Below are 41,985 nucleotides of genomic sequence, written 5' to 3'. Positions count from 1 at the left end.
TTCGGGAGAAGGATCTTCCTAAGTTGTTGGTAGTATCCTTGAACTTAGTAAGATTCTTCGTGCCTCCCCGAAGGCAAGTTCGGGACAGGCAGAATGACCTTAAAAGAGGTTTTTAGGTTATTTTTGGGTACGAATACAATTTAATCGGTTCTACTATATCGAACTCACGTTAAATTAACATCTCCTCAGAAAAAAATTGGCCATATCAGGTTGGTCAAAAATGTATTTCGAAGGGTCTTCACCCGTAAACTGCCTAAAGCTTTTGATAAAATGAGACTGATCAAAATAACCCGATTCGAAAACGATATCACTCCACGAAGGATCTCCTTTTTGCATCAGTTCAAAGATGGTATTGAATTGTAGTATGCGAGCATAAAACTTAGGGGATAGCCCAACATAATGGCTAAACAGCCTCTCCAACTGCCTTTCACTCAAACCAATAGCTTCTGTAATTTCCTTTATTTGGCGGCTACCCTTTCGCATCATCTCAATAGCCATCCTTACCTTGTTCTGAATTGCACCACGAGAATGCACCTCTTTAAAGTAGTCCTCCACCATCACAATTCGCTTCTGGTTGTCAGTAGCGCTTCTGAGCCTTAGTGCTAACTTATCCACCCCAGGTATAAGCTTTTGCGCATCCACTACTTTGTCTGCCAACTGATTCATCTTTAGACCGAACAATTCAGCAAGCGCTGTTGGCTTAAGTTTGACGCCCACCATTCCGACATGTCTCGTATTTCTAAGAAAGAAGTGCTTTCTGATCTGTCCTGCCACCAGGCTGTAGGGCTGGGTCTGCCAGTCGCTTTCCAGCTTGATCTCATAGGCATCGCTATAATGAAATATCAGTTCGGTATAGCCATCCGGTATGATCTTTTGCTCCCTGACCTCCTCCTGCTGCAGATTTTCAATGATCCAGTAGCAATCGATGAATTCTGTCAATCCCGGGGCAGGGTCAATACGTTGATAAATGGTATCTTTCATAATTCTTCAACACAGTGTGTGAATGGTAACTCTCATATTATTCATCGCACCGTTAGTAGGTGTAAATTAGTACTATCAGCCATTATTTCAATAAAAAAATAGCTGTTCGTTTTTTCCATTATCATTGTATTATTTAATATTGAGATCATTTTTTGCAAATTATTCCTTAAAACACGTGACTATGAAAAAGATACTAGCAATTTTATTTTCCATAAGTATAATTGCCTGTAATCAGCAGGAGAAATTTAGCGAAGCAACCATTGAGGGGCTGTCTGAGCTTCCCGCAGGGGCCACAAAAGAACCTTATGAAGATAATTCTGATCTGGTAAAAGTATCTATTAATTATCCTGACGGGAACATACAGTTTGAAGGTGACTATCTTGAGGGCAAGAAAAGCGGCAACTGGACAGAGTATTTTCCCAACGGGGTTGTGAAGTCGGTAACGAGTTATGTAAATGGCATACAGCAGGGGGTTTTTGTGGAACTGGAAAATACAGGCCAAATACAAAAAAAGGCTTACTATCACAACGGAGAGCTACACGGTAGCTACATTGAGTACAACCGGGCAAGAACCAAAGAAAAAAGGGAATATATAAATGGAAAATTGGAAGGGGTGGTGAAGATATACTATCCTGATGGCAAGCTACTGGAAGAGAGCCCATATGTTAACGGCAAGCGACATGGACTGGCGAAATGGTACGACCAGGAAGGCAATGTTAGCATCGAATACGAGTACAAGGACGGGGAACTTGTAAAGTAATTTTAAAAATTAATTTCAGCCTCAGGCTGACAAATTTAAAGACCTCGGAAGCCCTTCTACTGTCATTTTTTCATACTTAGCGCTCCACATCATGTCTGGCACAAGAGTTGTTTCTTATTAGTAAAAACTAATGATGTTAAACTGATTAAATAAGGAGGTATTATGTCACTTGTTAGAAGATCAAATGATTTGTTTCCTACTTTCTTTAATGACTTTTTAGGAAATGATTGGTCCAACATAGAGAGGACCACGAGTATGCCTGCCGTTAATATCAAGGAGAACAAAAATGAGTTTGAGGTAGAGGTTGCTGCTCCTGGTATGAGTAAAAAGGATTTTAAAATAGAATTAGATAACAATACATTGACTATTTCTTACGAACGAAAGGAGGATAAGGAAGAGAAAAGTGAAGAAGGTCAATATACCAGAAGAGAGTTTAATTACCAGGCTTTCAGAAGGTCCTTTACCCTACCCAACACGGTAGAAAGCGACAAGATCAATGCGAAATACGATGAGGGTATTTTGAGGCTTACGATCCCTAAAAAGGAAGAAGCCAAGCAAAAAGCATCAAGAGTAATCGATATTTCGTAAAACTTACGAGCAGGCCGGTTGCGCCTGCTCATCTTACCTTCAGGATCAGCAGAATTAGTTTGAAACTTTTGATTGTCAATCCGGTCAATGAATGTTTTACTTAAAATTGTTAAAAAATGAAAAGATTTAGCGCATTAATTGCTGCCGCAGTACTGGGCAGTGCGTTAACCATAGGCTCTTTTCAGGTCTTTGATCTGAATGATAGCAAGGTGCTGAAAGTGGAGCATGTGGATAGCGTACCTGCAATAAAGGCAGTTTACAGTAAAAATGAAAAAGGAGAGTTTGCACCCCTGGATTTCACCGCTGCAGCGGAAAAAGTAATGCCGACAGTAGTGCATATCACGTCCAGGCAAACTAATAGCTATACCGCACAGGACCAACGCCAGCAGATCCCGGAGCCTTTCAGAGACTTTTTTGGCCCCTTCCTGAGAGAAGATGGACGACAGCCAATGCCACGGGTGGGTAGCGGCAGTGGTGTGATCATTAACTCCGATGGATATATAGTTACGAACAACCACGTTATAGCGAATGCCGATGAAATAGATGTAACGCTTCATAACAACAGAAGCTACAGCGCTAAGATTATCGGCTCCGATCCGGCCACAGATATAGCGCTTATCAAAATTGAAGAAAAAGGATTGCCCTACTTGTCATTCGTGAATTCCGATGCCACCAGAGTAGGAGAATGGGTATTAGCAGTCGGAAATCCCTTTAATCTGAATTCAACAGTTACCGCTGGCATTATCAGTGCCAAAGGAAGAAGCATCGGCATACTTCAAAGTGAAAATATTACCGGTGATAACCTGACAACAGCTATTGAATCTTTTATTCAAACCGATGCTGCCGTTAACCCCGGAAACAGCGGAGGAGCATTAGTCAACCTTAATGGTGACCTGATCGGTATTAACACGGCAATTGCCAGTCCCACAGGCTCGTACTCCGGTTACTCATTTGCGGTACCATCTAATATTGTGAGCAAGGTAGTAGAAGACCTGATGGCTTATGGTACTGTACAGCGAGGCTGGCTGGGTGTACAGATCCAAAATGTAACTAAGAAACTGATGGAAGATCAGGATCTTAAAGTTATCTCCGGAGCATATGTAATGGGTGTTGATCCTTCAAGCGGAGCCAGAGACGCAGGAGTAAAAGAAGGAGACGTAATTGTGGCTATTGATGGCAGAGATATTAACAACACTGCTCAATTGATCGGGTACATTGGTAGTAAAAGACCTGGTGATAAGATAAAGGTTACTGTAAACCGTGGGGGTCAGGAAAAAGAGCATACTGTTACATTAAAGAACCGGGAGGGCACTACTGAAATCGTAAAAGTAGAACGAAAAGAGGTATTGACCAAACTAGGGGCCGAGCTTGAATCTGTGGATAAAGAAACACTTAAAAAGCTCAATATCAACTCCGGAGTACGCGTAAAGTCGCTTCGCCCCGGCCTCATCAGGAAATCTACCGATATGCGTGCCGGGTTTATCATAACAAAAATTGATGGTAAGGCCGTGAAGTCAAAAGAAGATGTTGTTAAAACACTGGAAGGTAAGGAGGGAGGCATCCTGATAGAGGGAGTATACGAAAATACACCTGGCACTTACTATTATGCGTTGGGATTGTCATAAAAGCCATATAAAATTTCGTTTTATGCATCCAAGGTTAGAAAAATTTCGTATACTTATAGTAACTAAAGAACAAGATCTTTGAATTAAAATAGTTGGAATTGCCTATGAAAAGACTCTTTAAGAAAGGAGAGCGGGTGAAGAATCGAAGAGATGGAAAAGTGATGGAAGTCTTGAAGTACATCAAAGATAAAAGCTCTTACTTAGTGGAATGTGCCTGGTTTGATTTAGAGAAGAAAGAGATCAGGACCTACAAATTAAAACAAGATAAACTTTTAAAAGCGAGTTAATAAAGTCCCCCGATTTTCGGGGGCTTTTTAATTTTAATACCATTATAGCTACAAGCAGCAAGCAAACAATAAATCAGTAGGCAGAAGCACCAACCATAACAATTGACCGTTCTTCCGACTTCGGACTTCCGACTCCCTAACCCACCTCTGTATCTCCTCCCGGGAGGAGAGTAGTTCGCGTGGTTTCGATGCAAACTCGTCTTCCACTCAAGACTCACGACTAAAGACTAAAAAATTGCCGATTGCCCTTGCCGATTGCCAACTTGTCCTCGGGAAAATGCTAAATCAAATTATCGTAACTTTATTAGCACTGTCCTCCGCTGGCGGAGGTGGCCAAAGGCCGGAGGTGGACAAACTGAAGAGCACCGAACCTCATCGCTAAAGTCTCCCCGGCCTGGGAAGATGCCCGAAGAACAGAAGGGTGAACTTCCGACTCCCTTACCCACCTCTGTATCTCCTCCCGGGAGGAGAGTAGTTCGCGTGGTTTCGATGCAAACTCGTCTTCCACTCAAGACTCACGACTAAAGACTAAAAAATTGCCGATTGCCGACTTGAATTCGGGGATGGCTTCGGTCTTCGGGCTTACAACTCACCGCTCACCTAATATCCCGCCTTTAAAGCCTGCAGCACCTGACTACTGTCAAGAAAAAACCAGATGAAGAATATATTCAGGCATAATGCAGACACAGTATTAAGTCGCATGGTGTGCGAATAATCCGCTTTGGAAGCATCCTTATGCACACGCAGATACCAATAACCGAAATACAGAACGACCGGAGCCATACTCAAAATAAAATGCCATGCGTACTTTTCCTGATGGTACTCCAAAAAGTAGTAGAAAAACATAGCTGCTCCTATTGAAAAAGAAAAGGCTGTAAAATAAAAAGTCCCTCTCAGCCCAAGCCGGTAGCTCAGCGTGATATCTCCACGTTTTACATCCTCCTCATGCTGATAGATCTGGGTCATAGGATAAGAGCCCCACAGTATCATAGAAGTAAGCAATCCGGGAAAGACAACATGCCATTGACCGAATACCATAAAATCAAATGCATTAAGTCCCATATAAGCCATTAGAAAGGTGAAAGTACCCTGAAAAAAACCGGCAATAAACCAGCTCAGCCAGGGGTACTTCTTAATTCTCACTGCTGGATGGCTATAAGCCTTGGATACCAGTCCATAGACAAAAAGCATGATGGCAAATTCCCAACTGATCATAAGGCCAAGAACTATCGCTATGAAATCAAAAAACAGGGCCGTATAGTAAAGCCCCTTTGTTACCTTAGGCGGATGCTTTAATCCGCCTATGCTTTTTTCATCCTTGTCAAAATAGCTGTTGAAACCATTACTTGCCGGGTAGAGAAAAAAATGTAAGCTGATGAAAACAATGATGATCCTGCTAACATTAATATTTGGAGAAATGGCTAATGCAAACAAAAAAACAGGGAGTAAGAAAAATGAGAATGGTATCCGCAGGTGCAGCCAGGTTGATCTTTTAAACATATTGATAGTGGTTTGTCCCAAGTTATCAATTTTTAATTTATTATTATTGAGTAAATGAGCTCATATATAACATCTATAGGAACGGCTAACCCCGACCATCAGGTTAATCAGCAAGAAGTACTTCAGTTTATGACCAAGGCACACCAATTAAGCCCTTCTGAGGCGAAGGAGCTCAGGGTGCTTTACCGTGCTGCCGGGATAAGATCCAGATATTCCGTCATAGAAGATTATAAGTCCCCTATTCAAAATACATTCTACCCAGACAATGACGCACTGGAGCCATTTCCGTCAACAGGCCTGCGTATGCGGTTGTTTCAGCAAGAGGCACTTCCCTTGTGCCAGCGGGCCGCCAAAGAGGCGCTACACAACACACCTGCCAAGGCGGTAACACACCTGATCACAGTAAGCTGTACAGGTATGTATGCTCCCGGTCTGGATATAGAGCTCGTAGACCTGTTAGGGCTAAATACTCATGTGGAAAGGACCGGAATACATTTTATGGGGTGTTATGCTGCATTTAACGCCCTAAAAGTTGCCAATGCCATATGTACGGCAAACGAAGAAGCACAGGTGCTGGTAGTATGTGTGGAGTTGTGCAGTATTCACTTCCAAAAGGAAAAAACAGAAGACTATCTGCTCTCAAATGCACTTTTTGGCGATGGGGCTGCTGCCCTGTTGGTAAAAGGAAAGCCGGAACCGGGGATCAATTTGAAAACAAGTGCTTTTTATAACGATCTTTATCGCAACGGGCATGATGACATGGCCTGGAAAATTGGTGACTTTGGATTCGAGATGCGGCTGTCGGCTTATGTCCCTGACTGTATAGAATCAGGAATACAATCATTAGTACAAAAACTCAAAGTACGATCCGGGATCGAAAAATTTGATTATTATGCCATCCACCCGGGTGGAAAAAGAATACTGCAGGTGATAGAGAATGAGCTGGGTATAAGCAAAACGGAAAATTTTGCCGCCCATGAAGTATTGGCAGGCTTCGGAAACATGTCGTCCCCTACTGTGTTATTTGTGCTGAAATTAATTTATGAGCGCCTGCAAAAGAGCGATGAAGGAAAAAACATACTGGGACTAGCCTTTGGTCCCGGCCTCACACTGGAAAGTATGCTGCTAACTATAAACTATTGCTGATGGCATCAAAATTTGCATCCCGAAGCAACGAAGCCGAACTGATGGACGACCTGGAGAGCTCCGGAGAGGTGATCGATCAGACTTTGCGTGAGCTGGAGGTGATCAATAAATGGCTTGGTGGCAATCAGGTGACTATAAGCGGGCTTAACAGGCTGGTGACAAACGCAGCGCTACCCATCAGGAAGCTGAAAATAGTAGACCTGGGTTGTGGAGGTGGCGATATGCTTAAGCTTATTGCCAGGTGGGGTCGGAAAAAAAAGCTGGACATCGAGCTGATCGGCATTGACGCCAACCCCAACATTGTGGCCTTTGCTGAAAAAAATACCAGGGAATATCCTGAAATAAGTTATAAGGCTATCAACATTTTCTCTGATGAGTTTAAAGCACTGTCGTTTGATGTTGTAACCTCTACTTTGTTTACCCATCACTTTACCAATGAGCAGTTGGCTGCGCTCTTCGGTCAGCTACGAATGCAAGCATCATTGGGAATGGTAATCAATGACCTGCACCGCCATTGGTTTGCCTATCATAGCATCAAAATGCTGACTGCGGCATTTTCCAGATCAGAGATGGTGCGCAATGATGCCGCTGTTTCCGTTCTTCGTTCATTTCACCAGTCGGAAATAGAATCTATTATGAAAAAAACATCCATCGAAAATTATAGTATCCGATGGATGTGGGCCTTCAGATGGCAGATCGTTTGCTGGTTTTAGTCCATATGCACTGTCACGCTAATGTCATGCGGTGCAGTCTCATCACCTCCGAAGTAAGGAAACAACATGTAATTGATACCCCCTGAGCAGTTAGCATTTTTATTTACCTCCACCCGGACAGTATTGTTAACTGTAAAAACGTACTTGTTATCTACGATTTCAATTTTATAATCATTCATTTGATCTAATGAGACACTGGTAATGTATTTGATGGTTCGGTTGCCATTTACATAGCAATAAGCATGTATCTCGAGCTGCTCGTTATACCATCTCCATCCAAACCTGGCGCTGTTATCCTGATGGTGATTATTACAGTCTGAGAAGCCCAGTAGCTTATTTATATCAGCCTGATTTTCTTCTATTTGTGTTTCATAGATAGCGCTTTTATCAAATTTTGCGGCAAAGCTCATGGCTTTTTTATCAAATGGTTTTGGGGTCCGGTTGGATTCATGAGCTCCCTCTTTTATAATATAGACCTTCTCTCCATCCAGATCAAAAGGAGAGTCTATCTGGATGTCGCAGGCTGTAAATGTTAATGATACTAAAAAACCGAGTACTAACTTTTTCATTTTTGATCTTAGAGTTTAAAAAATTTTAGTGTTAAAAAATTATTTGGTATTTGGAATTTTCACCACAAAATTGCTTCCTACGCCCTTTGAAGAGGCCACAGAGATCTCTCCTCTCAGCTTGGTAACCGCTTCCTGAACTATATAAAGACCAAGGCCTGACCCTCTGGAGGCTTCTGAAGAGCGATAAAACATTTTGAAAATATCAGACATAGCCTCTTTGGCTATTCCCTCTCCGTTATCACATATTTCTATTTGCGCCTGCTCTGTGCTAACCTTTACCTCTATATCTACAAATTTCTCAGTCTTCTTCATGTCCTGATAGTTGATGGCATTTTCGATAAGGTTGTGCAGTATTACATTAAGCCTCGCGTCATCAGAGTAGAATTTTTGCATTTGCTTAACCCTTACCCGCAGCTTGATCTTGTGGATCTTTGCATGCTCTACTCTCTCTTCTAAAATACGATTGATGATGCCAAGCAGGTCTACTTCATTTTTCAATACAGGGCCCCTGGCGTTGGCCACGAAGCTTTCAAGCGATTTGATGAAATTATCCATGCGCACCACACTTTCGTTGATCAGGTGCAGGCATTCATCCGTTACATCATTTCTGGAGGATTTCTCTGCTAAACGGATCAACCCCTTAATAGATGCCAGTGGTCCTTTAAGATCATGAGAACAGCTATAAACGAATTTATCCAGTACGGTATTCGCTTCAGACAGCTCCCTGTTCAGGAGCAGGTTCATTTCTTTAATGCTTAGTGGTGTTCTCATTGCTTTGTAATTAATTTTTCCTGCCAAACCTCACTCCAATATTGAGTGCATAAATGTCTTCAATACGGGTGTTGTCAAAGGCCTCTGTATCAGCTACCGTACTTAGAGGGAAACCGGATTTTCCCTCCAGAAAAACATGGACAAAATCCCTTTCTCGCTCTATCTTATATTCTATTCCTACTCCCAGATTAAGATTGATCATGCTGATCCTTCCCAGGTAAGGCTCCCGGCCCGCAGCTCCTTTGCTTTCAGCGCGATCAGCTTTGTCAATATAGTGGCCATAGAACCTCAGAAGTTGATTGCTGACCCCAGTTAAAAAGTAAAAATCAAATCTATCAGAGGGAATGTGCATGGCCTTGAACGCATAAATATTAGAGCTCAGCTCCATTTCCAGCATATCTATAGTCCTGCTGATACTCGCGGCTGAATAATAAAGCCCGATTAGCCTAAGTGTAATGCGGCTGTAACTATTGCCAAAGGTAAATGCGGCATTACCGCCCTCTTGCAATACTTCAAGATTACTGATCTCCGGAATATCACTTTCCAAAAATAAATGCCTCGTGCCCAAGGAAGCTTCAATACCTCTGTATTTGAAAATCGAATTATTTTCTTCCTCCACCCTAATATCCGAAGACACATCCTGGCTTGAAGATAATCCTTGAGCGTTGGCATAAAACGTAAGAGCAAGCAAGGTCAAAAGGAAAACACCTAATTGAATAAGTCCTGCAAAAAATCTGTTGTCAGCTCTCATATTAAAAAATTCTTTATGCAAAAGTGGACAAACACAAGAGGCATTTTATGAGGGTATCCCTGAAAGTAAAAAATCAGAAATTTGCTGATAAAAAGGGGCGAGAAAAGAGGATATAGCGACCTTTATCACAGGTGCGGACAGGGTGTTATGAAAACTGTATGTTCAAACTCAGAGTTCATCTAAGGGAAGCCGGGGGAAACCCCGAACCTGACTTAGGGGATATTACTGACAACCACTACTAAGTGATGCTATCAGAGTTCGATAATGTTATTTTTAATGGCGTACTTTACCAGTTCTGCCGTATTTTTTAACCCTAGCTTTGAAAGAATATTGGTTTTATGTGTTTCTACAGTTTTGATGCTGATAAACAATGAGTCAGCTACTTCCTGGTTAGACTTTCCCAGAGCAACCTGTTCCAGCACCTCAAACTCGCGAGTGGTCAGATCCTTACTTTTCTGTACCGGCTTTTTTTCGTCCGACTCCTGCTGATAAAACTGCTCAAAAACAATATTCATTACCGTAGGGCTAAAATATTTCTCACCTGCGTATACCTTTTTGATCGCGTCAACGAGCGTTTCTTTGCTAACATCTTTTGGCAGGTAGCCATTTACCCCTACCTTTGCGCTCAGCGAAATAAAATCCTGGTTTACTTCACCCGAAAGCAGGATTACTTTTATGTTGCTGTTTTGTTCTTTGATCCAACGAGACGCCTCGATACCAGTCATCCCTTTCATCATAATATCCATGAGTATAATATCAGGATTAAGGTCCTGAGCGGCATTGATCGCGTCTTCACCGCTCTCCACTTTTCCGACTACGTCTATGAATTCTACATTCTTAAGCATTGACGCAACACCTTCTCGCATTAAGGCATGATCATCTACTAACAATATTCTTATAAGTGCCATGGATATTAGTTAAGCAATTTTTCTATGGAAGATAACAATTCATCCGCAGTACAAGGCTTTCTAAGGTATAAATTTGCTTTAAGTTCTTCAGCTTTTTGCATATTTTCCTTAGCGGCCTGCGCAGAAAGTACAATAATAGGGGTAGTTTGATGTTTGTCTACTGACCTTATCTTCGATATAAGTTCAAATCCATCCATTTCAGGCATGAGTATATCCGTAATGATCAGATGCGGATTAGACGTGCTGATCTTTCTCATGCCATCAAAAGCATCATAGGCTGTAATCACCTCATAACCTTCCATGCGTAAAATATCGCTGATCTCTTCCAGCAGATGCAGCGTATCATCAATAATTAATATTTTTTTCATGCAAATGGTATCTCAATCTTTATTGCCGTGCCTTTTCCAACCGCACTGTTTACCTCAATAGTTCCGCCTTGCAGCTCTATGGCCTTTTTCACTATTGATAAGCCCAAGCCTGTGCCTTGTATGGCTCCAACGCTACTGGCTCTGTGAAAAGGCTCAAAGATCTTTTCCTGATCTTCTTTTTCTATACCCATACCCCAGTCTCTAACCAGCATGGTTAATTTATAAGCAGTACATATTACGTCTAACAACACTTTGTCCTTTCCGGGAGAAAATTTAATCGCATTGGTAAGCAGGTTGATCAATATATTTCTCAGTAGCTTCTCATCTATGCTGATCTCTTTGGTTTTGCATGAAATTGAGAATAAGATCTTATGAGTATTTTTAGTGCTATGGGAAACCTCCTCAATTATTTTTTTGCAGAAGTCGCTGATGTTGATTACAACCGGATGAAGCTTGATCTTTCCTGACTCACTCTTTCCGATAAGCAATACATCATCGAGCAAGTAGGTCATATGCCCCACTTGTTCTTCTACCTTATCCAGCTTACGCAGTACCTCCTCGGGTTGCAACCTGGACAAGTATTTTTTAATAAAATTAGTGGCAAAAGTGATCGTTGACAGCGGAGTGCGAAATTCGTGCGAAGCCATAGAAACAAATTTGGATTTCAATGCCACCAGCTCTTTTTCTTTCATTAAAGCTTCATTAAGTTCCTTAGTTCTCTCGGCGACCTTCAGTTCCAGGCGCTCCCGATACTCGATCAGCTCAGTGATATTTTGACCAACGCCCACAACACCAATGATCTCCGCGTGCAGATTTCTGCGAGGAGTGGCGTTAAAAAGCATGGTCACCACCTTGCCATTTCGGGTATAGATCGGAAGCTCATAGTTCGTCACATCCTTTCCTCTCAGGGCATTCTTAAGCAGGTCAGTAACCGCCACTTTGTAGCCATCGAGAATAAACTCATCGATAAGCTTCTTTCCCATTACCTCTGATTTTGCATACCCTGTGATCTTTGCTGTCACCTGGTTCCATTCATTGATCTTACCATTCCAATCAATGCCAAAAATGGGTGCGTTAGCAGTATCAATAAGGTTGGTCAGCTCCTGGGCGACTGCCGTAACCCGGTCCTCATACACCTTTTGTTCGGTGATGTCGGAAAATGATACTACTACACCAACGTTGCCATTGGGCTGCAAAAAAGGCTGTGAGTTCATTGAAAGCCAAATAAGATCCCCCCGGTCTCGCACACCCATAATTACCTGTGAGCAGGGCTTACCTGTGCGCAATGTTACAGGTGCAGGCATTTCGTCCTGAGGGTAGACAGACATGTTTGGCTTGATAAATTGGAAATTCTCCAGAAGCTCTTTCTCAAAAGCCTTGCTACTTGCTGCCTTAGACCTCAGAATCTGAGCAGCGCTTTTATTAAAAGCTCCAATATGGCCTTCATCGTCATATAATATAACCCCTTCGGCAATGGATTCAACCACGCTCTGGTATTTGGCCTCACTTTCAATCAGCAGATCGTGAGCCAGCTTTTGCTCGGTGATATCCCTGGAGGTACTCAGCACCCTGATCAGTTCATCGGATTTAAATACAGGCTGCAGAATAGTTTCTACGTAAATATAGATGCCGTCTTTGCGCCTCATCCGGTATGAAAAGCGCACCACTTTACCGGGAATATTAGTTTTGAACAGGTTGCTGTATTCTTCTTTCCGGTTGGCTGTATCATCCGGGTGAATAAGGTCAAAATGCTTTTTGCCTATTAACTCTTCCGGTGAATATCCCAGAATTTTATACACCGATGGGCTCACCCATAAATAGCTGCCGTCCGGATTGTGAAGGCACACAAGGTCCTGGATATTTTCAGCCAGCAGCCGGTAGCGTTCTTCACTTTCTTTCAGCGCCTCATCAGCCGCTGCCTTGGAGATAATTATTTTACTATCCCTGATTTCTTTTTCAACTGCCGGTGCAAGCCTTGCCAGGTTGTCTTTAAGTAAAAAATCATTAGCCCCGGAGCGCATGGCCTCCACGGCTACCTCCTCACCTATAGTGCCGGATACAATAATAAAAGGAAGGAACGGGTACTTCTTTCTGGTAATTTTGAGGGCTGAGATAGCATCAAATTGCGGCAGGCTGTTATCACTGAGTACAACATCCCAATTATCCGTTTCCAGGGCCTTCTCATACTCCTGAGCCGTTTCCACACGCAAAGAGTTGACCTGATAGCCTTCATTTTCTATTTTTCTGATGATAAGGTTATAATCATCCTCTGTATCCTCAACAACGAGGATGTTAATATGCTGCGGATCGTCTTCTGTCTCCGGATGCGGTGAATGTTGTATTTTTTCGATCATTCAGTCGAAGGGTTTTGTTCCAGGTCGGGAATAGTGACCTCAAAGCGGCAACCCTCTCCTTTTTTGCTTTCAAGAGTTATAGAGCCCTTTATCTTTTCCACCGCATTTTTTACTATATATAAACCCAAACCTGAACCGGAAGAATACTCATTGGCCCGGTAAAACATATCAAAGACCTTTTCCTGCAACTTGCTGGAAATACCTTCCCCATTATCCTGAACCTGTACCCTCAAGCCGCCTTTGACCTTATTGGCACTCACCATCACCCAGGATTTACGATTGCGGTCGGTGCTTCTGTATTTAATAGCGTTTTCCAATAGATTTTGAAATATAGAGGACAACAACCTTCTGTCGTTGCAAACCCTGTGTTCGCTATTAAGGTTCATCATTATCTCAACTTTTGAAAAGCCTTCGTTATATTTCAGTCCTTCGCTTACATCACTTATTATTTCGGAGACGAAAACTTCCTCCGGAACGATCTGCCCCTGCTTTATCCGGGTCAGGTTCAGCAATTCATCCAATGTTTTCTTCAGTTGGAAAGCGCTCTTATCCAACATGCCCAGATAATTCCTGAATTCCTCATCGTGGAAATCCATATAACCGATATTGATCAGGCCGAGAATAGAGGCCACAGGCCCTTTGAGGTCGTGAGAAATACGGTACATCAGGGTTTCCAGCTCCGTATTGATCTTGCGAAGGTTTTCTTCTGCCTGCTTTTGTTCGGTGATCTTTCTTACAATTATAGACACGCCCTCTTCGGTAGGATAAATACTGCCTTCAAAATATTCACGGCCATCATACTCAAACGAAATGTGCTCAGATTTGCTGTTTTTCTGTACAGACCTTATCTTTTTCTCGATCCTGGTATCTCTCCACTCGGGAAATAGAGACAGGATAGCTGCTCCCAGTACATCATTCTTTACGTTAAATTCCTTTTTTGCCGCACCATTGCAATGAATAATATTGAGCGAATGATCCAATGCTATAAAGGCATCTTCAATGCTTCCTGACAGAAACTGATACATCTTCTGGCTTTTGGCAAGCTTTTGCTCCGCCGCTTTCCTTCTTTGGCGATTATTCGCTTCTTTTAATTCTCTGGCTATAGCGGGGATCAGTCTCTTTAAGTTTCCCTTTAACATGTAATCATTTGCTCCCGCACGCATGGCCTCCACTGCCGCCTCTTCTCCTATTGTGCCTGATACTATAAAAAAAGGTATATTCTGATCGAAGGAGCGGGTGAGTTTAAGGGCCGTGGGTGCATTTAACCTCGGAAGCCGGTTATCACTGATCACCAGGTCCCAATGCCGGGCAAGGTTTTTTTCCAACTCTTCGGCAGTTTCTATCCTTTCCGCCAAAACATTATAGCCTGCCCGCCTGATCTCCCTAACCAAAAGGTCAAAGTCGTCAACGGAATCTTCGATAACCAGTATTTTCAACTCCTCATTCATTTATTACAGGATTAGGTTCGTTTAATACAAGCCAGTACAGCCCAAGCTGGCCTACCGCTTCGGTAAATTGGGCAAAATCAACAGGTTTTCTGATATAACTATTTGCTCCCAGGGAGTAGCTTTTAACAATATCTTCTTCCTGGTTAGAGGTGGTTAAAACCACTACCGAATATCCTTTGGTTTTTTCATTTTTCCTGATCTCTTTGAGCACTTCCAGGCCATCCAGCTTTGGTAGTTTAAGATCCAGGAGAATTAGCGCAGGTTTCACCAAGTTTTCTCCATTTCTTCCGAAGAGTTTGTCCAGCGCTTCCACGCCATCCCTCACTATAACGACTTCATTGGCTATGTTTTTCTTTTTTAACGCTCTGAGTGTAAGTGTTATATCGTCTTCGCTGTCTTCTACCAAAAGTATTTTTCCTGACATGGTTTTGATGATTAAGTTAAAGTAAAATAAAAACAAGAGCCGACCCCCAGTTCGCTCTCCGCCCAGATCTCACCTCCATGGCGATGGATCACTCGCTTTACGGTCGCCAGCCCAATTCCTGTTCCTTCAAATTCCTTTGCGGTATGCAGTCGTTGAAACGCTCCGAACAGCTTATCCGCATATTGCATGTCAAACCCGACCCCATTATCCTTAATGAAGAAAGTATTCTTTCCATTGGCAGAATGCTCTCCAAACTCCACTTTCGGATGATCTTTTACCCGAGAATATTTCGCTGCATTTTCGAACAGGTTTTCAAGGGCTACAGTCAGCAACCCCTGGTCTGCATGCGCTTTCAGGCCCGGCTTGATTATAAATTCTGTGTTTTGGTATCTTTCGGCCTTTAATGCTGTAGCCACCTGCTCAGCCACCTCAGATACATCTATAATATCAATCTTCATATCTTGTCTTGTAATCCGTGCCAGGGCAAGCAGATCGTCAATAAGATGGCCCATGCGCACACTAGCTGCAGAAACCCGGTTAAGATAGTCATTACCCATTTCATCGAGTGAAGTGGCATAATCTTCAAGCAGGGCCTGGCTAAAGCCATGAATACTTCTCAATGGTGACCGCAAGTCATGTGACACTGAATAGCTGAACGCCTCCAGCTCCTGGTTCATTGCCTCCAACTGCGCGGTACGCTGCCTCACTGTCTCCTGAATTTTCTCCTCAGCCATTTTCCTTTCCGTGATGTCCAGTATCTGAGCGATAAAGTATTTTGGTTCCTTGTTAGCATCTTTGACCAGGGAAACATTGAGTTGGATCCAAATGCTTTTACCGTCTTTTCTCAGATAGCGCTTATCAGCCTGAAAACTGGCTATTCTGCCTTGCAGAAGCTTCTTAATTTGCTTAGCGTCACTGTTCACATCGGAGGGATGCGTTATCTCGCTAAAATCCAGGTTGAGCAATTCTTTTTCAGAATAATTGAGCATACTCGCAAGCGCCTGATTAACCTTAAACAGTTTTCCCTTCAGACTTACCAATGCTACACCAATGGGCGAATAGTCAACCGCAGCCCTAAACCTTTGTTCACTTTCCTTAAGTGTTTCTTCATATGCTTTGGCGGCCGTAATATTTATGGAAAGGCCCACTATTGATTCAGCATTACCCTGATCATCGGTAATCACCTCTCCCTTAGACTGTATGATCCTTATTTTACCCTGGCCGGTGCGTATCCTGAATGTAACATCAAGCTTCACCTCTCTTTCCAATGCTACGGCAATGGCTTTGTTTACTTTCTGAGTATCATCTTGATGTATGCGCTGCATAAATTCATCAAGAGTACCCTTGAACTGCGCCTTAGGGTAATCAAAAAGCTGATGCATATAATCGTCCCATTCCAGCTTATTTTCTTTGATATGCCAGTGCCATACACCTATTTCCCCTGCTTCCAAAGCCATAGTGAGCACCCGCCTGCTCTCCTCAATTTTTTGTTGTGAAGTTTTGAGCGGATCAATATTCATTATCAGCCCCCGTAAGGCTACAACTTCATCTTCGGGCTTCACAGGTATACCTACCGCCCTTGACCAAAGCATCTTCTTGTCACCTGTAATGATTCTTATTTCCTTGTCATAGGGTATTCCTTTTGCCACTGCTTTCCTTGCAAGCTTCAACACCGCCTGGCGATCTTCAGAGTGTATGTACTGCAGGCACTCCTGAACCGTCAAAGGCCCTTGCGAGTCCACATTATAGATCTCATTTACCTCCCGTGAAAAAAAGACCCGTTGGCGTTCCAGATCAACTTCCCATATACCTATGCCTGCCGCTTTTTGTGCTGACCTGAACAGATCATTTATCCTCTTCAGATTCTGATTTGATTGTTGAAGGTCAGCCGTACGATCCTCTACTTTCCGCTCCAGTTCCTCATTGAGCCGTCTAAGCTCAGCTTCAGCGGCCTCACGTTGCTTTATCTCGAGATGCAGCCTTTCATTTAAAAAAGTAAGTTCGTTAATGAGTTTCTCAAGCTGCTGAGGACTTTTGAATTTGAGTACTTCCGGGGTAATTTTAACAAGCGCAAATACTGTACCCAGGGAAACCACAGCCGTAGCGAACCTGATTACCGCGCTAAGGCCATAAGCAGGCCACCAAAAGATAACAGCGTCCATCAAGTGTGTGAGACCACATGCCAGAATAAAACTTATGAACAAAATAAAGATCGACCTGAAAGGGAGCTTCTCCTTCGCCCTGTACAGGTAAAAGCCGAGGATGAGTGGTATCATGAAATAGGCCAGCCAAATCAGGACATCGGAGGTAATATATAACCATCCGTGGAAAGGTGTCCAAATACCACAATTCCAACGCGCAGGCCAATCGTCCGTACTAAAAATATTCGAGAAGAAGCTTTGCTCTGTTTGTGCAAGTTTTAGATCAAACTTCGGGTCCGCTGGTTTTATTGGTTCAATCGCAACTGAGGGAGCTGTTTCACAGGTTGAAATTGATCGGTTGCGGTCAGGCCTTTCCTTCGCAAATATATTTACTATTATTAGTACTATTAACAATATGGCCGAACATATTGGTAAATACCAAAAGGCACTTCTCATTGTCATTTATAATTTCAGCAGTACGGAAATAGTAATAAAGTAATGTAACAAAATGTTCCCGTTTTTTAAAATCAGGAAAATTGGCACATGTAAGTTTGTGGCAAGAAGTGTTTTAGTTTTTTAGCCGCAAATTGGACTTATAAATTTCCAAATATAAAGAAAGTCATGATCTGGTAGCAAATTAAATTATTACAAGTGTAATAAAAGCATAACTTATGAAGAAGAAGAAGATCAGCTAGCGTTTTTCATATACCAACTGCCCCCGGAGGTTCCACTCTTTCCAGATATATGGTGTATGTGATTTATTAAAAGGCTCTTTGCTATACCGGATAATCTTTTTTCTTCTTCCGTTAGGATAGTATTCCACCCAATCCCCGACTCGGTTATCCCATTTGAATTCCCCTTTCACGGCCACCTTTCCATTCTTATGAAAATAATAGTAGTAGCCTTCCTTTTCACCATATTCAATGGGCACGATCTCTTTCATTTTCTGGCGCTCACGATCATAGTAGCTAACAAGCGATTCTTTCGGCCAGCCTTTATAGTATTTTTCTTTATCTACCAGAATATCATCCTTATCGTATTTTACCCAGCGCCCGTGCTTCATCCCTTTGTAAAATATTCCCTGTTCCAGTACCTGGTCTCCCTGCATTTTCTTGTAAGGCCCGTGCAGGATGGCACCGTATTCCTTGTCTACCTGGCCCTCGCTTCTTATGTTTCCCCTTCTATAGTCAATCCAATAGATATCTCGTACATACGGATCCGGATCTTCATATTCTTTAAGTACATAAAAGAGTTCATAGGTTTTACTATTACCACTGCCTTTTTGGGTATAACGTTTTTTGGTCTTCAGCCCATAAAATACATTCTTTTTGGTTTTTTTCTTCTTAGGCTCTACATACTCCTCTTCCTCTTCATCATCAAGATCAATGGTAATAGGGGTATCGATCGTAAACATTTGATCGGTACTCTCAGGATCCACCACCTGGCTGTAGCTGGCGGCAGCTATAAAGCAGAGAAGAAAATAGAGAATGTATTTCACGATATGACCTCCTTCATAGTTTGGCAACGTAAATAACCATTTTTTATTTTTTATCTCAAATAAATTTACGTGCCTAAAAGTTCAGTGGTGAAACTGTTAAGTGAAATCATTCAATAGATCCCGGTCTTTGGTGTGTAAAGTTCTGCGTCTATTTAGTGTTTGTAAGAAAACTCTAAGTGGTTTTAAGAAATGAAGTCCCAAAAAGCGGAGCATACTGAGGTACGTGAGCATTTTTGGGACAAGCACAACGCAGACATTGGCGTTTTTTTAGAGACACTATTTATATTGCGTCACCTCAGCTATTCCTCTTTCAGTTTATCGACAGGATTGGCGCTCGCAACTTTTATGGTTAAGTATGAAACAGTAATCCAGGCAAGAAGTATTAGCGCGGTTGCTGCTATCAGGAAACTCAGTGGGTTGATCTGCACCTTAAAAGTGAAGTTTTCCAACCACCGGCTCATAAGTAGCCATGCCAATGGCACGGCTATGATGATCGCTAAAGCTATCAACCTGGTGAAGTCACTGATCAATAGCGCCAGTATTCTGGATGTAGAGGCACCGAGTACTTTCCTGATACTTACTTCTTTAGCCCGCTGGCTGAAGCTTAATGATGCCAACCCGAACAACCCAAAACATGCAATAAGAACAGCTACCAGTGAAAACCCACTGAATACCTGGGCTGTCTTTTCCTCTGAAATATATTGATTTGAAAGGTCATCTGACAGTATCGAATAATCGAATGCAAATCTGTCTTCAAATTTTCTCCAGACTATTTCTACCTGTTCCATACTTCTTCCAGGGTTATCCGAATTGAGCTTTAACAAAACGTGATTGTAGGAAGGGCGTAGCTTGAATAACAGTGGCTGTACCTGCTGGTGCAACGATTGATAATTAAAGTCTTTTACTACTCCTATGACCGTTCCACGCATAGGCGAAGGTTCAACATCCCACTCCCAGACAATTTCACTTCCTACCGGCTCTTCCAGACCAAGATTTTTTGCCGCCTTTTCGTTGATAACAAACACATTGGCACTGTCATAAATTGCTGCCGCTGAAAAGCCTCTTCCGGCTATCATTTCAATGCCAAGCGTTTTAAATACATCATAGTCAACGAATACCTCCGAGGCGTCTACCCTGTTTTGAATGTCAGCAGTGGAAAAAATCGGATTTTGGTTGTATTGAGTCCCCGGAATATTAGAGGCCGCAGACACATATTGCACCCCGGGAACGGTAAGCAATTCGTTTTTCAGTGCATCAAAATTTCCAAGCAATTCATAATTCTTCAAAGGTATGGTTATTACCCTTTCCTTTTCAAAGCCAAGATCTTTGTTGTGGATAAAGTATAGCTGATCATAGATCACAATGCTACCACAAATGAGGACCATTGAGATCACAAACTGAAAGATGAGCAGTGCTTTTCTGAACATAGCTCCTTTTGGTTTTATCTTGTCTATTCCTTTCAGACTTATTACGGGATGTATTGATGAAAGGAACAATGCGGGATATAAGCCTGCTATCAAGCCGGTGACTAATCCGCAACCCAGTAAAGTCATCATTAGTTGCGGCTTCTCGATGTATTCAATATCCAGCGATTTATTAGTTATTGCATTAAAGAATGGCAATGATACTTCTGCCATAAACCCTGCCAACACCATGGCTAAAAAAGCCGTAAGTAAAGATTCTCCCAGGAATTGTAATGATACCTGCTTTTTGTATGCTCCGAGAGACTTCCTAATGCCTATTTCTTTTGATCGCTCTGTGGAACGGGCAGTGGTCAGGTTCATGAAGTTCACGCAAGCTATGATCAGGATGAATAAGGCTGCTGCCGTCATAATGTAAATATATTCTATATTACCGTTATGCCCCAGTTCCCACCTGATCCTGGATTTTAAATGAATGTCTGTCAAAGGTTGTAATTTGAAATGGTCATTATTCTCCATTGCCGCCCTTATCTCTTCCTCCGGCACCTCTACATAGCCTAATGCCCAATCTACCAGTTGGTCTTCAAGTTTTTGAGGATCACTTCCTGCATGGAGCCTGATATAATTGAAATGTCCGAAATCAGCCCATGAGTAATAGGAACTTCCGGGATTCGAAGCTTTAAGTGTAACATACGAAACCAATATATCAAAATGAAAATGAGAATGTTTCGGTACATCTTCAAAAATACCCTCCACAATTAATAATGTCTCATCATCATTGATGGCTAATGACTTTCCAATTGGGTCATCATCGCCAAAGTATTTCCTGGCGGTACTTTCAGATAACAGGAGGCCCCCCACATTTCGAAGTACCTCATTTTGGTTGCCTTTTGTCAGCCTGAAAGAAAATACATCAAAGAATGTGCTGTCTACCCCCAACACATTCCTTTCATCATAAGTTATGTCATTATCAAGGTTTCGCACCGAAAAGGTTTGTTTGGTTAAACCCGGTCCCCAGATAGGAGAAAGGGTAGTAGCAGCAGCTACTTCAGGAAAATCACGCACCATGGCCTGGGCCATAGGATGTGGCGTACGTGTTTGTGGGTTATCGTTAAACCAGGCAACCCTGTAGATATCGCCTGCGTGGTCGTGAAACTTGTCATAACTAAGCTCATCCTGCACATAAAGCACAATAAGCAGCACACATGCAATGCCGAAACCCAACCCAAAGATGTTGATGAAAGAATAGAGCTTATTCTTCAGTATATTTCGGACAGCGATTTTTAGGTAGTTCTTGAACATCTTAACAAATAGTTAATTTTTAATATGAGAAGCCAACAACTGTACCATTAAAATCAATATATTGATTATCAGTGTTTTATGAGTGAACATTATCAGAGTTGATACTCCGTATGTTCCAATAAGGAACAATTATTTGTTTCATACTGAAACATTACTGTACTTTATAATCAGTGTCTATAAGAAAGCTCTTGCCGTCATCGCGCCTGTCCCGGGCTTGCCACGGGGAGGAATCGAAGCGACCCCTTCTTAATGCACGCTAAAGAAGGGGGATTGCCGCACTTCGTTACCGATGACGATAAATTGTGAGTTTTTCTTAGAAGCACTTAGTAGGAACAAGACCGTTAAATATATGAAAAAAGTCCCAGCTCATATTCTTGTCATTGATGATGATCCCGATGTTTTGCATACGGCCAGGATAGTACTCAAACCTCATTTTTCGAATATCACTGTAGAAAGCAGTCCTGAACAGATCAATTATTTGCTTAATCATAACCATTATGACGTTATTCTCCTGGATATGAACTATACCACTGGCGCCACCAGCGGTAAAGAGGGACTTTTCTGGTTAAAAAATGTCATCAACAAAAATCCGGGCCAGCAGGTAATTATGATGACCGCCTATGGCGATATCAAACTGGCTGTAGAAGCCATGAAGATAGGAGCGGCAGACTTTGTGGTCAAGCCATGGGAGAATGAAAAGCTTCAGGCGACTGTATATGCTGCTTACAATCACCATCAGTCCCGGCAGGAAGTGGAGCTGTTGAAGTCAAAAAATAGTGGGTTGACCCAGCTTTTGGGAGGTGAGGAAGCAGAGATTATCGGGCGCTCGGAAGCGATGAGAAAAATATTTGTCACTATAGACAAGGTGGCAGGCACTGAGGCCAATATTCTTATTTTAGGGGATAATGGCACCGGCAAGGAAATGGTAGCCCGGGCGCTACATAATAAATCACCGCGCAATGATAAGGTTTTCATCAAAGTGGATCTCGGATCTATTTCCGAAAATTTGTTTGAGTCGGAGCTTTTCGGACATAAAAAGGGAGCGTTCACGGACGCACGGGAAGACCGCACCGGGCGATTTGAATTAGCTGATCAGGGTACATTGTTTTTAGATGAAATCGGCAATCTTTCCCTTCCCATGCAAGCGAAGCTATTAACTGCTATACAGCATAAGGAAATTGTACGTGTAGGTGGAAACGAGTCTATACCTGTTGATTGCAGAATTATAGCCGCTACCAATAGCAATCTTAATCAATTGGTGGCTGCAGGAAAATTCCGGGAGGATCTTTTGTACCGGATCAATACGGTGGAAGTACATCTGCCGAGGCTCAGTGAGCGAGAGGAGGATATCCCGTTGCTAGCAGAACATTTTTTACAAGTATATTCACAGAAGTACCGCAAAAATAATCTGACGATCAGCAAAAAAGCATTGGACTTCCTCTCCTCATTTTCATGGCCTGGCAATATTCGGGAACTACAACATGCGATCGAACGAGCTGTAATTATGGCTGATGATAGCATATTACAACCAACGGATTTTTTGCTTAATGAAAAGGTCCAGACCAGCGGACCTCCTGACAGTGTAAATATGGACGAAGTAGAAAAAATGACCATTGAAAAAGCCATAGTTAAAAACAAGGGTAATATCAGCAAAGCAGCGAAGGAATTGGGACTGGGAAGAACTACCATCTACCGAAAAATGGATAAGTATGGAATTAGGTATTGAAGTCGGAGGTATGTGTTTGGTGTTTGGTGTTTGATGTTTGTCGGTTAGAGTTTGTCCGTTTGGGTCAAGTGATCGGCAATCGGTTTTTCACACGCGAACCACTCTCCTCCCGGGAGGAGATACAGAGGTGGGTATGGGAGTCGGAAGAGCTGGAAGATCGAAGTGGGAAGTATGTGTTTGATGTTTGCTTACAGCTTGAAGCTTGAGGTTAGTAATCGGTAATCATACAAGACAAAATTTAGTAGGAGCGGCCATAGCAGATAAAAATGAACCTTAAAAATTTTAGACTGAACATCCTTATTCGTGTGTTGCTCATGATGGCGCTGACACTGGGGCTGGCATTCGTTTTAGTCAGCACAGAGTGGTTTTTTACCCCACTGGTTATTGCGATATTATTACTGATAACAGTCATCAATCTTATTTACTATGCAGAAAGAATGAACAGCGAGCTTACGCATTTCCTCCTGTCAATCAAACAAAGCGGCTTCACCAATATTTTTAAAGGTACGGGAAAGGGGGCCAACCAGGCAGAGCTGAGCAAGGCCTTTAACGAGGTGATAGAGGAATTTCAGAAAATAAGTATTGAAAAGGAGTCGCAGTATCAATACCTCCGGACATTAAACGAAAATATTGGCGTGTCGATCATCAGCTTTACTGTTGATGGAAATATTGAACTGATGAACCCTGCGGCCAAAACCCTTTTAAAAAAGCCCTACCTGAAGCATATCAATGATGTGGTGGCTATTGACCCACTATTGTACCGGGTGATTACCGAATTGCCTTCCGGAGACCGGCAGGTAATAAAGGTTTTTATTAAAGATGAGATGGTACAGTTATCCGTTCAGGTAAAGGATTTTATCCTGCAGGAAAAAAATTTCAGGCTTGTGCTCTTGCAAAACATTCATATAGAGCTTGATCAGAAGGAAGTGGAAGCCTGGCAAAAGCTCATCAGCGTGCTTACCCATGAGATCATGAATTCAGTAACCCCAATTGCCTCGCTGAGCACAGCAGTGAACCAGATCCTGCAGGTCGATGACCTGGAAGCGCTCTCTGATGAAGATAAACACGATGTAGTCATCAGCCTGCAAACCATTGAAAACCGAAGCAAAGGACTCCTCAGATTTGTACATGCGTATAAGGATTTCGCCAAAACGCCTGAGCTCAAGATCAGTGATGTCAATATCACAGCGATGATAGAAAGGCTCACCCTGCTATTAAGGCCAGACCTTGACCGGGCAGGTATTACGCTAAACCTTGGCCTTAAGAGTAAGGAACTAAAAGTAAGGGCTGACCATGAATTGCTCGAACAGGTACTGATAAATTTGCTAAAAAATGCCATAGAAGTACTGGAAGACCAGGAAGCTCCGGAAATTTCCATTTCAGCCAGGCGAACGGGAGCCAGAAAAGTGGCCATAACCATAGAAGATAATGGCCCGGGCATCCCCAAGGAGCTGATAGACAGGGTGTTTATTCCGTTTTACACTACTAAGAAGAAAGGGACCGGAATAGGCTTAAGCTTTGCCCGACAGATCATGAAACTCCACAATGGTAGCATCACTGTGCAATCAGACCCCGGTAAGGGTACAGCCTTTCATTTAGAATTTTAAAACAGTTTATTAAAACGATACACCCAAACCAAACTCCACCATATCTGCCGTGCGACTGTGCGATTTGAGGGTCACCTGTGGAAAAAGATAAGGAGTGACCTGATACTTGAAGCCGTATCGCTGATACCAGGTCGCTTCATAATAGATCTGTGGCTTATACACATAGGCTCCGCCCTGCAGTATTACGGATAGTTTTCCAAAAAGAAGCTCCGTACCAATGGTAACAGCCATTTGCTTTCCATCATCATCAACCAACTGATCTTCAGGAACGGCAGTATTTTGAGTATTGTATACCTGTGTGGCTTTGCGTACTGATTCCTTATCATAAAGGAACCCATCCACCCCAAGTAGCAGTGTATTGTACCTGGTGATTTGCTTGCTTAAATAAAGACTTGCACTATATGCTTTCTGTTTGTAATCCTCTCTAAGCACTTCTCTCCAGGCCGTGCCACCCATCAAATTTATTAGTAGCTTCTTGTTAAAGGCACTTGTGGTGTCTTTTTTGAAGTCAATTTTTTGCGGGTTGGGGACATATCGCAATCCAACCCCTACAACCGGGAAATTCATGCCATTGTTAGGGATATTCAGCTTTCCGTTGGAGTAATGCCTGAAGGCCAAATTAAGGTTGAAATAGTATTGTTCGCTTAACTGTATCTCATGATGGATCGTCCCTCTCAGCACATAACTTATCCTGCTGCTGATGGCCTTATTATCAGGGTTGGTCTGGGCATCAAAGCGTTTGGTAGAATAAACGAAACCGGTACCAATATTCAATCGCCATTGAAATTTTTTCCTGTTATTGGCGGTCACATCCATGTAGCTGGCCAGTGAGTAAACCTCTCCCAGCTCATCAGGTACACCATAGTTAAAATAAGACGCGGCAAATCCAATATGTGGATAATTGTACAACTTCTCCCAGCGATGCTTGCCGTTGGTCATTTTTACTGTATAAAGCTCAATGCCATGCAGGCCGGTCATGTCAAGCTTGGGCATATCCTCTTTATACCTCAGCACACCACCATAATACGGATTTATACCATATGACCACGAGGGTTTTCCCTGTCCTGATACGAAGGAATTAACATGCAAAAAGACCAACAACAATGCCGTAAAAATGAATCTCATGAACTGGTTTCTAAAATATCCTTTAGTGCAATTATGAATTTGTCTATTTCTTCCTCCGTATTATAATAGTGAACCGAGGCCCTAACCACTTCTGCCAAATTCCTGTCAGACATATCCAGTAAAGTGCTCCCCATTACCGCAACGGTGGTATTAAAACCTCGCTTTTTTAGCGCTTCCTTTACCGCATGAGCAGGGGTAAAGGTAGTAAAGGTAACAATTCCACTCTTAATTTTACCCAAATCCCGTATTTCAACCCCGTGCAAACTCATTAGCTTTTCTCTGAGGTCATTTGCCAGAAATGTAACCCTTTCCCATATCAGGTCCACACCGAGAGTATTGGCTTGCTTCACCGCCTCAGCAAGCCCCAGTTTGGCTGCTATGTTCGATTCCCAGGTTTCGAACATTCTGGCATCATCCCGCAACGAATAGCTCTCGATTTCGGTCCAACTGGCGGAGTGAAGATCAACGTTGATAGGCCTTAAGTGCTTTAATAGTTCCCTTTTTACATATAAAAACCCTGTACCACGTGGGCCTCTTAAAAACTTGCGACCTGTTGCTGATAAAAAATGGCACCCGATCCTGTTAACATCTACCGGATACTGCCCTACCGACTGACAGGCATCAAGTAAGAATAGTATTCCATGCTTCTTCGCAATAGCGCCAACTTCCTCAGCAGGGTTCACCAGTCCTCCATTAGTGGGCATATGTGTAAGCGAGATCAGCCGGACGCTATCATCAATACTCCTCTCAAGTTCGCCCAGATCGATCTCTCCGGGTTTATTGGAAGGTATGATCCTGATGTTGACCCCCTTTTCTTCCTTCAGATACAGAAATGAGATATAATTACTGGCATATTCAGCCTTTGCTGTTAAAATAGTGTCCCCTTTTTTAAACGGTATAGAAAAAAATGCCCGCTGCCACGAAACAGTAGCGCTTTCGGTGTAGGCTATTTCTTCAGGAGACGCATTGATCAGCTTTGCTACCTGCCGGTAAAAGTCTTCTTGCTGGTCGTGAAACAGCGCGGCTGTTTCGTAGCCTCCCAGGTGGGCCTCTTGTTGCAGATAACCGAGCTGGGTTTCCAGCACCTGCTGGCTCACCAGCGAAGCCCCGGCATTATTAAAATGTGTTACCGAGTTAACCCCCGGAGTATTATTTCTGATCAATTCAATATCCATGAGAATATAGAAGTTTTTTTGACTGTCTTTTACCGTAGGCAAAAGATGAAATATCAGTGAAGCTGAGGGGTATCAAAAGAAGAGAATACCTCGTCAGGAAGCTCTCGATAAACTCTGACATTCCTTGGGCCTTTGCCATCTGACCTGTCAGCCGAAAGTAGCACCCCCTCGTATTCTTTGTAGTTATCCCATGGCCATATCGCTGATGGCGCTTGCTGGCCTGCCTCCTGATAGTAGGCCCACTGCTTCACCAGGTTATCAGACTTATCAACATATACTTCATATTTGTTGTTTGGGGTGTCTCCTACATTTTCAAAGGTAAGGGTCAAAACGTCAGCAGGGGTGCCTGCTTTTGTAGTATCCTCACGAGCGTATTTCAGTGTTACTCCAGTATCTTTTAGCTTAAAGGGCATCACCAGCCAATAAGAATCGTTAATCCAAATACTCTTAGCTTGATCCAGGTAAGCTTTCAATGAATCAGGATGGGTGATCTCTGCGCTGTCTTTAATTACCCTTCCTTCCAGGGTGTGTATATTAACCAGGTAAGTGGTCTTCCGAACAGGCACGTCTATCCTCACACGCCCGGTATGCTTGTCCCATACCAGGTCGCGGGCTCCGAAAAAATTCCAGGCAATAAACCTCATGTTGTCATATGCCTTCCTGCCGCCCATAGCTTTCATCACTGTATTAGCAATGGCTATGGCTTTTTCATCCGAACCATGTTGATCAAAACCCTCGGCAGCCGGATTTTCTTCACCCGACTGCGGCTCTTCTTTCTGCTGTGAAGGGTCACAGGCGAAGAAAAGAAATGCCACAAGAGCGAAATATAGTATCTGTCTATTCATTTATTTTGGGATTAATAGGTTTTTCTCTTATCCTGATAAAGTCCCGTAAATCTACTTCTTTTTCTTTAAGGATATATTTTCTTATAGTACCCTCTACAGGCAGTATAATAAAAGCCACCAGCACCTGTACAATGAAGTCAAGCACAGGGGAGCTCATGGTACTAAAATTCCCCTCTGCCAGTGTCTGAATAAATTCGATAATGATGATCAGTGTTAGCAGTGCCAATAGCCGGCTCAACAGCCGGTATTTGTATCCCAGTTTCTTCAATTTTACCGAAATAAATAGCAGCAGCGCCAAACTGGAGAACTCCAGGGCATAAAACCATGGCCGCTTCCAGTAAGGAGGGATAACCTCAAAAACAACAGGGCTGGCTTCACTGATCTTTCCCAGAGCATTTTTTGATTTCACTAACAATGTATACTCTCCTTCAGGCAAATACGGAAAGTTGATAACATTATAGCTTGACGACCATTCCGACCACGTATCATTCAGGCCATCCAGCTTATATTGATACTGGATATCCAATACCCCCGAATACTCAGGTTGTACAAATTCAAAGATCAGGTTACTGTTTTGTTGCTCAAATCTTAATTTGGGCGCCGGGGGAATAACCTCTGACTGTATCCTAATATCTTTCAAATAAAGGGCGTAGCTATTGGACAGCATGTTGGTAGCGGTTAGCGACAGTCGGTACAGGTCGTTGCTGTCGGTAATCACCCAATAGTCCTGGTCGTTATCATCGGAGGATATGTAGTTGATATTCTTGAAAAGGCTGAGAAGGTCCAGCTTGCTTGATATCTCATGCGGCACCAATGTAGCCCACCGTTGATCAGCGTGGATCCAAATGCGGCCATTGTTATCTGGCAGATACCTGTCTATAATGGCTTTATTTTTCAAAGCCACCAGTTTCTTCGCCTCTTCATCAATGGCGTATAGCCCCGATTCGTTAATGAATAATATGCTGTCATTCCTGGAAATGCCATAGGTTTCATAATAGTATGGATTTTCCATTTGGTATTCATCCATCTCCACTATTTCCGAGTCGCGGAGCTTTACCCAATACAAATCATTGATACTACAAAACCATATGCGTTGCTGCTCATCCTCAAAAATATATTGCACATAGTCTTTATAATCTCCAAAGATGTCTATCTCTTTAAATTCCCGCGTATAGTCAAATACCTTGAGTTCATCAGTATACGTACTCACAAAGATCTTTTTTTGATTTTTAGAGATATAGAAATACCTTACCGGCAGGCGTGTGATCGCCCTGGATGATCCTCCATTTATTTCAAAGAGCCCATCCAGCCCCCCACAGAAAAGCCTGGAGCCCACTGATACAAACTGAAAGGTTTTAGAGTCAATCCCCTCCACCTTCTTATAAGTATATTTAATAGATTGCAGCTCTCTTTCAATTTCCGTTTTGTAAACTGTGCGAGTAGGAGCAGGATTCTCTACCTGCTCGGCATTCCCTACATCCGATACATCATTCTTTTTGTCTTCCTTTCTTTTCCCTCGTTTTAAAAATGCAAAAATACCCCCTCCGCGTTCCTTTTCCGGTTCGGCTTCCTCCACCTGCTCTTCTTGTGCAGAGGGCTCATTTTTCACGGGTTGTTCTATCCTTATGTATTTTACTATTTCATTATAGTCACGCACCTCCTCCAGGTAGTAGGCTCCCAGGCTCGTACCTACGTAAAGCTTGCCTTGATGATTCTTTGCGGAAAGCATTTTACCCTCTAATCCAGGGTACCGGTTAAAGTTTCTGAAAGGAAATGTAGGAGATATACGGGTAAGGCCTGCAGAATGGGCCGCCCAAACACCAAAGTTCCTATCTATTGCGATAGCAAAGATCTCATTATCCGGCAACCCGGTCTGGTAGTTGATGATCTCCTCAATTTTTCCCTGTAAAGGGTTAATAAAAACCACCCCCCCTTTTAAGGTAGAAAGCGCAGCCAGTGTATCGCTGAACCAAATTCCGTTTTGTAAGCCGCTTTCAGTAATATACTCCCTGCCACTATTAATGGTTAACGGGGAGAGCTTATTTTCTGCAAACAAGTAAAGTTCGTTATTATTAGTACCTATGAGATAGCTGCTATCTTTGGGGCCTTTTGATATGAACAGCGGGTCCAGGTCCCTGATCGCCTCGTGCCTGGGGCTCATTAGCTTGGTTCCTTCAATGAGCTGTAAGCCACTATTGGCGGTAACTACGTACACATCATTGACAAAGCGCACCAGGTTAAGGATCTCTCCACTATACCTGGGCGTGATCTTAGAAATAGAGCCGTTGTTGATATTATAGATAAAAATATGATTACGATTGATCGCATACAGCTTTTTATCGTGAATGAGAATATTGAAAATATCACTGACATCATGTTCAGTATCAGATAACGATATGTATTTCAGGTTAAATCGTGAGTCTCTGCTTATTTTCCCAAAACCGCTTCGTCCTCCTGCAAAAAGCGTATTATCATCATCTATAGCAAGGGAGAAGATAGCCGAAGGTGTTTTGGTAAAGTCCCAATCTCTGCCGTCAAAGGTTAAAATGCCTCTTCGGTTGGCAATGTAAATAATACCACGATGGTTCTGAACAATATCGAAATTGACGTTGTCGGCCGAACCTTCACCAGGAGTATAATGCGTGAGAAAAAAATCACCATCCTGTGCTTTTAATAGCGTTGTAAAAAACAACAGACACGTCAATAACTTATAAAGAAAGAGCCTTTTCACAAATTCGCCACTTGAGGTTTTTCCTCTAATGTAGTAAAAGAATAGTAATTTAATCAAACAAAAAGCCCCGAAGAATGTTCTTGGGGCTTCATTGACTGAATTATTCGGTCAACCAATTAGATAATTCCTTGCGCTATCATAGCGTCTGCTACTTTAGTGAAGCCTGCTATATTGGCGCCAACCATATAATTTCCTTCAAAGCCATACTGCCTTGCAGCAATAAGACAAGTATCATGTATCTCCTTCATAATATGTTGCAATCTCTTATCTACCTCTTCTGCCGACCAGTAAGACCCCAGGTAATTCTGCATCATTTCTATTCCGGAAGTAGCCACACCGCCTGCATTGGAGGCCTTTCCCGGTGAATACATTACGCCATTATCAATAACAGTATTGATAGCTTCAATGGTTAGCGGCATATTGGCGCCCTCACCAATCAGTTTAATCCCGTTTTTCACCAGATTTTCGGCATCCTTGCCATTGATCTCGTTTTGTGTGGCACAAGGGAAAGCACAATCCGCTTTGATATCCCACATCGGGTCAAAGGCCGCGGGCTGCTGTACCTCTGTAAACCTGGCCGACTTGTACTTATCAGCATATTCATGGATACGGCCTCGTCTGTTGTTCTTGAGGTCTTTTATAAACTCTAATTTTTCAGGAGTAATACCTTCTTCATCATAAATAAACCCTGAGGAGTCAGACGCGGTAATCGGCCTGCCGCCCATGTGAAGGATCTTTTCTATAGCATGCTGCGCCACATTTCCAGAACCCGATACCAGGCAAACCTTTCCTTTCATGCTGTCATTTCTTCTATGCAGCATGTTTTCCGCAAAATAAACCAGCCCATATCCGGTAGCTTCTGTGCGCATCAGGCTACCTCCCCAGCCAACGCCTTTTCCGGTAAGTACACCTGTAAATTCATTTTGCAGTTTTTTGTAAGTACCGAACATATAGCCGATCTCACGGCCGCCAACGCCTATATCGCCAGCAGGCACGTCTGTTCTATGCCCGACATGCTTTGTCATCTCAGTAAAAAAACTTTGACAAAAACGCATTACCTCGTTTTCAGACTTCCCTTTCGGGTCAAAATCCGAACCGCCTTTACCCCCACCCATAGGAATGCCGGTCAGTGCATTTTTAAACACCTGCTCAAAAGCGAGAAACTTCAGTATGCCAGGGTATACCGATGGGTGAAACCTTAGTCCCCCTTTATAAGGTCCGATGGCGCTATTCATTTGTACGCGATAACCCTTATTGACCTGTATCTCACCCTTGTCGTCCATCCAGGTTACCCGAAAGGAGATCAGCCGCTCCGGTTCCAGCATCCTTTCCAATATTTTATACTTTCTGTATTTAGGGTTTTTGTCTAACACCGGTTTAATCGAATCGATTATTTCTTCTGCTGCTTGATGAAACTCCGGCTCACCAGGGTTTCTCTCTTTTACAATACTTAGTAAATCGGACATGGAGGTTTAAGTTTATTTATTTCTGATTTTTGTTTTCGAATCGTATCGCTTTCAAAGTGAGGTAATTACCTCAAAGTTTGCGCGCTTATCCATCCCAACAGGCCATTTTCAGTTCGAATAAACTGAAAATTTTCATAATCAGCTAATACCTCCACCTCATTTGGGGCGGAAACGTTTGCGATAGGTGGACTTTTCTGCTTTGGTTGCGCTAAAACAGCGATATTGGTGTGAATTTTTTTTGGTGTGCCTGAAGATATTTTTTCTATAAGCATACGATGAACATACCCTGCTCTGCCATCCGGGCGCTGCACACGGTACCACTTGTCAGTTTCCCCAACGACCGAAAGGAAGGATCCCGCACTTAGCTGTGCTTTGATATAATATTTAATGCCGGGGCCGGCTCTGAGGTTGATACTTCTCCTCGTTACGCGATAGGGATACCCCAAAACAGCGGGGTCTGCCTTCAGATCGGGCAATGAATTGTCTATTTGCTGCACAAAGCCCAGCGGGTCAAGCGCTCCGCGATTGTATACGCCAAAATGCAGATGTGGTGTGGTATATTGCGCATTGCCACTATTGCCCACCAACCCGATGGTATCACCGGCACTTACCTGTTCGGCAACATTTACAAGTTGCTCTTCGAGATGGGCAAAATAAAATAATAGTCCTCGTTTTGTATCCCTCAGCCATACCACATTGCCTCCGAGACGAGATACTCCCACTCTTGAGATCCTGCCCCCGGTTGGAGCGATTACCGGGGTACCGCGATTAGCAAATATATCGATCCCCTCATGTTTTCTTCTTCCTCCATCACGAGGAGCTCCATAGAAGCTGCCTATCGACAGGTCGGAAGCCCCCAAAACGGGATTGATCAACTGCGGGTAGATCTTAAGATTGATCACATAGTAGGCATTGGTCAGCAGTTCCGGTTGTATTCTCAACACGCATTGGGCCTTGTCCTTGAACTCTACCGACAGGGAATATGTGGTGTCGGCATGCGCTACATAAGCCCATTTGTCCTTTTCCCACTGGAAAAGGTCAATAAAAAGTTTGCCTTTTTCCTGAAGAGTAGGGTAAATTTCCACCTCCAATTGCTGCCCTGCCATTACCTCGAAGCGGTACGCATGAGCAGCGGGATTGTCTGCTTTAAAAAAACCGGATTCTGCATGTGGTAATTCTATAAATACTGAATCATTCAAAGCTTTATTTCCAGCCTCCAACCACTGTTTTCCCATAGCGGTTTCATGCAACTTCGTGCGTAACAGAAGTTCCTTATATTCTTCGTAAGGAGTATCTTTTTTCAGCGCATCTTTTATGCCATTACAAGAAACAACCAACACGCCACATAGCACAATAAATATGGTCTGCATGATTTTTTAACAGGAGATTGGTTTGAAAGTTTCTCTATTTCAATGTGTTTATAAATTTATTTTGGGATGAGATTGGTACCTTGAAATATTCCCGACTCCGAGGAAAAGGATAGGCTTTTCTCATTCGGGCGCGTTTGTAACGTATGCCCTGCGACTCCATTTCCAACAACTTCGCTGGCGCGCGTTTAGCGAAGCGCAACGCGTGCCTCTCCGTGTACAGGAATTAGCTTCCGCCCTCAGTAGGTTTGGGAAGAAATCTATTTAAACCGTATAGATTCAAAATTAACCTCGATATATTTTCTACTTTGCCTATAAGTCTTCTTTACATCTTCCTCCAGAAAGTCTATCCATTCGGGCTCTTGTTCTCCTTTATAATTTGCCAAAAGAGCTAATGCAAATGCCTGAACTTTGTAATGAAGATAACCGGCACCACCGGATACTTGCCAGCCTGTGTGACTTATTCCTGACCATGTATTCATTTTTACTACGGCTGCATTAGCAACAAAAACACCAAAACCATATACCAATGCCCCTAAATCTGTTAAATATTCATCATTTTCTTCAATCATTCGGTCACCTAAAAGCCTGACGTGCATCAGTTCATGAGCAATGGTTGCTATTAGTGATGTCGGATTTTTTAGTTGTTTCTCTTCAATCATAATTTCGATAAGGCCATTCTCAAACTCTACATACTTTCCCGCTGTGGATAAATAGTGACCTTGCTGACTAATTAAGCCTTCTGAAAATTCTATTTGTCCAGGCTCTGAATAAAAGACAAGATGTAACCTGTTAGCATCTACACCCATCACCTGACACACCTGTCTTAAAACATGATGAGCATCATCTTCTCCTCCTTTAAAATGCCAGTTAAAATCCACTTTGGTGGGGGTGAAGGTTCTTCTGTGAAGGATAAAGTCCGGCTTTGAGTATGATCAGGAGAAACCAGTAGTTCTGGTGAAGGTTCTTCTGTGAAGGATAAAGTCTCTCCCCAACTCCTGCTCATACCATAGCAAGCAGCCCTCAAGCCACTCCCGGTCATCATCAGTAATCGGACATTTTATTTTACCAGACCAAAACTTCCAAACCATATATATGCTATAATCATACCTTTTTAAGGTGCTTTTTAACTCCAAACATCTTTTTCAATATGTTGGCATCAAACCTTAAAATTAATAGTTTGGTGCATCCAAAGCTAATAAAAACCTGAAAGGCATTTGCCGGAACGCATCATGAGTATCAAAAAATGGACAACAAAGGTAAATCCCAGTTATGAAGAATAAACATTGGATAATCATCAGTATAGTAATAATTTCCGGTTATAGCTTATATTCCAACTTATCAGAGGATAAAAAAAAGAAGAACTGGAAAAGAGGAGATTTTAAGGTGCTTGTTCAAAAATGTTTGAAAAATGCTGGAAAAATGACTGAAGATTATCCCGATTTAACGAAAGAATACTGCGAGTGCTCCATAAAGGAAGTCCAAAAAAAGTTGACCCGAAAAGAGTATTTTAAAGCTTCAAGCAAGAACATTGAAAGGCAAATACAAATCCTCTATCCAATTTTTGAGGATTGCCTAGAAGCTTATAAAGCCAATATAAAACAGAAAAAAGATGAGCCAATATAAAACCCCAACCAAAGAAGCTCAAGAAGAAGCAATTAAATATCCCAATGGATATGTTTATGTCATTGATGAAGCATATACTGATAAGGAAGAAGTCCCGCCAGAATATATAGTAGGATGTTGGAAAGTTGATTCACAAGGGGTAATAGCTGAGCCCTTTATTCCCAATCCCAACTACCATATTAAACTATCATAATGATTGTTCTCACATGGGAGCTTGTTAAAATCTTTATTACGCCCTTTCGAGCGCGAATTGCACTCAAAGCCCTACTTAAAATCAGCAAACCTACCGGCAGGATTGTTGAACTCATATATCAGTAGACACGTTGCAAACGCATCCTCCTTGAGGGAAAGCACACGCGACACGCATAGACTTTTACCCTTACAACTTCTCCCTCAAAAATTCAGCGGTATAATTGTCCTTCAACTTCGCCATGTCCTCTGGTACACCGGCAAAGCAGACCTTTCCACCACCCTCACCACCTTCCGGGCCCAGGTCAATGATCCAGTCAGCGGATTTGATCACTTCCATGTTATGCTCTATGATAATGACGCTGTGTCCCTGGTCTACCAGTGCTTGTATGGAGTACAGCAGTTTGGTGATGTCGTGAAAATGCAAGCCTGTTGTCGGTTCATCGAAAATGAACAGGATGTGATCTCTGCTGTCACGAGAGTTCTTTCCCAGGAAAGACGCCAGCTTTACCCGCTGCGCCTCGCCACCACTGAGGGAATTGGACGACTGACCAAGACCGATATAACCCAACCCCACATCGAACAGCGGCTGTAGCTTGTTGAGGATAGGGTTTTTATCTGCAAAAAATTCAAGGCTTTCCTCAACCGTGAGCGCCAGCACATCGGCTATATTTTTGCCTTCGTATTCGATATCCAATATCTCCTGCTTAAACCGTTTGCCTTTACAACTTTCACATGTCAGGAAAATATCGGCCATAAACTGCATTTCTATCTTTACCACACCTTCACCCTGACACGTCTCGCAGCGGCCACCTTCTACATTGAAGGAGAAGTGTGAAGGCTTGTAGCCCCTTTGCCTGGCTAATGGCTGGTCTGAAAAAAGCTGCCGGATAGCATCATAGGCTTTTACATAAGTAACCGGGTTCGACCTGGACGACTTGCCGATAGGGTTTTGATCAACAAATTCGATTTGTGTGATCTTTTCATAGTCGCCTTCCATCTTATCAAACTTCCCCGTAGCCTCTGATACTGTGCCCAGTATTTTCCCCACCGCGGGGTAAAGGATCTTCTTCACCAGCGTAGATTTACCGGAGCCACTCACCCCGGTAATGACCGTAAGCGCCTCAAGTGGGAATTTTACCTCAATATTTTTGAGGTTGTTTTCTATCGCCCCTGATATTTTGATATAATCTTTCCACGATCTCCTCTGAGTAGGAACATATATTTGCTCTTTACCCAAAAGATATTTTGCCGTATAAGAATCCGAACCGTTCAGGTCCGACAGGTTGCCCTGGAAAACTAACTTTCCTCCATAAATACCGGCATCCGGTCCTATGTCGATGATCTGGTCGGCCGCCCGCATCACTTCTTCCTCGTGCTCCACCACTATCACGGTGTTACCCATATCCCTTAGAGATTTAAGCACCCCGACAAGCTTTTTGGTATCTCGCGGATGCAGGCCGATGCTCGGCTCGTCAAGTATATACATCGAACCCACCAATGCACTGCCAAGGGAGGTCGCCAGCTTGATGCGCTGAAACTCACCCCCGGACAGGGTGGCAGTCATCCTGTTAAGGGTGAGGTATCCTAACCCGACTCGGTCGATGTAAGAAAGCCGGTTATTAATCTCCTTCAGCAGCCTTCTCGCAATAGCCTGGTCGTGCTCGGAAAGTTTCAGTCCGTCAAAAAATTCTATTACCCGAGTGATCGGCATCAGCACAAGGTCTGTTATGGATCTTTCATTGATCTTCACATAAGAAGCATCCTTACGCAGGCGGGTACCCCGGCAGTCAGGGCAGGTAGTGCGGCCCCTATATCTGGACAGCAGTACTCTATATTGTATCTTATGAGTTTTGGATTCCAAATGCTTAAAGAACTTATGCAGTCCTTTGAAGTAATCATTGCCCGTCCACAGCAGTTCCTTTTCCTGCTCCGTAAGCTCATTGTATGGCCGATGGATCGGAAAGTCGAAACGTATTCCGTTCTTTAGCAAAGGCTCAACCCACTTTTTCATCGTTTCGCTTCGCCAGGGAGCCACTGCACCTTCGTAGACCGACAAGCTTTTATCGGGGATCACCAGGTCGGGATCAATGCCCAGTACCTTTCCAAAGCCCTCGCATGTTCTGCAGGCGCCATAAGGGTTGTTGAAGCTGAAAAAATTAACATTAGGCTCATGAAAACGCATGCCATCTGCCTCGAAGCGGTCTGAAAACTCTTTTTTGCCTTTATCAACAATGTAAACGTAGCAGTCGCCTATACCTTCAAAGTATGCTGTCTGCACGGAGTCCGCCAGGCGGAATTGCGTATCTTCATCATCAGGGTTGATCACAGCGCGGTCTATCAGGATCTCCAACTCCGGCTTTTTACCCAACTGCGCCAGGTTCTCCAACAGATCTTCAATGAAGGCAACCTCGCCATTGTTTAACACCCTGGTGTAGCCCTTGCTCAACAGAATGTTAAGCTCTTGCTCCATAGAGCGTTCCTTATGCAGCTTAAGCGGACAGGATACCATTACTTTGACGCCTTGCTCATGACTATTGATATATTTTACAACATCAGAAACAGAGTTCTTTGACACCCTTTGCCCGCTAATGGGCGAGTATGTAACACCAATCCTGGCATAAAGCAATTTCAGGTAGTCATATATTTCGGTAGTAGTACCGACCGTTGACCGGGGGTTTCTTGTATTTACCTTTTGCTCAATAGCTATGGCCGGAGAGACACCACGTATGTAGTCTACCTCCGGCTTTTCCATCCGGCCTAAAAACTGGCGGGCATATGAGCTGAGGCTTTCAACATACATGCGCTGCCCCTCGGCAAAAAGGGTATCGAAAGCTAAAGAAGATTTTCCGGAGCCTGACAAACCGGTGATCACTACCAGCTTGTTTCTGGGTATGGCAACGCTTAAATTTTTTAGATTATTGACCCGGGCCCGCTTAATGATGATGTGCTCCTTAGGGTCAAGAGTATCGAGAATTTTTTCAGGGTTGGTGGTAGTATCTTGCATATGGACCTGCAAAGATACTACACAAATGAGAGATTTAGAATGTTCTGAAGATAATTACTACCCTTCAAAATCAGGATCGTAATCATCCCCTACATCAATGTCTTCATCATCATCCACGCTCTCATTATCATCCACATCCAGATCGTATTCACCCTCACTGTTTCTGGTAACTGCGATCTTGACCAGGTACATGGTATCTTCTGTTTCCAATGGAACAACGAAGAATGGCTCATTTTTAGCATTGGTCAATCGCATCAGATTACTCTCAAAACCATCCGGATACTTCTTCTTCAGTTGATTTTTCAAAGCAGGATCCAGGTTGTCTAAACTTTTAATTACTCTTTTCTTTTCCATCCTGAGTATGTTAACACTCTTTGTTTTTTTCTGTTTCAAATCAGACTGGAAAAGTAATAAAAGATTTGACATCACCTAAAATATTATTCTGAAAAATTTATTGATTTTCAAAAAATTAACAGTTGATGAGGGATTTCCACAGTATAAAAAATTATTGCAGAAAAATTTTGCATGTTATTTGAGTAATTTTATACATTTGAGTTCTGTGAAAAAATAACACCAACTTTTAACCCCCGAGCAACAATATGATATAGACCTCTACGTTAACTAAATTGTAATAACTTAATGGAGAAGTACAAGATCAGTGATAGTAAGTTGGTATCACTTTACATAAAAGGTAACGAAGAGGCTTTTGAACAGTTGCTAAACCGTCACAAAGCACGTATTTACACAACCATCTACCTTATCGTAAAGGATAATTATGTGGCAGAAGATCTCTTACAGGAGACTTTTGTAAAGGCGATTAACACGATCAAAGGAGGCAGATACAACGAAGAAGGTAAGTTCTTACCCTGGATTACCAGGATAGCGCACAACCTGTCTATTGATTATTTCAGAAAGGATAAGCGATATCCGACTGTGGTTCTTGAAGATGGAAGTAAAGTTTTTAACACATTGGAATTTGCTGAGGATTCTGTTGAGTCCTTTCAGATAAAACAAGATACCCATTCTAAGCTAAGGGACCTTATACAGGAGTTACCTGAAGCCCAGAAAGAGGTATTAATAATGAGGCATTACATGGATATGAGCTTTCAGGAAATAGCCGAAAGTACAGGAGTAAGCATTAATACTGCTTTGGGAAGAATGCGATATGCCCTCATTAATCTGAGGAAGAAAATGAAACAATACAATATTGCCTATGATCAAAACATTTACCCAAGATGATGTAATCAGGTATGTTTACGAAGAAACGTCCGGCAGTGAGCATGAAGAAATCATGCAAGCGATTATCTGTGACTCAGAACTTCAGGACCTGTACAAAGAAATCGTTGCCGTGAAAACGCAACTGGATGAAAGTATGAAAACACCTTCTGATAAGGTGACGCAAAACATTCTAAATTATTCAAAATCTTTAAATTTGCTTTCCAGAAAATAAGGAATGCAGAGAAAAGAAAGATTTCAGAAATTTATAGAATATTTTACGGCTCATCAGCCGGAGGCGGAGACTGAACTCAACTATGGCAATTCGTTTGAATTACTTATAGCGGTGATCTTGAGCGCTCAATGTACCGACAAGCGCATCAACCAGGTTACTCCTGCTCTTTTCAGAGATTTTCCCACACCGCAGCACCTGGCCGCAGCACATTTTGATGAGGTATTCCCTTATATCAGGTCGGTATCGTATCCCAATAACAAAACCAGGCACCTCATTGGCATGGCAAAAATGCTGGTGGAAGATTTTGGTTCAGAAGTGCCCTCTGATGTAAAGGAACTTCAGAAGCTTCCGGGGGTAGGCCGCAAAACAGCCAATGTTATAGCCTCTGTTGTCTATGATCAACCCACTTTGGCAGTCGACACACATGTGTTCAGAGTATCAAAGCGTCTCGGACTGGTCAACCAAAACGCAAAGACTCCTCTTGAGGTTGAAAAGCAGCTTTTACAGAATATTCCCGAGCAGCATGTCGCCAAAGCCCATCACTGGTTGATCCTTCATGGTCGCTATGTGTGTTTAGCCAGAAAACCAAAATGCGAAGATTGTAAAATCACCTCCTTCTGCCGTTATTTTGAGAAGAACTATCTCTAGCGGCTTATGAGGATCTTTATTATTCATCAGTATTTCAAAACTCCTGAGGAGGGTGGAGCCATAAGATCATTTTATATAGCTGAGTGGCTTGCAGCAAGAGGTCATGAAGTGGAAGTGATCACCGCTTATAATGAGAAGCACTACAGGAAAAAGCAGATCAAAGGCTTCCATGTTCACTACCTGCCGGTATATTATACTAACCATCTCAGCTTTCTAAGCCGTATACATGCTTTTTACAGGTTTGTGAGAATGTCCCTTTCACTGTTCAACAAGCTCCCAAGGCCTGACCTCAACTATGTGATCACCACTCCGCTGACCACAGGGCTAATTGCCTTGTATGCAAAAAAAAGGCGGGGCATTCCCTACGTTTTTGAGGTGGGCGACCTTTGGCCGGATGCACCCATCGCTCTTGGTGTGCTCAGGAACAAGCTCCTCAAAAAGCTGGCATACAAGCTTGAAAAAATAAGTTATGAAAACGCCAGCGCATTGATAGCATTGTCTCCTGATATCAAACGGGCCATAGAAAAGAAAATACCCGGTCGTGAAGTCGCAGTGATCACCAATATGGCAGATACCCGCCTTTTTTCTCTTGAACAAAAAAATTCCGGTCTGCAAGAGAAGTTTGGTGTTCAAAACCGCTTTGTCATTGTTTATGCCGGCACAGTCGGCCTTGCCAATCACCTGGAATACCTGTTAGATATCGCTGCATTGGATAAGGAACATCACTTACACTTTATTGTAGCCGGAGAGGGTGCTCGTTGGGATGCAGTCCGCCAGGAAGCTGAAGTACGCGCATTAAAAAATATTTCGTTTTACTCCTTTATGGACAAGCTGGGTGTAAACGAGTTGATGAATATTGCGGATGCCATTTTTGTCTCTTTTAAACATGTGCCTGTTCTATCTTCCGGTAGTCCCAATAAACTATTTGATGGCCTGGCTGCCGGAAAGCTTATCATCATTAACTTCGGAGGATGGGTCAAATCCCTCATCGAGCAGCACAAATGTGGTTTCAGTTACCCTCCCGGGCAGCCACGATCCTTTTTTAATAAGATAGAACCTTATCTGGCAGATCCGGGGGTACTGCGGAAAGCACAACAAAACGCCCGTGGCTTAGCAGATGAGTTTACCCCTGAAAAGCAGCTTAAAGAGCTGGATAAGGTAATAGCCGGACTTAAGGCAGATAAAGACTGAGTTAATCTGCCCGCTACTTCTGGTTTCGACTAGCTTCAGAGAACCGGGCAAAAATCTCTAGTTAAGGTTATTCTGAGGAGGCCAACAACTTTCAGTTGATTTTATGGATAATGACAGTTACCCGGCCCTTGAGAAAATAGCGTTAAGAATTTCAATGCCACACGTACCCTTTATAAATCACACTGTTTGAGCCCCGTTTTTCACGGGGTGAGTTTGTGATTTGTCATCGCAGGCATTGAAATTTAGCCATTTACTCACAGCCTTGACTTTTTTTGTT

36 protein-coding genes are annotated in these 41,985 nt (G+C 42.8%); 14 read left to right on the top strand and 22 right to left on the bottom strand.

All coding sequences use genetic code 11. The annotated features are described in order from the left end of the window. Positions 1 to 174: 174 nt before the first annotated feature. Entirely contained in the window at positions 175 to 981 is an 807-nt protein-coding gene (locus tag C900_RS06890; RefSeq protein WP_009578983.1) for a helix-turn-helix domain-containing protein, read from the bottom strand. Positions 982 to 1,162: 181 nt separating this feature from the next. Between C900_RS06890 and C900_RS06885 the strand changes: the two genes are divergently transcribed. From C900_RS06885 to C900_RS06870, 4 genes are all read left to right on the top strand, one after another. After that, positions 1,163 to 1,741 carry a toxin-antitoxin system YwqK family antitoxin gene (locus C900_RS06885; RefSeq protein ID WP_009578982.1) on the top strand — a complete coding sequence of 193 codons (579 nt, stop codon included), beginning with the start codon at positions 1,163 to 1,165 and terminating at the stop codon, positions 1,739 to 1,741. A gap of 162 nt (positions 1,742 to 1,903) precedes the next feature. Further along, the gene (locus C900_RS06880) at positions 1,904 to 2,329 is read left to right on the top strand and encodes an Hsp20/alpha crystallin family protein (protein ID WP_040495976.1); all 426 of its coding nucleotides are present in this window, start codon (positions 1,904 to 1,906) and stop codon (positions 2,327 to 2,329) included. A gap of 116 nt (positions 2,330 to 2,445) precedes the next feature. Continuing rightward, a complete protein-coding gene (locus tag C900_RS06875; protein ID WP_009578980.1) occupies positions 2,446 to 3,954 on the top strand; it encodes a Do family serine endopeptidase in 1,509 nt (502 codons plus the stop codon). Positions 3,955 to 4,058: 104 nt separating this feature from the next. Continuing rightward, a complete protein-coding gene (locus C900_RS06870) occupies positions 4,059 to 4,241 on the top strand; it encodes a hypothetical protein (RefSeq protein ID WP_009578979.1) in 183 nt (60 codons plus the stop codon). Positions 4,242 to 4,841: 600 nt separating this feature from the next. Here C900_RS06870 and C900_RS06865 read toward each other — a convergent pair. Further along, positions 4,842 to 5,741, bottom strand: coding sequence for a UbiA family prenyltransferase (locus C900_RS06865; protein ID WP_040495974.1), 900 nt, complete (start codon positions 5,739 to 5,741; stop codon positions 4,842 to 4,844). A 54-nt stretch (positions 5,742 to 5,795) separates the two neighbouring features. On the opposite strand from C900_RS06865, the gene C900_RS06860 reads away from it, so the two are divergent. Both C900_RS06860 and C900_RS06855 read left to right on the top strand, forming a co-directional pair. Beyond that, on the top strand, positions 5,796 to 6,887 hold the full coding sequence (locus C900_RS06860; protein ID WP_009578977.1) for a type III polyketide synthase: 1,092 nt from the start codon (positions 5,796 to 5,798) through the stop codon (positions 6,885 to 6,887). Next, positions 6,887 to 7,600 carry a methyltransferase domain-containing protein gene (locus C900_RS06855; protein WP_009578976.1) on the top strand — a complete coding sequence of 238 codons (714 nt, stop codon included), beginning with the start codon at positions 6,887 to 6,889 and terminating at the stop codon, positions 7,598 to 7,600. The genes C900_RS06860 and C900_RS06855 overlap by 1 nt, the downstream gene beginning before the upstream one ends. Here C900_RS06855 and C900_RS06850 read toward each other — a convergent pair. From C900_RS06850 to C900_RS06800, 11 genes are all read right to left on the bottom strand, one after another. Next, a complete protein-coding gene (locus C900_RS06850; RefSeq protein ID WP_009578975.1) occupies positions 7,597 to 8,169 on the bottom strand; it encodes a hypothetical protein in 573 nt (190 codons plus the stop codon). The two genes, C900_RS06855 and C900_RS06850, sit on opposite strands and share 4 nt — an antisense overlap. Before the next feature lie 39 nt (positions 8,170 to 8,208). Further along, positions 8,209 to 8,940 carry a sensor histidine kinase gene (locus C900_RS06845; protein ID WP_009578974.1) on the bottom strand — a complete coding sequence of 244 codons (732 nt, stop codon included), beginning with the start codon at positions 8,938 to 8,940 and terminating at the stop codon, positions 8,209 to 8,211. 10 nt (positions 8,941 to 8,950) lie between these two features. Further along, positions 8,951 to 9,691 (bottom strand): hypothetical protein, encoded by a 741-nt coding sequence (locus C900_RS06840; RefSeq protein WP_009578973.1) that lies wholly within the window; start codon positions 9,689 to 9,691, stop codon positions 8,951 to 8,953. A 251-nt stretch (positions 9,692 to 9,942) separates the two neighbouring features. Next, the gene (locus C900_RS06835) at positions 9,943 to 10,599 is read right to left on the bottom strand and encodes a response regulator transcription factor (protein WP_040495970.1); all 657 of its coding nucleotides are present in this window, start codon (positions 10,597 to 10,599) and stop codon (positions 9,943 to 9,945) included. 5 nt (positions 10,600 to 10,604) lie between these two features. Then, positions 10,605 to 10,967, bottom strand: a complete 363-nt coding sequence (locus C900_RS06830) for a response regulator transcription factor (RefSeq protein WP_009578971.1) — start codon at positions 10,965 to 10,967, stop codon at positions 10,605 to 10,607. Beyond that, on the bottom strand, positions 10,964 to 13,321 hold the full coding sequence (locus C900_RS28180; RefSeq protein ID WP_009578970.1) for a hybrid sensor histidine kinase/response regulator: 2,358 nt from the start codon (positions 13,319 to 13,321) through the stop codon (positions 10,964 to 10,966). Before C900_RS28180 ends, C900_RS06830 begins: the two co-directional genes overlap by 4 nt. Next, a complete protein-coding gene (locus C900_RS06820) occupies positions 13,318 to 14,769 on the bottom strand; it encodes a sensor histidine kinase (RefSeq protein ID WP_009578969.1) in 1,452 nt (483 codons plus the stop codon). Before C900_RS06820 ends, C900_RS28180 begins: the two co-directional genes overlap by 4 nt. Beyond that, positions 14,762 to 15,193 (bottom strand): response regulator, encoded by a 432-nt coding sequence (locus C900_RS06815; RefSeq protein ID WP_009578968.1) that lies wholly within the window; start codon positions 15,191 to 15,193, stop codon positions 14,762 to 14,764. The genes C900_RS06820 and C900_RS06815 overlap by 8 nt, the downstream gene beginning before the upstream one ends. A gap of 11 nt (positions 15,194 to 15,204) precedes the next feature. Then, a complete protein-coding gene (locus C900_RS28175) occupies positions 15,205 to 17,790 on the bottom strand; it encodes a PAS domain-containing protein (protein WP_051052796.1) in 2,586 nt (861 codons plus the stop codon). Between the two features lie 235 nt (positions 17,791 to 18,025). After that, on the bottom strand, positions 18,026 to 18,859 hold the full coding sequence (locus C900_RS06805; protein ID WP_157493926.1) for a toxin-antitoxin system YwqK family antitoxin: 834 nt from the start codon (positions 18,857 to 18,859) through the stop codon (positions 18,026 to 18,028). Positions 18,860 to 19,131: 272 nt separating this feature from the next. Next, positions 19,132 to 21,555 carry an ABC transporter permease gene (locus C900_RS06800; protein WP_009578962.1) on the bottom strand — a complete coding sequence of 808 codons (2,424 nt, stop codon included), beginning with the start codon at positions 21,553 to 21,555 and terminating at the stop codon, positions 19,132 to 19,134. 349 nt (positions 21,556 to 21,904) lie between these two features. Here C900_RS06800 and C900_RS06795 point away from each other — a divergent pair, with 349 nt between their 5' ends. After that, positions 21,905 to 23,281, top strand: coding sequence for a sigma-54-dependent transcriptional regulator (locus C900_RS06795; RefSeq protein ID WP_009578961.1), 1,377 nt, complete (start codon positions 21,905 to 21,907; stop codon positions 23,279 to 23,281). A gap of 266 nt (positions 23,282 to 23,547) precedes the next feature. Next, positions 23,548 to 24,888, top strand: coding sequence for a sensor histidine kinase (locus C900_RS06790; RefSeq protein WP_009578959.1), 1,341 nt, complete (start codon positions 23,548 to 23,550; stop codon positions 24,886 to 24,888). A 9-nt stretch (positions 24,889 to 24,897) separates the two neighbouring features. On the opposite strand, the gene C900_RS06785 is transcribed toward C900_RS06790, so the two are convergent. The 7 genes from C900_RS06785 to C900_RS06755 form a co-directional block, all read right to left on the bottom strand. Next, positions 24,898 to 26,013, bottom strand: coding sequence for an acyloxyacyl hydrolase (locus C900_RS06785; protein ID WP_009578958.1), 1,116 nt, complete (start codon positions 26,011 to 26,013; stop codon positions 24,898 to 24,900). Next, positions 26,010 to 27,188: an aminotransferase class V-fold PLP-dependent enzyme gene (locus tag C900_RS06780; protein ID WP_009578957.1), complete on the bottom strand. Its 1,179-nt coding sequence runs from the start codon at positions 27,186 to 27,188 to the stop codon at positions 26,010 to 26,012. Before C900_RS06780 ends, C900_RS06785 begins: the two co-directional genes overlap by 4 nt. A gap of 53 nt (positions 27,189 to 27,241) precedes the next feature. Next, positions 27,242 to 28,033 (bottom strand): hypothetical protein, encoded by a 792-nt coding sequence (locus tag C900_RS06775; protein ID WP_083867448.1) that lies wholly within the window; start codon positions 28,031 to 28,033, stop codon positions 27,242 to 27,244. Beyond that, positions 28,026 to 30,764 carry a triple tyrosine motif-containing protein gene (locus C900_RS06770; protein WP_009578955.1) on the bottom strand — a complete coding sequence of 913 codons (2,739 nt, stop codon included), beginning with the start codon at positions 30,762 to 30,764 and terminating at the stop codon, positions 28,026 to 28,028. Before C900_RS06770 ends, C900_RS06775 begins: the two co-directional genes overlap by 8 nt. Positions 30,765 to 30,880: 116 nt before the next feature. Next, positions 30,881 to 32,230 (bottom strand): NADP-specific glutamate dehydrogenase, encoded by a 1,350-nt coding sequence (gene gdhA, locus C900_RS06765; protein WP_009578954.1) that lies wholly within the window; start codon positions 32,228 to 32,230, stop codon positions 30,881 to 30,883. A 65-nt stretch (positions 32,231 to 32,295) separates the two neighbouring features. Further along, positions 32,296 to 33,600 carry a peptidoglycan DD-metalloendopeptidase family protein gene (locus C900_RS06760; protein ID WP_009578953.1) on the bottom strand — a complete coding sequence of 435 codons (1,305 nt, stop codon included), beginning with the start codon at positions 33,598 to 33,600 and terminating at the stop codon, positions 32,296 to 32,298. A gap of 257 nt (positions 33,601 to 33,857) precedes the next feature. Next, entirely contained in the window at positions 33,858 to 34,478 is a 621-nt protein-coding gene (locus tag C900_RS06755; RefSeq protein ID WP_009578952.1) for a hypothetical protein, read from the bottom strand. Positions 34,479 to 34,869: 391 nt separating this feature from the next. On the opposite strand from C900_RS06755, the gene C900_RS06750 reads away from it, so the two are divergent. Together C900_RS06750 and C900_RS06745 are read left to right on the top strand one after the other, a co-directional pair. After that, positions 34,870 to 35,223 (top strand): hypothetical protein, encoded by a 354-nt coding sequence (locus C900_RS06750; RefSeq protein ID WP_040495967.1) that lies wholly within the window; start codon positions 34,870 to 34,872, stop codon positions 35,221 to 35,223. Continuing rightward, positions 35,210 to 35,416, top strand: coding sequence for a hypothetical protein (locus tag C900_RS06745; protein ID WP_009578950.1), 207 nt, complete (start codon positions 35,210 to 35,212; stop codon positions 35,414 to 35,416). The genes C900_RS06750 and C900_RS06745 overlap by 14 nt, the downstream gene beginning before the upstream one ends. 186 nt (positions 35,417 to 35,602) lie before the next feature. Here C900_RS06745 and uvrA read toward each other — a convergent pair whose 3' ends face one another. Together uvrA and C900_RS06735 are read right to left on the bottom strand one after the other, a co-directional pair. Next, positions 35,603 to 38,419, bottom strand: a complete 2,817-nt coding sequence (gene uvrA / locus C900_RS06740) for an excinuclease ABC subunit UvrA (RefSeq protein WP_009578949.1) — start codon at positions 38,417 to 38,419, stop codon at positions 35,603 to 35,605. 57 nt (positions 38,420 to 38,476) lie between these two features. Next, positions 38,477 to 38,773, bottom strand: a complete 297-nt coding sequence (locus C900_RS06735) for a hypothetical protein (protein ID WP_009578948.1) — start codon at positions 38,771 to 38,773, stop codon at positions 38,477 to 38,479. A 285-nt stretch (positions 38,774 to 39,058) separates the two neighbouring features. On the opposite strand from C900_RS06735, the gene C900_RS06730 reads away from it, so the two are divergent. Genes C900_RS06730 through C900_RS06715 form a run of 4 tightly spaced genes read left to right on the top strand, consistent with a single transcriptional unit; the run spans position 39,059 to position 41,708 of the window. Then, complete coding sequence (locus tag C900_RS06730) at positions 39,059 to 39,658, top strand: RNA polymerase sigma factor (RefSeq protein ID WP_009578947.1); 600 nt, start codon at positions 39,059 to 39,061, stop codon at positions 39,656 to 39,658. Further along, on the top strand, positions 39,633 to 39,869 hold the full coding sequence (locus tag C900_RS06725) for a hypothetical protein (protein ID WP_009578946.1): 237 nt from the start codon (positions 39,633 to 39,635) through the stop codon (positions 39,867 to 39,869). Before C900_RS06730 ends, C900_RS06725 begins: the two co-directional genes overlap by 26 nt. A 3-nt stretch (positions 39,870 to 39,872) precedes the next feature. Then, on the top strand, positions 39,873 to 40,517 hold the full coding sequence (gene nth, locus C900_RS06720) for an endonuclease III (RefSeq protein WP_009578945.1): 645 nt from the start codon (positions 39,873 to 39,875) through the stop codon (positions 40,515 to 40,517). Positions 40,518 to 40,523: 6 nt separating this feature from the next. Next, positions 40,524 to 41,708, top strand: coding sequence for a glycosyltransferase family 4 protein (locus C900_RS06715; RefSeq protein WP_009578944.1), 1,185 nt, complete (start codon positions 40,524 to 40,526; stop codon positions 41,706 to 41,708). Positions 41,709 to 41,985 lie beyond the last annotated feature (277 nt).

Source organism: Fulvivirga imtechensis AK7 (assembly GCF_000331535.1).
Lineage (GTDB): Bacteria > Bacteroidota > Bacteroidia > Cytophagales > Cyclobacteriaceae > Fulvivirga > Fulvivirga imtechensis.
This window is presented reverse-complemented; position numbering and strand designations above follow the sequence as displayed.

What these genes read in the sequence shown, in the direction of transcription:
- C900_RS06890 (WP_009578983.1), bottom strand. Translation starts at nt 981, where the DNA reads ATGAAAGATACCATTTATCAACGTATTGACCCTGCCCCGGGATTGACA.
- C900_RS06885 (WP_009578982.1), top strand. Translation starts at nt 1,163, where the DNA reads ATGAAAAAGATACTAGCAATTTTATTTTCCATAAGTATAATTGCCTGT.
- C900_RS06880 (WP_040495976.1), top strand. Translation starts at nt 1,904, where the DNA reads ATGTCACTTGTTAGAAGATCAAATGATTTGTTTCCTACTTTCTTTAAT.
- C900_RS06875 (WP_009578980.1), top strand. Translation starts at nt 2,446, where the DNA reads ATGAAAAGATTTAGCGCATTAATTGCTGCCGCAGTACTGGGCAGTGCG.
- C900_RS06870 (WP_009578979.1), top strand. Translation starts at nt 4,059, where the DNA reads ATGAAAAGACTCTTTAAGAAAGGAGAGCGGGTGAAGAATCGAAGAGAT.
- C900_RS06865 (WP_040495974.1), bottom strand. Translation starts at nt 5,741, where the DNA reads ATGTTTAAAAGATCAACCTGGCTGCACCTGCGGATACCATTCTCATTT.
- C900_RS06860 (WP_009578977.1), top strand. Translation starts at nt 5,796, where the DNA reads ATGAGCTCATATATAACATCTATAGGAACGGCTAACCCCGACCATCAG.
- C900_RS06855 (WP_009578976.1), top strand. Translation starts at nt 6,887, where the DNA reads ATGGCATCAAAATTTGCATCCCGAAGCAACGAAGCCGAACTGATGGAC.
- C900_RS06850 (WP_009578975.1), bottom strand. Translation starts at nt 8,169, where the DNA reads ATGAAAAAGTTAGTACTCGGTTTTTTAGTATCATTAACATTTACAGCC.
- C900_RS06845 (WP_009578974.1), bottom strand. Translation starts at nt 8,940, where the DNA reads ATGAGAACACCACTAAGCATTAAAGAAATGAACCTGCTCCTGAACAGG.
- C900_RS06840 (WP_009578973.1), bottom strand. Translation starts at nt 9,691, where the DNA reads ATGAGAGCTGACAACAGATTTTTTGCAGGACTTATTCAATTAGGTGTT.
- C900_RS06835 (WP_040495970.1), bottom strand. Translation starts at nt 10,599, where the DNA reads ATGGCACTTATAAGAATATTGTTAGTAGATGATCATGCCTTAATGCGA.
- C900_RS06830 (WP_009578971.1), bottom strand. Translation starts at nt 10,967, where the DNA reads ATGAAAAAAATATTAATTATTGATGATACGCTGCATCTGCTGGAAGAG.
- C900_RS28180 (WP_009578970.1), bottom strand. Translation starts at nt 13,321, where the DNA reads ATGATCGAAAAAATACAACATTCACCGCATCCGGAGACAGAAGACGAT.
- C900_RS06820 (WP_009578969.1), bottom strand. Translation starts at nt 14,769, where the DNA reads ATGAATGAGGAGTTGAAAATACTGGTTATCGAAGATTCCGTTGACGAC.
- C900_RS06815 (WP_009578968.1), bottom strand. Translation starts at nt 15,193, where the DNA reads ATGTCAGGAAAAATACTTTTGGTAGAAGACAGCGAAGACGATATAACA.
- C900_RS28175 (WP_051052796.1), bottom strand. Translation starts at nt 17,790, where the DNA reads ATGAGAAGTGCCTTTTGGTATTTACCAATATGTTCGGCCATATTGTTA.
- C900_RS06800 (WP_009578962.1), bottom strand. Translation starts at nt 21,555, where the DNA reads ATGTTCAAGAACTACCTAAAAATCGCTGTCCGAAATATACTGAAGAAT.
- C900_RS06795 (WP_009578961.1), top strand. Translation starts at nt 21,905, where the DNA reads ATGAAAAAAGTCCCAGCTCATATTCTTGTCATTGATGATGATCCCGAT.
- C900_RS06790 (WP_009578959.1), top strand. Translation starts at nt 23,548, where the DNA reads ATGAACCTTAAAAATTTTAGACTGAACATCCTTATTCGTGTGTTGCTC.
- C900_RS06785 (WP_009578958.1), bottom strand. Translation starts at nt 26,013, where the DNA reads ATGAGATTCATTTTTACGGCATTGTTGTTGGTCTTTTTGCATGTTAAT.
- C900_RS06780 (WP_009578957.1), bottom strand. Translation starts at nt 27,188, where the DNA reads ATGGATATTGAATTGATCAGAAATAATACTCCGGGGGTTAACTCGGTA.
- C900_RS06775 (WP_083867448.1), bottom strand. Translation starts at nt 28,033, where the DNA reads ATGAATAGACAGATACTATATTTCGCTCTTGTGGCATTTCTTTTCTTC.
- gdhA (WP_009578954.1), bottom strand. Translation starts at nt 32,230, where the DNA reads ATGTCCGATTTACTAAGTATTGTAAAAGAGAGAAACCCTGGTGAGCCG.
- C900_RS06760 (WP_009578953.1), bottom strand. Translation starts at nt 33,600, where the DNA reads ATGCAGACCATATTTATTGTGCTATGTGGCGTGTTGGTTGTTTCTTGT.
- C900_RS06750 (WP_040495967.1), top strand. Translation starts at nt 34,870, where the DNA reads ATGAAGAATAAACATTGGATAATCATCAGTATAGTAATAATTTCCGGT.
- C900_RS06745 (WP_009578950.1), top strand. Translation starts at nt 35,210, where the DNA reads ATGAGCCAATATAAAACCCCAACCAAAGAAGCTCAAGAAGAAGCAATT.
- uvrA (WP_009578949.1), bottom strand. Translation starts at nt 38,419, where the DNA reads ATGCAAGATACTACCACCAACCCTGAAAAAATTCTCGATACTCTTGAC.
- C900_RS06735 (WP_009578948.1), bottom strand. Translation starts at nt 38,773, where the DNA reads ATGGAAAAGAAAAGAGTAATTAAAAGTTTAGACAACCTGGATCCTGCT.
- C900_RS06730 (WP_009578947.1), top strand. Translation starts at nt 39,059, where the DNA reads ATGGAGAAGTACAAGATCAGTGATAGTAAGTTGGTATCACTTTACATA.
- C900_RS06725 (WP_009578946.1), top strand. Translation starts at nt 39,633, where the DNA reads ATGATCAAAACATTTACCCAAGATGATGTAATCAGGTATGTTTACGAA.
- nth (WP_009578945.1), top strand. Translation starts at nt 39,873, where the DNA reads ATGCAGAGAAAAGAAAGATTTCAGAAATTTATAGAATATTTTACGGCT.
- C900_RS06715 (WP_009578944.1), top strand. Translation starts at nt 40,524, where the DNA reads ATGAGGATCTTTATTATTCATCAGTATTTCAAAACTCCTGAGGAGGGT.